At 47.5% G+C, this 56564-nt stretch carries 59 protein-coding genes and 1 tRNA gene (2 of these 60 running past the window's edge); 23 read left to right on the plus strand and 37 right to left on the minus strand.

Annotated features, from left to right (window positions below):
- The 3 genes in view from TRQ7_RS04090 to TRQ7_RS04100 are tightly spaced (each overlapping or abutting the next) and all read right to left on the minus strand, a layout consistent with a single transcriptional unit that may run on beyond the window.
- Window positions 1–1224, minus strand: partial view of a hypothetical protein gene (locus TRQ7_RS04090; protein WP_015919020.1) — the 5' portion only. The gene continues 1080 nt to the left of window position 1, outside the view; only the first 1224 of its 2304 coding nucleotides appear in the window; the start codon lies at window positions 1222–1224; its stop codon lies beyond the left edge, outside the window.
- A complete protein-coding gene (locus tag TRQ7_RS04095; RefSeq protein ID WP_015919021.1) occupies window positions 1221–2039 on the minus strand; it encodes a polyprenyl synthetase family protein in 819 nt (272 codons plus the stop codon). Before TRQ7_RS04095 ends, TRQ7_RS04090 begins: the two co-directional genes overlap by 4 nt.
- Window positions 2020–2565, minus strand: coding sequence for a bifunctional nuclease family protein (locus TRQ7_RS04100; RefSeq protein ID WP_038066870.1), 546 nt, complete (start codon window positions 2563–2565; stop codon window positions 2020–2022). The genes TRQ7_RS04095 and TRQ7_RS04100 overlap by 20 nt, the downstream gene beginning before the upstream one ends.
- Before the next feature lie 116 nt (window positions 2566–2681).
- On the opposite strand from TRQ7_RS04100, the gene rdgB reads away from it, so the two are divergent.
- Window positions 2682–3275: an RdgB/HAM1 family non-canonical purine NTP pyrophosphatase gene (gene rdgB / locus TRQ7_RS04105; protein ID WP_038066873.1), complete on the plus strand. Its 594-nt coding sequence runs from the start codon at window positions 2682–2684 to the stop codon at window positions 3273–3275.
- Here the strand turns inward: rdgB and lgt are convergent.
- Window positions 3223–4092 (minus strand): prolipoprotein diacylglyceryl transferase, encoded by an 870-nt coding sequence (lgt, locus tag TRQ7_RS04110; protein ID WP_038066731.1) that lies wholly within the window; start codon window positions 4090–4092, stop codon window positions 3223–3225. The two genes, rdgB and lgt, sit on opposite strands and share 53 nt — an antisense overlap.
- Window positions 4089–4334: a DUF370 domain-containing protein gene (locus TRQ7_RS04115; protein WP_038066734.1), complete on the minus strand. Its 246-nt coding sequence runs from the start codon at window positions 4332–4334 to the stop codon at window positions 4089–4091. The genes lgt and TRQ7_RS04115 overlap by 4 nt, the downstream gene beginning before the upstream one ends.
- Before the next feature lie 50 nt (window positions 4335–4384).
- On the opposite strand from TRQ7_RS04115, the gene TRQ7_RS04120 reads away from it, so the two are divergent.
- Together TRQ7_RS04120 and TRQ7_RS04125 are read left to right on the plus strand one after the other, a co-directional pair.
- On the plus strand, window positions 4385–4834 hold the full coding sequence (locus TRQ7_RS04120) for a flavin reductase family protein (protein ID WP_015919025.1): 450 nt from the start codon (window positions 4385–4387) through the stop codon (window positions 4832–4834).
- A 94-nt stretch (window positions 4835–4928) separates the two neighbouring features.
- Entirely contained in the window at window positions 4929–6230 is a 1302-nt protein-coding gene (locus tag TRQ7_RS04125; protein ID WP_038066740.1) for an alkaline phosphatase, read from the plus strand.
- Between the two features lie 20 nt (window positions 6231–6250).
- Here the strand turns inward: TRQ7_RS04125 and pheA are convergent, their stop codons facing one another.
- Window positions 6251–7909, minus strand: a complete 1659-nt coding sequence (gene pheA, locus TRQ7_RS04130) for a prephenate dehydratase (RefSeq protein WP_041844076.1) — start codon at window positions 7907–7909, stop codon at window positions 6251–6253.
- Between the two features lie 179 nt (window positions 7910–8088).
- Between pheA and TRQ7_RS04135 the strand changes: the two genes are divergently transcribed.
- A complete protein-coding gene (locus TRQ7_RS04135; RefSeq protein ID WP_038066746.1) occupies window positions 8089–9960 on the plus strand; it encodes a DUF4914 family protein in 1872 nt (623 codons plus the stop codon).
- 22 nt (window positions 9961–9982) lie between these two features.
- On the opposite strand, the gene TRQ7_RS04140 is transcribed toward TRQ7_RS04135, so the two are convergent.
- Window positions 9983–10630: a lactate utilization protein gene (locus TRQ7_RS04140; protein ID WP_015919030.1), complete on the minus strand. Its 648-nt coding sequence runs from the start codon at window positions 10628–10630 to the stop codon at window positions 9983–9985.
- A 545-nt stretch (window positions 10631–11175) separates the two neighbouring features.
- Between TRQ7_RS04140 and TRQ7_RS04145 the strand changes: the two genes are divergently transcribed.
- The 7 genes from TRQ7_RS04145 to tsaD are packed head-to-tail and all read left to right on the plus strand — an operon-like array spanning window position 11176 to window position 17260.
- The gene (locus tag TRQ7_RS04145) at window positions 11176–11724 is read left to right on the plus strand and encodes a YceD family protein (RefSeq protein ID WP_038066750.1); all 549 of its coding nucleotides are present in this window, start codon (window positions 11176–11178) and stop codon (window positions 11722–11724) included.
- Between the two features lie 4 nt (window positions 11725–11728).
- Window positions 11729–11911 carry a 50S ribosomal protein L32 gene (gene rpmF / locus TRQ7_RS04150; protein WP_038066753.1) on the plus strand — a complete coding sequence of 61 codons (183 nt, stop codon included), beginning with the start codon at window positions 11729–11731 and terminating at the stop codon, window positions 11909–11911.
- Between the two features lie 4 nt (window positions 11912–11915).
- Window positions 11916–12899, plus strand: coding sequence for a phosphate acyltransferase PlsX (gene plsX / locus TRQ7_RS04155; RefSeq protein WP_015919034.1), 984 nt, complete (start codon window positions 11916–11918; stop codon window positions 12897–12899).
- A complete protein-coding gene (gene glmS / locus TRQ7_RS04160; protein WP_041437512.1) occupies window positions 12871–14694 on the plus strand; it encodes a glutamine--fructose-6-phosphate transaminase (isomerizing) in 1824 nt (607 codons plus the stop codon). Before plsX ends, glmS begins: the two co-directional genes overlap by 29 nt.
- A gap of 19 nt (window positions 14695–14713) precedes the next feature.
- Window positions 14714–15046: a ribosome silencing factor gene (gene rsfS / locus TRQ7_RS04165; protein ID WP_015919036.1), complete on the plus strand. Its 333-nt coding sequence runs from the start codon at window positions 14714–14716 to the stop codon at window positions 15044–15046.
- 13 nt (window positions 15047–15059) lie between these two features.
- Window positions 15060–16280 carry an ATP-dependent Clp protease ATP-binding subunit ClpX gene (gene clpX, locus TRQ7_RS04170; RefSeq protein ID WP_015919037.1) on the plus strand — a complete coding sequence of 407 codons (1221 nt, stop codon included), beginning with the start codon at window positions 15060–15062 and terminating at the stop codon, window positions 16278–16280.
- Window positions 16277–17260 carry a tRNA (adenosine(37)-N6)-threonylcarbamoyltransferase complex transferase subunit TsaD gene (gene tsaD / locus TRQ7_RS04175; RefSeq protein ID WP_041844077.1) on the plus strand — a complete coding sequence of 328 codons (984 nt, stop codon included), beginning with the start codon at window positions 16277–16279 and terminating at the stop codon, window positions 17258–17260. Before clpX ends, tsaD begins: the two co-directional genes overlap by 4 nt.
- Here the strand turns inward: tsaD and TRQ7_RS04180 are convergent.
- The 3 genes from TRQ7_RS04180 to TRQ7_RS04190 form a co-directional block, all read right to left on the minus strand.
- Entirely contained in the window at window positions 17257–17481 is a 225-nt protein-coding gene (locus TRQ7_RS04180; protein WP_038066756.1) for an FmdB family zinc ribbon protein, read from the minus strand. The two genes, tsaD and TRQ7_RS04180, sit on opposite strands and share 4 nt — an antisense overlap.
- Before the next feature lie 40 nt (window positions 17482–17521).
- Window positions 17522–17598: transfer RNA gene (locus TRQ7_RS04185), tRNA-Pro, on the minus strand.
- Between the two features lie 35 nt (window positions 17599–17633).
- On the minus strand, window positions 17634–17963 hold the full coding sequence (locus TRQ7_RS04190) for an SPW repeat protein (RefSeq protein ID WP_038066760.1): 330 nt from the start codon (window positions 17961–17963) through the stop codon (window positions 17634–17636).
- A 139-nt stretch (window positions 17964–18102) separates the two neighbouring features.
- On the opposite strand from TRQ7_RS04190, the gene TRQ7_RS04195 reads away from it, so the two are divergent.
- From TRQ7_RS04195 to trpA, 7 genes are read left to right on the plus strand one after another with little or no spacing between them, the layout of a single operon-like run.
- Complete coding sequence (locus TRQ7_RS04195) at window positions 18103–19458, plus strand: diguanylate cyclase (RefSeq protein WP_041844078.1); 1356 nt, start codon at window positions 18103–18105, stop codon at window positions 19456–19458.
- A gap of 28 nt (window positions 19459–19486) precedes the next feature.
- Entirely contained in the window at window positions 19487–20860 is a 1374-nt protein-coding gene (locus TRQ7_RS04200; RefSeq protein ID WP_041844079.1) for an anthranilate synthase component I family protein, read from the plus strand.
- Window positions 20861–20865: 5 nt separating this feature from the next.
- A complete protein-coding gene (locus TRQ7_RS04205; protein WP_236681755.1) occupies window positions 20866–22491 on the plus strand; it encodes a bifunctional anthranilate synthase component II/anthranilate phosphoribosyltransferase in 1626 nt (541 codons plus the stop codon).
- On the plus strand, window positions 22466–23224 hold the full coding sequence (locus tag TRQ7_RS04210) for an indole-3-glycerol-phosphate synthase (protein ID WP_041844080.1): 759 nt from the start codon (window positions 22466–22468) through the stop codon (window positions 23222–23224). The genes TRQ7_RS04205 and TRQ7_RS04210 overlap by 26 nt, the downstream gene beginning before the upstream one ends.
- The gene (locus TRQ7_RS04215) at window positions 23212–23829 is read left to right on the plus strand and encodes a phosphoribosylanthranilate isomerase (protein WP_015919045.1); all 618 of its coding nucleotides are present in this window, start codon (window positions 23212–23214) and stop codon (window positions 23827–23829) included. Before TRQ7_RS04210 ends, TRQ7_RS04215 begins: the two co-directional genes overlap by 13 nt.
- 3 nt (window positions 23830–23832) lie before the next feature.
- Window positions 23833–25002, plus strand: coding sequence for a tryptophan synthase subunit beta (gene trpB, locus TRQ7_RS04220; RefSeq protein WP_015919046.1), 1170 nt, complete (start codon window positions 23833–23835; stop codon window positions 25000–25002).
- On the plus strand, window positions 24999–25721 hold the full coding sequence (trpA, locus tag TRQ7_RS04225; RefSeq protein WP_015919048.1) for a tryptophan synthase subunit alpha: 723 nt from the start codon (window positions 24999–25001) through the stop codon (window positions 25719–25721). Before trpB ends, trpA begins: the two co-directional genes overlap by 4 nt.
- A 20-nt stretch (window positions 25722–25741) precedes the next feature.
- On the opposite strand, the gene TRQ7_RS04230 is transcribed toward trpA, so the two are convergent.
- From TRQ7_RS04230 to TRQ7_RS04255, 6 genes are read right to left on the minus strand one after another with little or no spacing between them, the layout of a single operon-like run.
- The gene (locus TRQ7_RS04230) at window positions 25742–26677 is read right to left on the minus strand and encodes a radical SAM protein (protein ID WP_041844081.1); all 936 of its coding nucleotides are present in this window, start codon (window positions 26675–26677) and stop codon (window positions 25742–25744) included.
- Complete coding sequence (locus TRQ7_RS04235; RefSeq protein WP_041844082.1) at window positions 26674–27255, minus strand: MBL fold metallo-hydrolase; 582 nt, start codon at window positions 27253–27255, stop codon at window positions 26674–26676. Before TRQ7_RS04235 ends, TRQ7_RS04230 begins: the two co-directional genes overlap by 4 nt.
- Window positions 27252–28046, minus strand: coding sequence for an NAD(P)/FAD-dependent oxidoreductase (locus tag TRQ7_RS04240; protein WP_041844083.1), 795 nt, complete (start codon window positions 28044–28046; stop codon window positions 27252–27254). Before TRQ7_RS04240 ends, TRQ7_RS04235 begins: the two co-directional genes overlap by 4 nt.
- Window positions 28007–28591, minus strand: coding sequence for an isochorismatase family protein (locus tag TRQ7_RS04245; protein WP_041844551.1), 585 nt, complete (start codon window positions 28589–28591; stop codon window positions 28007–28009). The genes TRQ7_RS04240 and TRQ7_RS04245 overlap by 40 nt, the downstream gene beginning before the upstream one ends.
- A gap of 2 nt (window positions 28592–28593) precedes the next feature.
- Window positions 28594–29352 (minus strand): flagellin, encoded by a 759-nt coding sequence (locus TRQ7_RS04250; RefSeq protein WP_041437519.1) that lies wholly within the window; start codon window positions 29350–29352, stop codon window positions 28594–28596.
- 48 nt (window positions 29353–29400) lie between these two features.
- Complete coding sequence (locus tag TRQ7_RS04255; protein WP_015919054.1) at window positions 29401–30555, minus strand: MFS transporter; 1155 nt, start codon at window positions 30553–30555, stop codon at window positions 29401–29403.
- Between the two features lie 57 nt (window positions 30556–30612).
- Between TRQ7_RS04255 and TRQ7_RS04260 the strand changes: the two genes are divergently transcribed.
- Together TRQ7_RS04260 and TRQ7_RS04265 are read left to right on the plus strand one after the other, a co-directional pair.
- Complete coding sequence (locus tag TRQ7_RS04260) at window positions 30613–31674, plus strand: M20 family metallopeptidase (RefSeq protein ID WP_015919055.1); 1062 nt, start codon at window positions 30613–30615, stop codon at window positions 31672–31674.
- 5 nt (window positions 31675–31679) lie between these two features.
- Entirely contained in the window at window positions 31680–33068 is a 1389-nt protein-coding gene (locus TRQ7_RS04265; RefSeq protein ID WP_041844084.1) for a pyruvate carboxylase subunit B, read from the plus strand.
- On the opposite strand, the gene TRQ7_RS04270 is transcribed toward TRQ7_RS04265, so the two are convergent.
- The 6 genes from TRQ7_RS04270 to TRQ7_RS04295 are packed head-to-tail and all read right to left on the minus strand — an operon-like array spanning window position 33014 to window position 37205.
- Window positions 33014–33871 carry a HAMP domain-containing sensor histidine kinase gene (locus TRQ7_RS04270; protein WP_015919057.1) on the minus strand — a complete coding sequence of 286 codons (858 nt, stop codon included), beginning with the start codon at window positions 33869–33871 and terminating at the stop codon, window positions 33014–33016. The genes TRQ7_RS04265 and TRQ7_RS04270 overlap by 55 nt on opposite strands.
- Window positions 33868–34527: a response regulator transcription factor gene (locus TRQ7_RS04275; protein WP_231555986.1), complete on the minus strand. Its 660-nt coding sequence runs from the start codon at window positions 34525–34527 to the stop codon at window positions 33868–33870. The genes TRQ7_RS04270 and TRQ7_RS04275 overlap by 4 nt, the downstream gene beginning before the upstream one ends.
- Entirely contained in the window at window positions 34527–35324 is a 798-nt protein-coding gene (locus tag TRQ7_RS04280) for a metal ABC transporter permease (RefSeq protein ID WP_041844085.1), read from the minus strand. The genes TRQ7_RS04275 and TRQ7_RS04280 overlap by 1 nt, the downstream gene beginning before the upstream one ends.
- Window positions 35321–36043 carry a metal ABC transporter ATP-binding protein gene (locus TRQ7_RS04285; protein ID WP_015919060.1) on the minus strand — a complete coding sequence of 241 codons (723 nt, stop codon included), beginning with the start codon at window positions 36041–36043 and terminating at the stop codon, window positions 35321–35323. The genes TRQ7_RS04280 and TRQ7_RS04285 overlap by 4 nt, the downstream gene beginning before the upstream one ends.
- Complete coding sequence (locus tag TRQ7_RS04290; protein ID WP_041844086.1) at window positions 36040–36843, minus strand: metal ABC transporter substrate-binding protein; 804 nt, start codon at window positions 36841–36843, stop codon at window positions 36040–36042. The genes TRQ7_RS04285 and TRQ7_RS04290 overlap by 4 nt, the downstream gene beginning before the upstream one ends.
- Before the next feature lie 5 nt (window positions 36844–36848).
- A complete protein-coding gene (locus TRQ7_RS04295) occupies window positions 36849–37205 on the minus strand; it encodes a Fur family transcriptional regulator (protein ID WP_015919062.1) in 357 nt (118 codons plus the stop codon).
- Between the two features lie 265 nt (window positions 37206–37470).
- Between TRQ7_RS04295 and TRQ7_RS04300 the strand changes: the two genes are divergently transcribed.
- Window positions 37471–38568 carry a KamA family radical SAM protein gene (locus TRQ7_RS04300; RefSeq protein ID WP_041844087.1) on the plus strand — a complete coding sequence of 366 codons (1098 nt, stop codon included), beginning with the start codon at window positions 37471–37473 and terminating at the stop codon, window positions 38566–38568.
- A gap of 27 nt (window positions 38569–38595) precedes the next feature.
- Here the strand turns inward: TRQ7_RS04300 and TRQ7_RS04305 are convergent, their stop codons facing one another.
- Genes TRQ7_RS04305 through TRQ7_RS04315 form a run of 3 tightly spaced genes read right to left on the minus strand, consistent with a single transcriptional unit; the run spans window position 38596 to window position 42506 of the window.
- Window positions 38596–39150, minus strand: coding sequence for a nitroreductase family protein (locus TRQ7_RS04305; protein WP_041844088.1), 555 nt, complete (start codon window positions 39148–39150; stop codon window positions 38596–38598).
- A gap of 2 nt (window positions 39151–39152) precedes the next feature.
- Entirely contained in the window at window positions 39153–40010 is an 858-nt protein-coding gene (locus tag TRQ7_RS04310) for an acetamidase/formamidase family protein (RefSeq protein ID WP_015919065.1), read from the minus strand.
- A 12-nt stretch (window positions 40011–40022) separates the two neighbouring features.
- Entirely contained in the window at window positions 40023–42506 is a 2484-nt protein-coding gene (locus TRQ7_RS04315) for an adenosylcobalamin-dependent ribonucleoside-diphosphate reductase (protein ID WP_038066787.1), read from the minus strand.
- A gap of 170 nt (window positions 42507–42676) precedes the next feature.
- On the opposite strand from TRQ7_RS04315, the gene TRQ7_RS04320 reads away from it, so the two are divergent.
- Complete coding sequence (locus TRQ7_RS04320) at window positions 42677–43402, plus strand: radical SAM protein (RefSeq protein WP_236681756.1); 726 nt, start codon at window positions 42677–42679, stop codon at window positions 43400–43402.
- A gap of 18 nt (window positions 43403–43420) precedes the next feature.
- On the opposite strand, the gene xylB is transcribed toward TRQ7_RS04320, so the two are convergent.
- From xylB to TRQ7_RS04370, 10 genes are all read right to left on the minus strand, one after another.
- Complete coding sequence (gene xylB, locus TRQ7_RS04325) at window positions 43421–44899, minus strand: xylulokinase (RefSeq protein WP_041844090.1); 1479 nt, start codon at window positions 44897–44899, stop codon at window positions 43421–43423.
- Window positions 44899–46428: a sugar ABC transporter ATP-binding protein gene (locus TRQ7_RS04330; RefSeq protein WP_015919070.1), complete on the minus strand. Its 1530-nt coding sequence runs from the start codon at window positions 46426–46428 to the stop codon at window positions 44899–44901. The genes xylB and TRQ7_RS04330 overlap by 1 nt, the downstream gene beginning before the upstream one ends.
- A gap of 48 nt (window positions 46429–46476) precedes the next feature.
- On the minus strand, window positions 46477–47448 hold the full coding sequence (locus tag TRQ7_RS04335) for a sugar-binding protein (RefSeq protein WP_015919071.1): 972 nt from the start codon (window positions 47446–47448) through the stop codon (window positions 46477–46479).
- Window positions 47449–47473: 25 nt separating this feature from the next.
- Window positions 47474–48118 (minus strand): polysaccharide deacetylase family protein, encoded by a 645-nt coding sequence (locus TRQ7_RS04340; RefSeq protein ID WP_049750507.1) that lies wholly within the window; start codon window positions 48116–48118, stop codon window positions 47474–47476.
- A 44-nt stretch (window positions 48119–48162) separates the two neighbouring features.
- The gene (locus tag TRQ7_RS04345; RefSeq protein WP_015919074.1) at window positions 48163–49116 is read right to left on the minus strand and encodes an ABC transporter permease; all 954 of its coding nucleotides are present in this window, start codon (window positions 49114–49116) and stop codon (window positions 48163–48165) included.
- Between the two features lie 12 nt (window positions 49117–49128).
- Window positions 49129–50292, minus strand: a complete 1164-nt coding sequence (locus tag TRQ7_RS04350; RefSeq protein WP_041844091.1) for an iron-containing alcohol dehydrogenase — start codon at window positions 50290–50292, stop codon at window positions 49129–49131.
- Between the two features lie 13 nt (window positions 50293–50305).
- Entirely contained in the window at window positions 50306–51442 is a 1137-nt protein-coding gene (locus TRQ7_RS04355) for an ROK family transcriptional regulator (protein ID WP_041844092.1), read from the minus strand.
- A 110-nt stretch (window positions 51443–51552) separates the two neighbouring features.
- On the minus strand, window positions 51553–52515 hold the full coding sequence (locus TRQ7_RS04360; protein WP_038066799.1) for a radical SAM protein: 963 nt from the start codon (window positions 52513–52515) through the stop codon (window positions 51553–51555).
- Window positions 52478–53761 carry a UDP-N-acetylglucosamine 1-carboxyvinyltransferase gene (murA, locus tag TRQ7_RS04365; RefSeq protein WP_041844093.1) on the minus strand — a complete coding sequence of 428 codons (1284 nt, stop codon included), beginning with the start codon at window positions 53759–53761 and terminating at the stop codon, window positions 52478–52480. Before murA ends, TRQ7_RS04360 begins: the two co-directional genes overlap by 38 nt.
- Window positions 53762–54331, minus strand: a complete 570-nt coding sequence (locus TRQ7_RS04370; protein ID WP_038066804.1) for a diguanylate cyclase — start codon at window positions 54329–54331, stop codon at window positions 53762–53764. It lies immediately after the preceding gene.
- Window positions 54332–54426: 95 nt separating this feature from the next.
- On the opposite strand from TRQ7_RS04370, the gene TRQ7_RS04375 reads away from it, so the two are divergent.
- Complete coding sequence (locus TRQ7_RS04375; protein WP_041844094.1) at window positions 54427–55608, plus strand: TM0106 family RecB-like putative nuclease; 1182 nt, start codon at window positions 54427–54429, stop codon at window positions 55606–55608.
- Here the strand turns inward: TRQ7_RS04375 and TRQ7_RS04380 are convergent.
- Together TRQ7_RS04380 and TRQ7_RS04385 are read right to left on the minus strand one after the other, a co-directional pair.
- Complete coding sequence (locus TRQ7_RS04380) at window positions 55590–56549, minus strand: ABC transporter permease (RefSeq protein WP_015919081.1); 960 nt, start codon at window positions 56547–56549, stop codon at window positions 55590–55592. The genes TRQ7_RS04375 and TRQ7_RS04380 overlap by 19 nt on opposite strands.
- Window positions 56546–56564 carry the 3' portion of an ABC transporter permease gene (locus TRQ7_RS04385; protein WP_015919082.1) on the minus strand. Its footprint extends 1016 nt past the window's final position, so 19 of the gene's 1035 nt are visible here — the last part of the coding sequence; its start codon lies beyond the right edge, outside the window; the stop codon is at window positions 56546–56548. Before TRQ7_RS04385 ends, TRQ7_RS04380 begins: the two co-directional genes overlap by 4 nt.

Consider the following 56564-nt stretch of genomic DNA (forward strand, 5'->3'; position numbering starts at 1 on the left):
CTCCGGATAGAACTTCTCCAGTTCGGTTCCCGAAACATCGACACCGTAGGGGGGAGTGTCTCCACAGATGGAAAATATTTCCACATCTTTCCCGTTGAAATTTTCCAGTTGTCTTATCAACGAAGAATCAGGCAGGATTTCCAGTGCCACCTCTCCCAGAGTATCTATGAGGTTTCTGATGTGAAGTGTCATCATCTTCAACTTCGTCCACTCCACTCCAAAGATTCCACTGAGCACCTCTGGATCTTTTTCGAAAAACATCGAGGAAAAATACAGTGGGTTGACCACGTTGGTTCCACGCACTGGAGTGGAAAAAAGAACGACCCTTCTGACGTTCCCCACCTCAGGATGGCGCTGAAGCATCCTCAAAACAATCAAACCACCCGTTCCATGGGCAAGGATGTCGAAATCGTACCTCGAGAGTTCAAGCAGTTCTTTCGAGAGAAAGTCCGCCTCAAAGTCGATGAAACTTCTTCGTCCTTCCTTCCTCACAAATTCCCTGTACGCTTCACTGTAGGAAAGAGATCTCGAATCGTAAAGAGCGTACTCATAGATCATCAGCGTTCGATCGGGAAACACGGCCTCCCATATGTTACCATCACCGACAGAACCTTTGAAGGTGGGATCTTCCCCCGGCACTATCAGGACAGCCGGAGCAGGACTGGTTACCATCTCTCTCAGAAGAGTCACGCCATGCTTCTGAAAACCAGCGGTTTTCATCACCAGACCAAAAACAGAAAGATGATAGGTGAAGGCCTCAACAAAGTATCCCCTTTCGTCTTTTCCTATCATTGAACCAGGGATAACCCGGTATCCTCCATCATCCGTTGCGTAAGCGAGGGCAAGGTTGTTGTAGTTCTCACCCCTGAAGTATTGGGAATCGAAATAATATTTGAGGTGAATGGGCTTTAAAGCGAACTCGTTCACTCCGTCAGCGAATTCCACTCTGTAAAGATCCCCTATGAACGCGTCGGAATACTTTCTTCTCTCGTCACCTGATATTCTGGTTATCTTCAGAACTTTTTGCTTTCCAAAGGCCCCGCTCGGTACCTCCACCTTGAGATTGATGAAACCCGATTCCGCTCCCTCTTTCCCAACCCTGAGGGAAGCCTCTTTCTGAAAAAGAAAGAACAGTATCAAAACTGCTCCCAGAACGACAAGGAACGATATGAGAACGATTTTCCTTCTCAGAAGAATCTCCAGGATCTTTTTCAGCAGGCTCATCTTTCCTCCACCATTTTTTTCAAATTCCTCAAGAAATCGAAGGTTCTGTGAAGTCCCTCTGATTCCAGAGCCTCCAGTACCTCCTCGTAGTATTTATCGGCAAGCTGCTTTGCCTTCTGAACCCCCATCTTTTTGACCAGCGTGACCTTTTTAACATCCTTTCCCACATCTTTTCCTAACTTCTCGAGTGAGCCAAGGACATCCTTTAAATCGTCGTATATCTGAAAAGCAACTCCAAACTTCTCCCCCAGTTTCTTCACGAAGGTATGGTCGAGGCCTTTCAGGAGAAAAGGAGCGGAAAAGCAAAAGGCAAACAGTGCGCCCGTTTTGAAAGAGTACATCTTCTCTACCATTTCTACTGAGATCTCTTTCTCTTGCCTTTCGAATTCAACGTCCATTGCCTCACCCAGAAGAAGTTTGTACGCGGTTTCTGAGAATTCTTCAAAGAGTTTCGGTTCTCTGACTTTTGCTATCTGTGAAAAAGCCAGAAAGAACAGGCCATCGCCCGCAAGGAGTGCAATTCCCTCACCATAGGCCCTGTGGCAGGAGGGCTTCCCTCGACGAAAATCCGCGTTGTCTATAGGGGGCAAATCGTCGTGAACGAGAGAAGCCGTATGGAATAGCTCCACAGCAACTGCGACATCGACGAGACGCTCCTCTTCCACCCCAATATCCTCACCCACGGTGAGCACAAGGAGAGGCCGAATCCTCTTACCCCCAGCCGTGACCGAGTACTGCATCGCGCTTTCGGTGAGAAGGTTGAAGTGCGGCTTCACCAGTTCTTCTATTCTTCTCTCAATCGTTTCCTTCTTCATCTTCTTCCCTCTTCTTCTCTATCATCTGCTTGAACACATCTATGTTGAGATTTTCGATGAACTTTTTGAATTCCTCCTCTTCGTTTCTGTCTTCTCCTATCTCCAGCTCGATAGCGTGCTTTTCCACGAGGTTTTCGGACACAAAAATGGTTGCACCGGTTTTGACGGCCAGTATTATCGCGTCGGATGGTCTGGAGTCGATCTCTATGAGGGCAGCCTCCTCGTCCTCTTCGTCGGTGTAGGTGAGATCACGCAGTATCAGAGAGGCGTAAAACGTGTTGTCCTTCAAAGAGTGTATTACGACTTTCTCCACCCGGGCCTCAAGTGATTCGAGAACACTCAGGAGCAGATCGTGCGTCAGAGGACGGGGAAAGTCCACCTTCTCCAGGGCCAGTGCAAGGGCATGACCTTCGCACGCTCCTATCCAGATGGGAAGTACCTTGCTGGTACCCTCTATGCCCAGTATTACAACGGGTGTGTTGCTCACCCTGTCCAGAACAAGAGCTTTCACCCAGGCCTTCTTCAACACATTTCCCTCCCTCCAGATTTTTCCGCTCCAGAGATATTCTACAACCAAATTTCAGATGGTGGCAAAATTTTTGAATTAGAATGGAGTTGATCAAACTGAAAAAGGGAGGAGTTATGGTGGGTACATTCAGAATCTACGTTGCCACTACGAACCCACATAAAGTCGAAGAGATCAAAGAAATCGCTCCAGAGTGGGCAGAGATTTTACCTTCGCCGGAGAAAATCGAAGTGATCGAAGATGGAGAGACCTTTCTGGAAAACTCCGTGAAAAAGGCGATCGTTTATGGGAAAAAACTCAAATCTCCTGTGATAGCCGATGATTCTGGGCTTGTTATCTACTCTTTGGGAGGGTTTCCGGGAGTTATGTCCGCTCGATTCATGGAAGAATACACCTACGAGGAGAAAATGAAAACAATTTTGAAGATGCTGGAAGGCAAAGACAGAAAAGCCGCTTTTGTTTGCAGTGCCACGTTCTTCGATTTTCAAAGAAATCTCCTCGTTTCCGTAGAGGACAGAGTAGAGGGTTATATAGCTGAAGAAATAAGGGGAACGGGTGGGTTTGGCTACGATCCCTTCTTCGTACCAGAAGGGTACGACAGGACCTTCGGTGAAATGCCTGAACTCAAGAAAAAACTCAGCCACAGGTCCAGGGCTTTCAGAAAACTGTTTTCGATACTCTCGAAGATCTCAGAATCAGAAAGCCTGTGAAACCCAGAAGAATCAAAACAGCGCTCAAAAGTTGAGCAGCCCTTATGTTGCCCATCATCAGACTGTCGACCCTGAGTCTTTCTATCATGATCCTTCCAAGGGAGTATAAAAGAAAATAAAGGCAGGTTATCTCCCCCGGTCTCTTGCGGTATTTTCTGTAATACACGCTCAACATAAAAAACACCAGAAGGTCCCAGACAGATTCGTACAGAAAGGTTGGATGGAAAAAGGAGTAATCCCTGTACAGAACGGGCCTGTAAGGTTCAGGAACGAACATCTTCCAGGGAAGATTCGTTGGCACTCCAAAGGCCTCGTAGTTGAAAAAGTTGCCCCATCTGCCTATCGCCTGTCCCAGTGGAAGAACGGAGGTGAAAAGATCCGTTGCCTGCAAAAATGAAAAGGAAGGCCTCTTAAAAACGATGTAGAGAAAACCCGTTATCAGAGCACCGATTATGGCTCCGTGTATGGCAAGACCACCCTCCCAGATCTTCAAAACGTCCCAGAAACTCCTGTAGTATCTCAGGTTGAAGAGAACGTAATAGAGCCGGGCTCCCACGATGCCAAAAATTGCTCCATAGAAGACCAGTTCGTCGAACTCTTCCACATTGATTCCTTCTTTCTTTGCCCTTTTTCTGGCCAGGAAATAGCTGAGGAGAAATCCTGTCAGGATGAGGGTTGAATACCATCGAAGTTCAAAACCGCCGATTCTGAAGATGTATCTTCTCACAAGAATCTCGCCACTGAACACCTTCACAAGGAAGATCGAAAGAAGAAGAACCCCAAGAACGACCAGTAACGCTGTCAGGGTCCTCTTCATCTTCTCCTCCTTCCCCATATGACACGAACCGCTATCCTGTACCTTGTGGGAATGAGAACCACGTGACCGCTGTCCATGATGACCGCCGTTTTCGCCTGCTTGCCGAAAGTGGCGTTTATTATTTTGTTTGCGTAGAAGTCTATATTTTTCAACTTCTTTTCCATGGCAGTGCTGACGGGCATCACCGCAACGATTCGTTCTCGAGGAAGGAAGACCTTCCTTCCAAAGGAAACAAAGCTCACACTTTCACCTCCATCATGGTGTATGATACCATTTTCTGGGGGGTGAGAATATGGACGCACTGGGAAAACTCTACACTTCCACCGCTATAGTTACGGTGAACGTCGATGGTAAAATGAACGGTATCACCGTGGCGTGGGTGACGAGGGTGTCCTGGCAACCTCCCATGGTGGCGGTTTCCATAGGAAAGACGAGGTACACGAGGGAACTCCTCGACAAGTCGGACTCTTTCGCCGTCTGTATATTGGGAAAGGACGCAAAAGAAATCGCGGAGTACTTCGGAACTGTTTCCGGAAGAACAACCGACAAATTCAAAAAATACTCCTACACAATGAGTGAAGGAAACCTTCCGATTCCAGAGGGAACGATCGCATATCTTGAGTGCGAAAAAGCGGGCAGGTTCGAAGCGGGAGATCACATCGTCTACGTTGGAACGGTGAGAAGGCAAAAGCTGCTGAAAGACGAACAACCACTTCTGTTTGGAGAACACAGGCTGATATAGAAGGCAGGGAACTCCCTGCCTTCATTTTTTTTCAACAGTTTTGAAAACATCCTGAACAGAACGCATATACGATAGAGATCGGGAGGTGATTCAGGTGAGAAGACTCATCGTGCTGGTTCTGGCTCTTTTGCTGGTTGCTTTTTCATTTTCACAGGTGAAGAACATCATCTACTTCATCGGAGACGGAATGGGACTTTCACAGGCGTATCTCACGAGTCTGATCGAGGGAAGACCGCTCTCGTTCATGAAAACCCCTTACACAGGTCTTGTGAAGACCCACTCTGTGGACAGCTGGGTGACGGATTCTGCCGCCGCGGGAACTGCTCTGGCAAGCGGTTTTAAGACGAAAAACGGTATGATCAACGTTCTTCCCGACGGCACAAGGGTTCCCACCATCTTTGAGATAGCAAAAGCATATGGAGCCAAAACGGGCATCGTTGTCACCTGCAGAGTGACACATGCGACACCGGCAGCCTTCTATGCGCATGTCAAAAGCAGAAGCGAAGAAAACGAGATAGCAAGGCAACTCGTGGAAAGTGAAACAGTGGATCTGGTCATGGGAGGAGGATGGGCAAACTTTCTTCCTGAAAGCCTTGGTGGTAAAAGATCGGACGGTCTCAATCTCATCGAAATGGCGAAGAAAAAGGGCTACGTCTATGTGACAAAAAAGGAAGATCTGATGAAACTTCCAGAGAACACCGAAAAGGTCCTGGCGCTTTTTGCGCCGAGCCATCTTGACCCAGCAAGCAGTAGAGAGGAACAGCCCATGCTCTACGAAATGGTGAAGAAGGCCCTGGAAATACTCTCAAATGATGAAGAGCCCTTCTTCCTCATGGTGGAAGGTTCTCAGATCGATTGGGAAGCACACGACAACGATATCTACGGTGTTTGGAAAGAAGTCGTGGAGTTCGACAGAGCGGTTCAGGTGGCTCTCGACTTTGCCCTCAAAAGAGGAGATACCCTCGTGATCGTGACAGCAGACCATGAAACAGGAGGTCTTGCACTCTCTTCGGGTGACTACAGGGTTGATGTGGACAGAATCAGAAAGTTCTCAAAGACCACCGACTGGATCTTGGCGAATTACTCTTTGAAAGATCGCGAAAGTTTCAAAAAGGCCATCGAAAAATACTTCGGTCTGACTCTGTCCGACTCGGATCTCGACAGAATCACCTCTTCAAACAATTCCAAAGTAGAACTCGGAAGGGTGTTGAGCGAAAAGGTGAACGTTGGCTGGACCACCACATCACACTCCGGTGTTCCGGTCCCCATCTATGCATTCGGTCCCGGTGCGGAGAACTTCACAGGATTTCTGGACAACACCGATATCCCGAGGATCATGATGAAACTCGCTGGATACTCCCTTCAGTATCCACTCGTGAAAGAACCTGTGAAATGAAATGAGGGGCTCTGTGCCCCTCATTCAAACACGTCCAGTTCTTCGATCTCATCGAACACCCCGATTATCTTGTAGAACGCTGTTACCTTTTCGAGATCTTTCAGGTCTTCCTTGCCAAGAGGTGCCTCCACTTCCACGAAGAACACGTAATCTCCAAGAAACGTTCTGGCTGGTCTTGATTCCAGTTTTCTCAGATTCATTCCCTTGTTTGCAAAGACATCCAAAACCGCTTTCAAAGCCCCGGGTTTGTCCTGAACACCGAAGAACAACGATGTGTACTTTCCCTCCATCTTACCCGTCTTTCGCCTTATGATGTAAAATCTTGTGATGTTCTTTTCTTTTAAATCCTGGATACTCTTTCTCAGAATGAACAGACCGTACATCCTGGCTGCATTTTCTGACATGATGGCAGCAGATTCATCGTCGAGTAGATTCACCGCGTCGCTCGTTGAGGTGGTGTAACGGATCTCCGCGTGGGGCAGATAAGCGTTGATAAAACCAAGGGATTGTGAGATCGCCTGAGGATGAGAGTAAATCCTCTTGATCTCTTTCAGATCGAGCCTTCTTTTTGCAACAAGGCAGTGATGAACCTCCAGTTTTGCCTCACCGAATACTTCCACTTCGTGGTTCAGCAGGGCATCCAGCACAGGAATCACCGTTCCGTGGGTGGAGTTCTCTATTGGAACGATTCCATAATCTGCTTCTCCTTTCTCCACCATCCTTATGATCTCGTCCGTTGAGGCACAGTACTTTATCGGTATCCTCGAGCCGATCAGTTTCAAAGCCATCTCATCACTGAAGCTCCCCATAGGACCGAGGACTGCCACCGTCTTTGAAATACCAAGTAGTCTGTATTCTTCCTCTTTCGCAAGTTTCATGATCTCCTCAAATACACGTCTCACACGCACAGGGTTCAAGCTGGTCCTGTCCAGAATCTCTTTCACTTTCTGCTCTTCAACCTCTCTGAGGTCCACGGGAGAATCTGTCTTTTTCTTCTCCTCTGCGATTCTTTTTGCGACTTTCATTCTTTCATCGATCAAACCTAATGTTACAAAATCTATAAGCCTGATCTTGTGCCTCATCTCGTTCAAACTGACAGGAGGTCTGAAGAGTTTTGAAAACTCACCTATCAACTCGCTGTGTTCGACGGGAAAGTCGTTGTCTTTCAATCGAGGGATGACCTTTTCTGCCAGAGCCAGAAAGTTACCAGTTTCCTCCCTCCAGTTCAGAAGGTGAGAAGCATACCCCATAAGAAAAGAATCTTTCAGTGCGCGAGCAAGGAAAAGAAAAACAGAATACTTCTCCAGAATCTCTTTGTACTCTCCCCAGGAAACGTCCTTCAGGATAATTCCAAGATTCTTCAAAAAGTCCAGAAACGTGGTGATACGTTCATCCTCGCTCTTTTCGAGGACGTAAAACTCTGAGAATGCGAACTCCTTGTAAAAAACGGGAAAGATGCTGACAAAGGGAACAGACCTTTCTCTATAGAACGCTACAGACTTATCTTTGAATGGATAAAGATCCACAACGGCTTTTCCGGAAAGGTCCACATCCAAAAGATCCTCAGATACCACAAGTTCGGCCTGAAGGATCGAATCTGTGAGTTCCCAGACAGTACCTATTAACTCTTTCTTCAGGGATTCTGTCAGGGGACCTTTTCCGCGTATGTGCACTTTCAATCCTCTCAACCTCCACTGAAAATTCTGTTTTTTGGAATCTTTAAGCATTACTTTACTCTAATACATCTTCGTTATATATATTAATCCTCACGAGAACAATCATTAACACACCGCATAAAGTTGCAAAGAGGAGCATGGTATAATTTGGCTTGAAAACTATTCTACAGAGGGGTGATAAAGTGAAAACAGCCGTTCTGAACAGATTCGTGTTTTCCGACGAAGTTAAGGATATCATAGAGAGCGCTTCAGAAATAATAATACCAGAAAGCAGAAAAGAAATTCTTGAACTTGCAACAGGCAATAAAGACGTTTTTGAAGTGGGATACGACGTTCCAGGAAAAGGCTTCGTAGTGGAAGCAACCGTTACACGTTGCAGAAATGGCCTGGTGGTGAATTATCCTGAACCATACATGAGAAGAAGAGATCCAGATGCCCTTGTGGTTGGAGACAATAAGGAAACAGACAAGCCAAGGTTCAAGGACCGATTCGGAAAAGACTTCGAACCTATTCGGCAGGAAACCTTCGACTGGTTGAAAAAACAGGAGTTGATCCTTTTACCCTTCATGGCAGGAGGATACGATTATGGCTATCCGGCCGTTCTGATAGCCCCGAAGAACGCCGGCTTTTTTGTGGGAGGACTGGCAGATCTTCAGTTCTTCGTTCCGGCAAGCAAAATCCCGGAGAATTTCAAGCCGAGGTTGTACATGTTCCTGGCACCCCCCTTCAGACACACCCATTTCAACGGAAAACAGGTGGTGGTCCATTACAGGCACAATTCCCATTACGAGATATTCTCTTACAATCTCTATCCAGGACCAAGTGCGAAGAAAGGAGTCTATGGATTTTTACTCTACATAGGTGAAAAAGAAAAATGGGTCACCGCACACGCTTCTGCGGTGAAGGTGATCACCCCGTACGAAAATGAACTCGTTATCATGCACGAGGGAGCAAGCGGTGGTGGAAAGAGTGAGATACTCGAAGAGATCCACAGAGAACCTGACGGCAGGATAAAACTCGCGGAAAATCTGATAACGGGAGAAAAGTTCTACATAGAACTCAAAGAAACCTGTGCGCTCCAGCCGGTGGCCGACGACATGTTCATGTGCCACCCGAAACTCCAAACGGGGAAAAAACTCGTAGCGAAGGATGCGGAAGCTGGATGGTTTATAAGAGTGGACCACATAACGGAGTACGGAAGTGCTCCAGACTTGGAAAGGCTGACGATACATCCACCTGAACCTTTAATTTTTCTCAACATTCATGCCGTTCCAGATTCAACAGCCCTGATCTGGGAACACATCGAAGATGAACCGGGGAAACCCTGTCCGAACCCGCGTGTCATCATCCCAAAGAGATTCATGAAAAACGCCATCTCCGATCCCGTAGAAGTGGATGTGAGAAGTTTCGGTGTGAGAACACCTCCGTGTACAAAAGAGAAGCCAACGTACGGGATCATCGGCCTTATGCAGGTACTACCCCCCGCAATAGCGTGGCTCTGGAGGCTGGTGGCACCAAGAGGATTCGCCAACCCGAGTATAGTCGGTACGAAGGGAATGACGAGCGAAGGTGTGGGATCTTTCTGGCCGTTCTCTTCCGGAAAGATGGTGAGGCTCGCCAACATTCTTCTTGAGCAGATCATAGACACACCCGGAACCAGGTACATCCTCGTTCCAAACCAACACATAGGAGTCTACAAGGTCGGATTCATGCCGGAGTGGATCGCAAGGGAGTACCTCTCAAGAAGAGGAGGAGTGAAATTCAAACCGAACCAGCTCGTGCCGTCAAAATGTGCTCTGCTTGGATTTTCACTCAAGGAAATGAAGATCGAAGGAATAACGATCCCCAAGGAACTTCTGCAACCACATCTGCAACCGGAATTGGGAGAGGAAGCCTACGAAAAAGGAGCACAGCAACTCAGAGACTTCTTCAAGAGAGAACTCAAAAAATTCCTCACAGAGGATCTGAACCCGGTTGGAAGAGAGATCATCCAGTGCTGCCTCGACGATGGGTCCCTTGAGGATTATCTGAAGATCATTCCCATGAACTTTTAAAGCGGGGGACAACCCCGCTTTTTCAAAGTCCAAGGTCTTCAAGTGTCAAGATCACCTTGAACCTTCCAGGCTGCCTCACACCGGATTCCACTACCAAGAAATAATCGCATATTCTCTGGGGAGAAGAACAGTCAGCGCAGAATCCCGTCTTCGTACATGGGGTTTCCAGATTCAATCGCTTTGAATTCATCGGAGAAATGTACCTCAACCTCTCTCTTGCTTCTTCGACATCTTTTACCACTTTGTTCACGCTTGCGATCACGATCACATTCCTGGGACCGTAGACAACCGCTGCCACCCTGTTCCCGTTTCCATCGAGAAAGACCAGTTTTCCATCCTCCGTTATAGCATTTGCACTGGTGAAGTAGTAATCAGCCCAGAAACTCTTTCTGTATATCTCCTCCACTTCCTCTCTGGTTTTGGCGGAATACCTGTCAAGGAAGTTGTATTTTCCACTGCGCAGAAGATCGAGAACACCAGTATCAGCCAGTGTGAGAGAACCACCAACCGCCACGGTTGCGCCTTCTGGAACGATCTCTTTTACTTTCTCAACGACTTCTCTCCTGTCTTTCACCACCCAGACCTCATGTTTCTTTTTTCTTAAACTGTTAGCCAAATGCTCAGCGATCTTCTCTTTCTTCCACAGCCACAAATCTTCTCTCAGACTCACAGAAAAACACCTCCTTGGATTATGAATTTTGAGACTTAAACACTAAAATATCTTACCTACAACTAAAATGGTAGGTTTAGTGGTAGGTTTCTGAACACTACTTATGGTATCTATTGGTAGAAAACACACAACATGAAGTAGAAAAAGTGATGAAGAATCATTCTTTGCTTCTTTTTTCACAAATAACCTACCACTTCTCTCTGAAATCAGCTTCCAAAGCCGATTTGAAGGTGGTAGGTTTCTGTATGATTCACCAAAAGAGCACTTTAGTTCTCACAAACAATTTTACCGTAAAATCTTCGTTCTTTGAAATCCTCTTCTGAAGAGAGTTTCAGAAAACCTACCACCTGAAATCCTCTTCAAAAGCGACTTATAGAATAACTTACCACTAACCTACCACTAACCTACCACCTGGGTGGTAAGTTGCAGACATGATTCTTTCTTGCATCAGAAAACGGATAGAAATTTTCAACTTGAGAAACCTACCACTTTGCGGTCTGTTTTATTACTACTACTAAGAGTATAATAGTCATGAGGTGAGAAGAATGGACTGGAAAGTTGAACTTGCAGAAATTGAAAAGAAAAAACGATTTTTTCTGGAAGGTGAGTACAAAAGTGAAGGAATAGAACTGGATGTGGGTTTTTGTAAGTTCCTGGAGCCGGTTCGGGTGAAGATGGTTGTTGCAAAGACCAAAGATGGATTCACCATCGGTGGGTACGTTCACACAGCGATAGAGCACCCGTGTGCCAGATGTCTGGAACCAACGCGTGTGGAGATAAAAGGTGTGATAGAGGCACTTTATCTTCCAGAGAGCATGCGAAAAAATGTAAAAGAAGAGAAACTTGAATCTTTGAAGAATATCATATACTATCATGAAACGGAATTCGATCTTTCAGAGAGAATCGTTGAAGCGATAGTGGTGAGTGTACCCGAAAAGGTTCTGTGTAAACCGGATTGTAAAGGACTGTGCCCGCACTGCGGAACCAATTTGAACGAAGAACCCGATCACAGGTGTGATAAAATTCCTGTGGTCGACAGTCGATTCGAGATCCTTGCTAAACTGAAGGATAACCTTGAGAACAGGGAGGTATAAAGGTATGGCAGTTCCGAAGCAAAAAAGATCCCGATCGAGAACACATCACAAAAGAGCAAAGATCTACAGGGCGATCAGTGTTCCTCTGGAAAAGTGTCCGAACTGCGGAGAGTACAAAATGCCACACAGAGTCTGCCTGCACTGTGGTTACTACAAAGGAAAACAGGTTCTCGAGATAGCGGAGTGATGCGGTGAAGATAGCAGTCGATGTGATGGGTGGTGACAGAGCGCCCGATGAAATTTTGAAGGGCGCTCTTTTGGCTTCAAAGGAATTGGAGAGTGAGATCGTCCTCGTAGGACCCAGAGAGATCGTTGAAAATGCGGGTCTTTCGTTTGTTGAGACAACAGAAGTTGTGAACATGGATGATCCACCACTCGAGGTTTTGAGAAAAAAGGACTCATCCATGCACGTCGGTTTGAAACTGGTTGCCGAAGGCAAAGTGGACGCATTTGTGAGTGCCGGAGCAACCGGACCCCTTTTTCTCGGTGCCACTTCCATCGTGGGGAAGATAAAAGGAGTGGAAAGACCAGCCCTTGGCGTGGCGGTTCCTTCTCTCAAAGGCTTCACAGTTTTGATCGATGCAGGAGCGAACGCGAAGGTCAGACCAGAACACCTTCTGGACTTCTCGCTCATGGGAATTGCCTACGCAAGAGTGCTGGGTGTGGAGTCACCAAGAGTGGGGCTTTTGAATATCGGCTCGGAAGAAAACAAAGGTCACGAAGATCTGAGAAAGGCCTTTTCCCTTCTGAAAGAACATCTTGGAGATAACTTTTACGGGAACGTGGAAGGACACGACATAAACCTTGGAACGGTTCATGTGGTAGTGACGGATGGGTTCTCAGGGAACGTTGCTTTGAAGACCATGGAGGGAACGGCAAAGTTGATCACATCTGTGATGAAAGAGTCTATAAAAGAAGGCGGACTTTTTTCTTTGATCGGAGCATTTCTCATGAAAAAGAGCTTTGATCGAATGAGAGAGAGACTCGATCCAAGGACTTACGGAGGAACTTTCATACTCGGTATAAGAGGAATCGTTGTGAAGGCTCACGGTTCCTCGGATGCGAAGGCTATAAGACATGCCATCAGAGTGGCTGAAAGAGGAATCAGGATGAACCTCGTTCGTGAAATTGAGAGGGGGATACCACATGTGCGGAATAGTGGGGATGGTCGGTGAGAACCTGAAACTTGAAGATCTTGTCTCCTCCCTTCAGAAGCTCGAATACAGAGGTTATGATTCGGCAGGGATTGCTTACCTGCAGAAAGATCATTTCGATGTATACAAAAGAAGGGGAAAAATAGACGTTCTGAGAAACGGTCTGAAACAGAAACTGAAAGATAGTTTTCTTGTTGGGATTGCTCACACCAGGTGGGCAACGCACGGAGAGCCCAACGATGTGAATGCCCATCCTCACATGGACTGTAGAAAAGAAATCGCCGTTGTTCACAACGGAATAATAGAGAACTACAGAGAGTTGAAAGAATTTCTGGAACAGAAAGGTCACACCTTCTCTTCCGAGACTGATACGGAAGTGATCGCTCATCTCATAGAAGAAGAGTTCGAAGGGGATCTACTGGATGCCGTTTTGAAAGCGGTCAGAAAGTTGAAAGGAGCCTACGCCATAGCGGTCGTTCACAGGAGTATTCCGGATACGATCGTTGCTGCACGAAAGGGCAGTCCTCTTGTTGTTGGAACTGGCAAAGGAGTTGGTATCCTCGCCTCGGATGTGACACCTCTTTTGAGGTTCACAAAGGATGTGGTCTTTCTGGAAGATGGTGACGTTATGGTCCTGAGAAAAGATAGGTTTGAGATCTACAACGTGGACGGGGTGAAACAGAGCAGACGAGTCTACCATGTTGATTGGGATGAAAAATCCGCAGAAAAAGGCGGCTACAAACACTTTATGTACAAAGAGATCATGGAAGATCCACAGGCTCTTGTGAACGCCCTTGTTGGCAGGATAAAGAACGATCGACCGTTCTTTGAGGAACTCGAGCACTACGAGGAATTTTTCAAAAACATAGACAGAATTCGCGTTGTATCGTGTGGGACCAGCTATTACGCAGGACTTGTTTTCAAGTACTTCGTGGAAAACAACACAGATATAGACGTCGATGTGGAGGTTTCGTCCGAGTTTAGATACAAAAGACCTCACGTGAAAGAAGGAGACGTTTTACTGGCGATTTCCCAGTCTGGTGAGACGGCGGATACCCTTGAATCTGTTCGACTCGCAAAAAAGCACGGTGCAAGGATAGTCTCCATAGTGAACGTGGTGGGATCCACACTCGACAGAGAATCCGATGTGACACTCTTCATGAACGCGGGACCGGAGATAGGAGTTGCCGCCACGAAAACCTACGTGGCCGAGCTTGCGGTGCTGTACCTTCTCGGTTTGAAAATAATGGAGATAAACGGATACTGGAATAAAGAAGCGGATGAGATTCTGGACAGGCTCGTTCGAATGCCAGAACTTCTCGAGAATGTTCTCAGGAAAGATCCACAGATAAGGGAACTTTCTGAAAAGTACAAGGATTTCAAACATTTCATGTACATTGGAAGGGGATACGGCTATCCAACGGCGCTCGAGGGAGCTTTGAAACTCAAAGAGATCACGTACATTCACGCCACTGCATACCAGGCTGGCGAGTTAAAACACGGTCCCATAGCGCTCCTTGATCCAGAGTTTCCTGTTTTTGCTGTGATGCCGGATGACTCATTGTTCTTCAAAACCAAAAGTAATGTTATAGAGTCAAAATCCAGGAATGCAAGGGTGATAGTTCTGGGAACAGAGGGGAACAGAAGCCTCGAAGAGATCACGAGTGATATCATACACGTTCCTCCAACGCACGAAAGTCTCTACCCGTTGATGATGGCACCTGTGATTCAACTGTTTGCTTATCACATAGCCGATATGAAAGGACTCGATCCTGACAAGCCAAGGAACCTGGCGAAGAGTGTGACCGTTGAGTGATTTCTGGAGGTGAAAATCGGTGGTCGAGATTCTGAGAAGGCTCATCGAAAAGATTTCTGAAAAGGGCGGAGAAAATCCTGTGGTTCTCGACATGAGAAAAACACCCGTTCCAACAGAATATTTCGTGATAGTCACTGCAAACTCTTACACCCATATGAAGGCCCTGAGAGATGAGTTGGTCGACCTGATAAAGGAGATGTCACTTCCTTTGATTTATTACGACAGGGGTGAACAATACGAGTGGTTGATCATAGACGCTGGAAGCGTGGTTATACACATATTCACCGAAAAGGGAAGGGATTTCTACGATCTGGAAGGTCTGTGGATAGACGCGGACAGAATAGAGATCTGAGGAGGATGAGAGGATGCAGGGTAAGTTCTGCAGTTTCTGTGGGCGAGATATGAGTCAGGTGGAAAGACTGATTGCTGGTCCGAACAACGTTTACATCTGTAACGAATGTGTCGACCTGTTTCATGATCTTCTGAAAAGTGACAGGAAGGTGAGGATAAAGGACGAGATAAAAGAAATACCAACTCCGGCCGAAATAAAGGCAGAACTCGATAAATACATCATAGGTCAGGAGAGAGCAAAAAGGATCCTTTCTGTTGCAGTTTACAACCATTACAAGCGTGTTTTTTCCAATCTCAGTTCAAACGATGTAGAAATAGAAAAATCCAACGTTCTGCTCATAGGTCCAACCGGTACGGGAAAGACTTATCTTGCAAGAATACTTGCAAAGATACTGAACGTTCCTTTTGCCATAGCCGATGCCACACCGCTGACGGAAGCGGGCTACGTGGGTGAGGACGTGGAGAACGTCGTTCTCAGACTCCTGGAGGCAGCAAACTTCGATTTGGAAAGAGCCCAGTATGGAATCATCTACATAGACGAGATCGACAAGATAGCCAAAAAATCACCCAATCCTTCTATAACGAGGGACGTCTCCGGTGAGGGGGTTCAGCAAGCCCTCCTTAAGATACTCGAGGGAACGATTGCCAACGTTCCTCCACAGGGTGGCAGAAAACACCCGTATCAGGAGTTCATAAAGGTGGATACGAGAAACATCCTCTTCATCGTTGGTGGAGCTTTCGATGGACTCGAGGAGATCATAAAAAGACGCCTTCAGAGTACAACGATGGGGTTCGGAGCAGAGATAAAGAGCAAGAAGGAAATGAGAATAGGAGAGATATTGAGACACGTGACGCCAGACGATCTGGTCCAGTACGGTCTCATCCCTGAGTTCGTTGGAAGGTTACCTGTGATCGCCACTCTCGATGATTTGACGGAAGAGGATCTCATCAGGATATTGAAAGAACCAAAGAACGCCATTGTGAAACAGTATCAGAAACTGTTCGAGATAGACGGGGTGAAACTGGAAGTGACCGATGAAGCACTGAGAATCATTGCAAGAGAGGCTCTGAAGAGAGGAACCGGAGCACGAGCTTTGAGAAATGTTTTTGAAGAGCTCATGATAGACATGATGTTTGAACTGCCGAGTTTGAAGAACGTGGAAAAAGTTGTTGTCACCGAAGAGGTTGCTCTTGGCAAAGAAAAACCCATCGTCGTTATGAGGGAGTCTGCATGAGAGTTCTCGGCATAGAAACCTCCTGTGATGAAACGGCGGTGGCCGTTCTCGACGACGGAAAGGATGTGATCGTGAACTTCACCGTCTCGCAGGTGGAGGTTCATCGGAAGTTCGGCGGGGTGGTGCCTGAGGTGGCCGCCAGGCACCACCTCAAAAATTTACCATTTCTTCTGAAAGAAACGTTCAAAAAGGTTGATCCACAAACTGTAGACGTTGTGGCGGCTACTTACGGTCCTGGACTTGTGGGAGCTCTTCTTGTGGGACTTTCTGCGGCAAAGGGACTTTCCATTTCTCTGAAGAGGCCCTTCGTTGGAGTAAACCATATCGAGGCACACGTTCACGCTGTGTTTCTGGCAAACCCAACCCTGACTCCTCCCTTCGTGGTTCTCATGGTTTCCGGTGGACATACCCAGCTCATGAAGGTGAACGAGGACTACAGTATGGAGATACTCGGAAGAACTCTGGACGACTCGGCTGGAGAGGCCTTCGACAAGGTGGCCAGGCTTCTTGGTTTGGGCTATCCCGGTGGACCCATCATCGATGAAGTGGCGAAGAAGGGTGATCCGAAGAAGTACAGCTTTCCACGTCCCATGATGGATGAACCGAATTACAATTTCAGTTTTGCAGGGTTGAAGACGGCCGTTCTCTATTTTCTGAAGAAAGAAAAAGATTACAGGGTGGAGGATGTAGCCGCGTCTTTTCAGGAGGCGGTCGTTGATATCCTGGTTGAGAAAACGTTCAGACTCGCAAGAAACCTTGGAATAAGAAAGATCGCCTTCGTTGGAGGAGTGGCCGCAAATTCCAGATTGAGGGAGAAGGTGAACGATCGGGCGAAAAGGTGGGGGTACGAGGTCTTCTTTCCTCCTCTTTCTCTCTGCACGGACAACGCCCTGATGGTTGCCAGGGCAGGCTACGAAAAAGCGAAAAGGGGGATCTTTTCCCCCCTGTATTTGAACGCAGATCCAAATTTGAGTGTTTAATCCTTCTTTTCGGAAGAGGTCGCTGTTTCTTTTTTCCTTTCACTTTTCCTCGAGTCTGTGATGTAAAAACCACTTCCCTTGAATATGATGCCCACTCTTCCTATCGTTCTTTTCATCCTGGCACCGCACTCTTCACAGGTAACTTCTGGTGACTCGTTTATTCCGTGCATGACCGTTGTTTCGTACCCACATTCTTCACACACGTATCTGTACATTGGCATGTCTTTCACCTCCTCCGATTGCTTTTGTTCGATAAAAAAATGGTCGGGGCGACTGGACTTGAACCAGCGACCTCCTGCTCCCAAGGCAGGCGCGCTAGCCACCTGCGCTACGCCCCGAACCAATTAAATGATACCATCTAGTTCGCTTCAGTTCAACTGGTTTGCTCCTTTTTCTTCTTGAGATAGAACGAAAGAATCAGATCCAGAACACCGAAGATGATACCGTTTGCGATGGCAGCTCCTCTAGATCCGGTTATACCGGGTATGAAAGCGGAGATAATGAGCCAGATTCCTGTTAACAAAACGATCCACGCCGGTACTCTGGAGTCTTTCAGGCTTGTCAGCCCTGTGATCAGAAAGATGATTCCCACTACGAGAAAGTTCGCCAGGTTCGCTCCTTTGGATCCCGAAATTCCAGGTATCAGAACTGAGACGATCAACCAGATAGCGAAGATGAGGGTGATCCATCCCTTCACGGTCATGGATGATCACCTCCCAGTTTGATATTTTAACACCGTCGATTCGTTTTACAGATTAAAGTTTTGTGAAAAATCAGAAAAATCCCACTGCAAAAAGCGATGTTGTATCATATGTATTAAGAGTGTCCGATGGGGGGATTTGATGAAAACGGTTCTCATAGTCGATGACAGTAAATTCTGGAGACTTGTGGTGTCTGACATTGTAAAAAAGATCGAAAAGGATGCAGAGGTTGTGCTGGCGGAGAACGGAACGGAAGGGCTTCAGAAAGCATTGAGAAACAGACCAGATTATTTCATTATCGACTACAACATGCCTGACTTTTCTGGGATCTATCTTTCCGTTGTTCTGAGAGAATTCGAAATGTTCAAGAATTCCGGAATAGCAATTCTTACGGGTTCTTCCGATACGGTGAACCAGTTCTGGGCCGAAAGAAGTGGTGCTAACGTCTTCATCAACAAGGGAAAAAAGGAGGAGATAGAAGATAATTTGAGGGCTTTCCTGGAGAAACCCTTCAGATCGAACAAAAGCTGTGAGCTGGAAGAGGTTGGAAACGTTTTTCAGATAGTTGAGAACAGGTTGAAGAGAGAAATGCTGGAAAAAGAGATTTTATCGTATCTGAGATTCACCAGAGACGAAAGGTACGTTGTCTCTTTACTGGGAATTCTATTCAGATACTTTTCTGGATTCGGTGCGTTCAGAGTTCTTCTTCTTTCAACGAGTGAGGGAAGGGTTTATTCTCTTGGAAAGCCTGTGAAAAAGGAACTTTTGAGGGATTATCTCCTTTCCAGAATGGAAAGACCTACTTCCCCTTCCTTCTGGTCGTTTCATGGGGTGTTCAGTGAGGAAGGAAAACCCTCCGAGAACAACCTCCATTTTGTTGTGAAGGATGAAAATGAAGAACTTGGCGTTCTTCTCTTTGAGGATGTGGAAAATCGGTATCTTTTGAACATCGCTCTGAGAAATTCGGTTTCCAGCCTGAGCGTTTTGTTCAGGAATCTGAACGACTTCAGAGATTACATGGTCGCTTCGGAGACCGATTCCCTCACCCAGTTGCTGAACAAAAGAGCTATTATGAAGTTTCTCGAGGAAGCACTCAGAAAAAGAGAAGGTGTAGCTGTCGCCATGTTGGACATCGATGATTTCAAAAAAATAAACGACACCTTCGGACATCCCATCGGCGATGAGGTATTGAAGGTCGTTGGTGAAACACTGAAGAGGACTGTTTCAAACGGCAAGGCTGGAAGGTACGGTGGGGAGGAGTTCATGATCGTGTTTGAAACCGGAGATCGCAATCTGGTTGAAAGCACCATGAACGGTATCATGGAAAAAATTCGAAACTTCAACTGGAAGAGTATATTCAAGGTGGAGAGGAAAGTCACACTGAGTGGTGGGGTGGCCTTTTCTGATGAAAACTCCTCTCCCGCCGGACTGGTAGAAGAGGCCGACAAGAAACTCTACGAAGCCAAACGCTCTGGAAAGAACCGTTTCGTGATATAATAACTGAAAAACACAGAGGGTGAGCAGCATGCACGTGCTCAAACTTGTGTCGGATCTTGAAACACCCGTTTCGACTTTCATGAAGGTATCTGCAAACGAGGATTTTGCCTTTCTTCTGGAAAGTGCGGAACTCGGCTCTGCCTTCGGCAGGCACTCCTTCATAGGCATTGGAAGAAGAGATGAACTTGTGTTCGAAAAGGGAGTTTTGAGATCTTCAAGCCAGCGATTTGAATACGCTTCCTCTCCCCTGAAATCGATCAAAGACTGGCTTGAAGTATACAGATACGAGATCAAACACGACGAACTTCCTTCTTTCAGAGGAGGAGCAGTTGGTTTCGTCAGCTACGATTACATCTCTCACATAGAGAAAGTTAAAGTCAAGGAGTCGATCTTTCCCACTTTCTACTTTGTAATACCTGAACATCTCATAATCTTCGACCATCTGAAAAACAACGTCTTCATAATCAGTGAAAACCCAGAAGATCTTGCATCCAAGATTTTGAAACCCCTTGAAAGCCGTCCGGAAAGGAACATCTTTGTGACGGAGCCAGAGTCGAATTTCGAGCGAGAACAGTTCTACAGAGCTGTTGAGAAGGCCAAAAGGTATATTGTAGAGGGTGATATATTCCAGGTGGTACTTTCCCAGTGTTTTACCTTCAAGACGACTCTGGATCCCTTCTACATATACAGAGCCCTGAGAATGATAAATCCTTCTCCTTACATGTTTTACCTGAAGTTTGGTGACATCATCGTTCTTGGGTCATCCCCAGAGACCATGGCGAAGGTGGAAGGAAATAAAGCTACGGTGAAGCCAATAGCAGGAACCAGGCCGCGCGGAAGAACCGTCGAAGAAGACATGAGGCTGGAAGAAGAACTTCTCAGCGACGAGAAGGAAATAGCAGAGCACGTGATGCTTGTCGATCTTGGAAGGAACGACCTCGGCAGGGTTTGCAAGGAAGGAACGGTTCGTGTTGAGAAGAAGATGGTCATAGAAAGGTACTCTCACGTTATGCACATAGTTTCACAGGTGAGTGGAGAGGTGAAAGAGGACAAAGACGCTGTCGATGTTTTCGAAGCCACCTTTCCTGCTGGTACCGTTTCCGGTGCCCCAAAGGTAAGAGCCATGGAGATCATAGAGGAACTGGAACCAACTCCAAGGGGGCCGTACGCGGGCGCAGTCGGGTACTTTTCCTTCCCAGACGAGAACGGAAAAATGAACATGGATTCTGCGATCACCATTCGATCCTTTTTCTTCAAAGGGAAACAGGGATGGCTTCAGGCGGGAGCGGGGATCGTGTACGATTCCATCCCGGAGCGTGAGTACCAGGAAACTCTGAACAAACTGAGGGCACTTTTCAGGAGTCTGGAGATCGCCCAGAGGATCCAGGGGGGATTGCCTTGAAAAGGGTGATAGTCATCGATAATTACGACTCTTTCGTCTACAACATCGTGCAGTACATTGGAGAAGTGGAGCCCGAATGCAGGATAGAGATCTTCAGAAACGATGAGATAACGATCGATGAGATAGAGAAAAAGAACCCAAGTCATATCGTCATCTCTCCCGGTCCCGGAAGACCGGAGGATGCGGGTATCTCCGTTGAGGTCGTGAAGCACTTCAGCGGGAAAGTTCCCATACTCGGTGTGTGCCTCGGGCATCAGGTGATAGGATACGCTTTCGGTGGAAAGATCATCCATGCCAGAAGAATTCTTCATGGAAAGACATCCAGGATTCTGCACAACGGCAAAGATATATTCCAGGGTCTTAAAAATCCCATAGTTGCCACGCGGTATCATTCACTCGTTGTGGAGGAGAGATCTCTTCCTGAAGATCTTGAGGTTACGGCCAGGAGTGACGACGGAGAAATCATGGCTTTGAGGCACAGAGAGCATCCAACGTTTGGAGTACAGTTTCACCCGGAGTCCGTCCTGACGGAGGAAGGGAAGAGGATCATAAAGAACTTTCTGAACCTGGGTGAGAAAAAGGAGCAGGTGGAAACGAGTGCTCTGGATATCGTCTCGGCCATCAGGAAACTTGTGGAGTTTCAGGATCTTTCTTTTGAAGAGAGTCGCCTCGTGATGGAGCACATCATGTCGGGAAAGGCAACGGACGCACAGATAGCGGGGTTCCTCGTGGCCTTGAGGATGAAAGGAGAAACCGGAGATGAACTCGGTGGCATGGCAGTGGTCATGCAAGAGAAGGCAGTTCATGTTAAAGCGCCTTCTCCCCTCACCGTCGATACCTGTGGAACCGGTGGGGATGGATTTGGGACCTTCAACATATCGACTGCAACAGCGTTCGTGGTGGCTTCTGCCGGAATACCCGTTGCAAAGCACGGTAACAGATCGGTTTCCAGCAAGGTGGGAAGTGCCGACGTTCTGGAAGCGGGAGGATACAGACTCGAAAAGACACCAGATGAGATAGAAAAAGAACTCAGGGAGACAGGTTTTTCTTTCCTCTTTGCTCCTCTTCTTCATCCAGCCATGAAGCACGTGATGCCGGCAAGAAGACAGCTCAAAATCAGAACGGCTTTCAATCTCCTTGGCCCCATCACGAATCCCGCTCGCGTGAAACATCAGATCGTTGGTGTTTTTGATTTTTCCTTCGCACACAAGCTGGCACAGGCCCTGCAAAGACTTGGTACAGAGCGTTCTGCGGTCGTCTCTGGAGGCTTCACCGACGAACTCACCACGTGCGGTGAAAACGAGGCTCTTTTGGTCACTCAGGAGGAAATCACACCCTTGATCGTAGATCCAGAGGAACTTGGTTTGAAAAAAGGAGATTCAGAAGAGCTGAAAGGTCCCTCCGACCCCAAGGAAGCCTATCGCTTGATGGAGAGTGTTCTGAAGGGAGAGGCCAGCAGAACGCAGGTGGAAACCGTTGCACTGAACGCGGGTGTGCTGTTCTGGCTGGTTGGGGAGAGCGATACGATCAGAGACGGTGTGGAAAAAGCCCTTGATCTGATCACCTCAGGACAGGCTTACAGAAAGTTGAAGGAGGTAATGGACTATCAGAAAACTCTGGGAAATAGTTGAAAGAAAGAAAGAGGATATTTTGAATTTAGAAGGAGAGAAAATCTTTCCGCAAAAGAGAAATCATAACTTTGCAAAGGCCCTTTCTGGAAGAGAAAGGGTGAAGATCATAGCAGAGTTCAAGAAGGCATCCCCCTCTGCGGGAGATATAAATGCTGATGCTTCTCTGGAAGAGTACATAGAGATATACGACGAACTGGCCGACGCGATCAGCATACTCACGGAGAAACACTTCTTCAAAGGAGACATCGAGTTTGTGAGAGTTGCCAGGAAACTTTCAAAAAGGCCAATACTGGCAAAGGATTTTTACCTTGATCCTGTACAGGTGAGACTGGCTTCCAGTGCCGGGGCAGATGCTGTTCTCATCATCGCTCGCATACTGACAGAGGAACAGATAAAGAACATCTATGAGACGGCAGAGGAGCTGGGAATGGACAGTCTTGTGGAAGTCCATTCCAAGGAAGATCTTGAGAAGGTCTTCTCTGTGATCAGGCCAAAGATCGTGGGAATCAACACGAGGGATCTGGATACTTTCGAGATAAAGAAGAACGTACTCTGGGATCTTTTGCCGCTCATACCGGATGACGTGGTGGTGGTTGCAGAAAGTGGCATAAAAGATCCTGTGGAGTTGAGAGACTTGAAAGGTAAGGTGAACGCTGTTCTCGTCGGCACTTCCATCATGAAGGCGAAGAATCCAAGAAGATTCCTCGAAGAGATGAGAGCATGGTCAGAGTGAAGATCTGTGGGATCACGAATCTGGAGGATGCCTTGTTTTCTGTGGAAAGCGGTGCCGATGCAGTAGGATTCGTGTTCTATTCAAAGAGCAAGCGTTATGTTTCTCCCGAAAAGGCTCGTGAAATTTCTCTCAATCTACCTCCCTTCGTGTTCCGGGTGGGGGTCTTTGTGAACGAATCCCTTGAAAGTGTTCTGGACATTGCTTTTCATGCAGGGTTGAACGCTGTCCAGCTCCACGGTGATGAAAGCGTTGAGTTCTGTGAAAGACTCAACGAAAAGATCATGGTGATAAAGGCCGTGGGAATCTCGGAAGAGCAGGATGTCAGGCGAGCACTTGAGTACAGGAAATTTCCCGTTCTTCTTGACACCAAAGTTTCAGGCTACGGGGGTAGCGGGAAGGTTTTCAACTGGTCAGTTGTTTTGCCTTACAGAGACCAGTTTCGCTATCTCATACTTTCCGGAGGATTGAACCCCAGGAACGTGGAGAGGGCAATCGAGATGGTGAGACCGTTCGCTGTCGATGTATCTTCCGGCGTGGAAATTTCCCCGGGGAAGAAGGATCACAATCTGGTCAGAGAATTCATAAAAAAAGCAAAGGGGCTGTGAGAGATGAAAGGTTACTTCGGTCCTTACGGTGGTCAGTACGTTCCGGAGATACTCATGCCAGCTCTTGAGGAACTCGAGGAAGCGTATGAAAGCATCACAAAGGATGAGTCTTTCTGGGAGGAGTTCAATCGACTTTTGATGGACTACGCGGGCCGTCCCACCCCACTTTACTTTGCAGAGAGGTTGAGCAAGAAATACGGTGCGAAGATCTACCTGAAACGGGAGGATCTTCTCCACACCGGTGCCCACAAGATAAACAACGCACTCGGTCAGGTACTTCTTGCAAAAAGGATGGGGAAAACAAGGATAATAGCGGAAACCGGTGCGGGCCAGCACGGAGTGGCAACGGCCACCGCTGCTGCGCTCTTTGGCATGGAGTGTGTCATATACATGGGAGAGGAAGACACGATCAGACAAAAACCTAACGTTGAGAGAATGAAACTCCTCGGTGCGAAGGTGGTTCCCGTAAAAAGTGGCAGCAGGACTCTGAAAGATGCCATAAACGAAGCCCTCAGAGACTGGATAACGAACCTTCAGACCACGTACTACGTCATCGGATCCGTGGTGGGGCCACATCCCTACCCGATCATAGTGAGAAATTTTCAAAAGGTGATAGGTGAAGAGACAAAAAGGCAGATCCTTGAAAAAGAGGGGAAACTTCCGGATTACATTCTGGCCTGTGTCGGAGGAGGAAGCAACGCTGCCGGGATATTCTATCCCTTCATAGACAGTGGAGTGAAACTGATAGGGATAGAGGCAGGTGGTGAAGGTCTCAACACGGGAAAACACGCCGCTTCCCTTCTGAAAGGAAAGGTGGGGTACCTTCACGGAAGCAAGACCCTCGTTCTTCAGGATGAATGGGGTCAGGTTCAGATAACACACTCCGTATCGGCTGGTCTGGATTATTCCGGGGTCGGTCCCGAACATGCCTACTGGAAAGAGACCGGAAAAGTCTTCTACGACGCTGTGACCGACGAAGAAGCACTGGACGCCTTCCTTGAACTTTCCAGGCTCGAGGGGATCATTCCCGCTCTCGAGAGTTCCCATGCCCTGGCCTATCTGAGAAAGATAGACATCAGGGGCAAAACCGTCATCGTGAATCTTTCCGGGCGCGGTGATAAGGATCTTGAGTCTGTTCTCAACCATCCGTACATCAGGGAGAGGATAGGATGAAGGGATTCATCGCATACATTCCAGCAGGATTTCCCGATCTTGAAACCACCAGAAAAGTCCTGCTCGCTCTCAACGATCTCAGAATAACCGGGGTGGAAGTGGGTGTTCCCTTCTCCGATCCGGTTGCCGATGGGCCGGTCATTCAACTGGCCCACAGTGTAGCCCTCAGGAACGGTGTTACCATGAAGAAGATCCTGGAAATGCTCCGGGAGATCTCCGTTGATTACGAACTCTATCTGATGAGTTACCTCAACCCGATAGTGAACTATCCTGAAGGAAAAGATAGGCTCCTTGACGAGTTGAGAAGGCTCGGTGTGAAGGGACTTATCATTCCTGATCTTCCCTTAAGAGAAGTGAAAAACATCGAGATATCTTTTCCCATCGTTCCTTTTGTGGCACCGAACACCAGAGATGAAGACCTCGAAGCGATAAACACGATTCGCGCACCCTTCGTTTACTACATCTCCAGATACGGTGTCACAGGAGAAAGGGAAGACCTTCCCTTTGCGGAACACATAAAGAAGGTGAAGAAGAAAATAGCACTTCCGCTTTTTGTAGGATTTGGAATATCAAGACACGAGCAGGTGAGAAAGGTGTGGGAGATAGCCGACGGAGTGATCGTCGGAAGCGCCCTTGTGAGGATCATGGAAGAAAGCAAAAGGCAAGAGATACCACAAAAAGTAGTTGCCAGAGTGAAAGAGCTCATTGGAGAAAAATGACCCCGCGGCCGCGGGGTTTTTTAAACGTACTGATATCCTTCTTCTAACTTCTTCTGGCTCATCAAATGTCTTTGAACGTACTGACCGCAGTTGCTACCTATTTTGTTTTCTTCCAGTTCACCGATGCTCAATATCACTTCAAATCCTGCTTCTCTAAGTTTGCTCACAAACTTTTGGTGCTTTATGAGGACGCCCTTTTCAACGTCGACGTCAGACTTGAGGTCGTTTTCTCTTGAACGGTAGGTGGGGTTCACCGGGGTGATCTTCACGAGGAACTTTTTAGGATCGAAAAGGTCGACGATAACATCGGGATCCAGTGAATAGTTTTGGGCTGCGGCAAAGTTCAGTGTGATCTTTCTGTCTCCCTGCTTCACAAACGTTTTGCCGTATTCTGATATTTCTCTGAGAGACCATTTCTTCACAGGCATGATACGGTCTCTTTCTCTTTCGTTCGTCGAGTGAATGGAGAACTGAAGCTGAAACCTTCCTCTGTAGTGTTTCTCTTTTATCTTCAAAAGTTCTTCGAAGAAACTGTCCGTTCCGTGGGGTGCTACTGTAGAGATCGACGGCAGAAGACCGAAGGCGTTGTATCTTTTTGGAAGATCTTCCAGTACATCGAGTACGGCATTGTTCAGAGCGGGTTCTCCCATTCTGGCAAACTGTATCTTGAACTTCTCCACCGGGACTTTTCTGTCCGGATATCTGCTCTCCACAAGAAAGTCTATCTGTTCGAGGATCTCCTCTGAGGAGAGTTTTCCTCTGTAGAATCCACCTGCATCGCACATGAAACATCCAACGGGACATCCGACCAGAGTGGAGACGATGAGTACCCACTTTTTCTCGCGCGGAACAGGAGGCTGGATGGATTCCACAAATTCCACTAGGTTTCCCTTTGAAGTCTCTCCAAGATAGACGTAGGCAACTTCTTCCTTTCCTATCCTTCTGATGATTCTCACGTTACGTTCCTCCTTAAAAATGGATTTCTTCTCAGAAGATCCTTCACGGTGGTCGTCTCACCGTGACCCGGGCACACGATCCACTCCTGTGGAAGGTTCCTGAAGAACTCTTCTATCCGGCACAGGGTGACCTTCATGTCCTCTTCGGACCCACCGAGGTCTATCCGTCCTATCGTATCCGAGAAGACGGTGTCACCTGTGAACACCACACCATCGAATATGATGAAGCGAGATCCCTTCGTGTGTCCCGGTACTTTTAAAGTCTTGAAACCAGAATCTATGTCTTTCCACTCGAGTTCCACTACCACGGGATGATCCATGAAACTCAGAGAAAGGTTCGCCGCAGGATCCGTCAACATGTGGGCATCCTCCGGTGAGATGAAGAGTTCTTTCACCTGAAGTTCCGGTATTCCCGATATGTGATCACAGTGGCCGTGGGTGATGAGAACAACGACGGGGTCTTTCACAAACTGTGAAATACCCTCTCCCGGATCCACTACGTAGAGTGTTCCGTTCATCTCGAAAACGTAGGTGTTTACATCGAAAGGAGATGACGTGATGTACCTTTTGAAGTTCATATTCTTCCCTCTCTTTTCAGGATTTCCATCGCCGTTTCTACGGCGTTTCCCATGGCAATTGACGCCTGTCTGAAACTTCCCTTTGCGTCTCCAATGATGAAGGTTCTATCATCCTTTTCGACAAAGGAGACGTTTGGAACACGCCCTATGCAGATGAGAAGGGCATCGAATATAAATTCCCCTTTCTCTGTGATCAATTTTAATCGATCTCCTTCAGCCTTCACTCCAAAAACAGGGCAATTCTCATGATATGAAAATCTTCTGAAATTCCTTGCCCTTTTTACCAGAAGAGGAAGTGCCCTGATTCTGGACCCCCGGTTGAACAGATGAACCTCCTTTCCTCCTTCCAGAGCCTTCAGTGCACCATCGAAGGCAGCGTCTCCTGCACCGTATATGGCGAGTTTTTCGAATTCAGGAAGTTCCGAGAACTCGTATACCACCTTATCGGACACTTCAAAGTCCGGGATCCTTTTTGGAACGGTCCCACTTGCCACAACAACGTAATCGAACAGAAAAGAGCCCTTTTTCGTGATGACCCTTCGATTCGAGACCTTTATCACTTCCTCTTTCAGAAAAATTGCTCCGGACTCCATCAGTCTGCTCTCTAAGGTTTCGCAGACCTTTTCCCCCGGGGCCGGGGGAAATATCGGGAAGTTCTCGATGAGGTAAGCGTTTCTCAGCAGTCCTCCCACTCTGTTCTTTTCAAAGACGACGACCTCAACGTTGTATCTCCTCAGAAAGACGGCAGCGGCTACTCCGGCCGGTCCTGCTCCAACGATTCCAACGCGCACAGTATCTCCTCCGTTTTTGCGATGTACGCCACACCGTGGGCGAGGTTTTTGAGTGAAGAGAAGTGATACCACTCGTTCTTGTCCCAGAGGGCGTCTTCCACCATTATCACTTCGAAACCCCTCACGAAGGCGCTCCGGGCCGTTGTTTCACAACAAAGGTGCGTCATCACTCCTGTTATAACAACTTGCTGAACATCGAGTGATCTGAGTTCCTTTTCGAGATTCGTGGAGTAGAACGCATCGTAGGTGTTCTTTTCGAAAGTCGTCACATCCGAGAAGACGGGCACGGCCCACTTTCGTTCCACCTCGTTTCCCCACCATCTTTTCATCATGGGAGAGGCCCCCACGTGTACGGTTGCAAAGATGGGGTGGTTGCTTTTTTCGAAGCCTTCCTTCAACCTCCTGATGTTTTCGACCACAAACTCCACTCCCCAGAGGTACGCTGGGGAGTCAGGGGAGGTGAAATAATTCTGAAGGTCTATTATGAGAAGAGCGGGACGGTTCAGGTAAAATCTTTTTCTCTCACGCTCAGGGAAATAGAACATACTCACATCAGAAGGTTCAGTACGTTTCTGCTGTTTTCCATCCTGTAGAGAAGACCCGTTATCGTCACCTGTCTCAACAGTTCGTTTCTGATTTGTTCCATCATGGCTTTTTCAGCTGCTGGTTCGAATACGCTCTCCGATCTGAACAGTTCCGAGTATGCATTCAGCACGTTTCTGGCGGAAGCTTCCAGTCTGTTCATCCAGGCACCGATGTTTCCTCTTGTCTGAGAAACCTCTTCCAGAACCTGATCGATGGTTCTCAGAGCCTGCTGAGAGTCCCTTGAGATGTCCGTTTCGAAAAGTTTCGACAGCGTTTCTCTGAGATCTGGTATGTTCAACGTGATGTTCTGTCCCTCGTTTGGCCCCGTCTGTACCACAAGGTTTTCTCCTTCAAGGATCCTTCTGTTGTTGTACGTGGTCTGCTGGATCGTTCTTCTTATACCCTGAAGTATCCTGCTGTATTCCTCCTGAAGGAGAGATCTCTCGTTCTCTGTGAGGGTTGAACTGGATGCCTGAACGGCGAGTTCCCTGGCTCTTTGAATGGCTGCTGTGATGCTTTCAAGTCCGGCGTCTGCTGTGTTAAGAAGCCCTATACCACTGTAGATCTGCGAAAGGGTCGATCTGTATCCCTCAATCTGACTTCTCAGCCTTTGCTGGATAGAAAGTTCCGAGACAGAGTTGAATCGGTAAACGGTTCTGTTCGTCCTTTCAGGGTACAACTGTTCTATGTATCTCACCAAACTGACGTTGTCGATCCTCATGGAGATCCCCCCTTTCCCTTCTAATTTTTGCACGATCGTAACTCTTTTTCAACCTGCTGTTCTTTTGAACCTGAAAAGAAGAGCGAAGGCTATCAATTGAGAGAAGAGAGAAACAAGAATCAGATAAAGTCGATTGGTATCGTAAAGGATTCCCAGAATCCACGATCCCAGAAACCAGAACACTCCGTACACCGTAAAGAACATTCCGTAAGCAAAGCCACGCTTTTCCTGTGAAACTATCTTCGCAACGGCTGCCCTCATGATCGACTCCTGAGCACCCATGCCTATACCCCACAGAACTGTTCCTGCGAAGATGAGAGGGAAGTATCCGGAAAACGAAAATATCGGAAAGAAGGCAGAAAGAAGAACAGGATAAAGAAGCGCTGGAAAGCCTTTTCTGTCGAAGAGATATCCGAAAACGAGGGCACTCACGGCATCAACTGCCATCGCAAGGGAATACACGGCAGGAACGAGAAAATCTTTTGTGGTTTCAAAGTTCTTCATGTGGTACGCGATCAGAGGAAAATCAGCAAATCCAAACGCTATCATCGAAACAACGAGCAGGTAGAACCAGTATGTACGTCCTAGATTTCGATCGGCGGACCTGACTTTCTTCACCTTTTCGATCCGGGTAGAAGGGAACACAATGCGTGCTGTGAGAAGAAGAGCGAGCGCGACAAGGGCGGGTATGAAGAGTACGAAAAAGCAAAACCTGTAACTTTTTCCAAAGGCAAGAGCAAAGGTGACCGAAAGTGGACCCAGGATGGCTCCCACCTGATCCAGTGCTTCGTGAATTCCAAAACTCTTGCCTGTTCCAATTTCTTCTGCTGCAAAGGAAAGGAGCGTGTCTCTTGCGGGTGTTCTCAATGCCTTTCCAAATCTTTCCATTAGGATCAAAGCGAGTGCCACCTGCCAGTTTCCTGCAAAGGCAAGCATGGGAACGGCCAGAAGGTTCACAGTGTAGCCGAGGATGGTGAAGAGCCAATACTTTTTGGTAACGTCGCTCAAAACACCAGATACAAGCCGAAAGGCGTATCCTATCAGCTCTCCCAATCCTACGGCGAAACCCAGTGTTGCGGCACTCGCTCCGAGAGTTTTCATGAATGGTCCCACGATGCTTCTTGCTCCTTCGTACGTTATGTCCGCAAAGAGACTGACCAGTCCAAGGAGTATGATGAACAGAAAAGCCTGTTTTTTCGACATACAGATCCCTCCATGTAGCAGCGTTCGGTTATAGTATAATGGAGTGGAGGGGAAAAGATGAAATGGATGGAAATCTACGAAAAACTCGTTAACACGGATACTGGTCCCGATCTTTCCATGGAAGAAAAACTGAACAGAACATCGTTTCTGGCGGAGATTCTGGAGAAACTCGGATTCAGGGTAGAGAGAAGAAAAGCCGCTCATGTTGCCTTCCTTGGAGAGCCTCCTTACGTAACCCTAATAGGTCACCTCGATACGGTGTTTCCCGAGGGAGAATCGAGGAAAAGACCTTTCAGTGTGGATGGAAGCATCGCAAGAGGTCCCGGCGTCTGTGATATGAAGGGAGGAGTGGTGATTCTCCTTGAAGCCCTCGAGAGGTTCCTGAAGGAAGACGAAGCGAATCTCTGTGTTGTGTTGAACGTGGACGAGGAACTTGGATCTCCTGTAAGCAGGGACACTTTTGAGGAAATCGCTGCGATGAGTTCTCATTGCCTTTCCTTTGAACCGGGAAGAGAAAACGGAGAACTCATCTCTTCCAGAAAAGGAATCATCTCTCTCTGGTTGTTTGCACACGGAAAGAAGGGACACGCCTCAAGACCAGACGAGGGTGTGAACGCCATAACGGAGATCTCTTTCAAGGTGCTTGAACTTTCTTCTTTGAACGGGAAGTTTCCCAATTTGACGATAAATCCCACCGTTGTTAGAGGAGGCGCCGAAAGCAACGTTACACCAGATAAGGCGGAAGTTTACTTTGACATCAGGTATTACGAGGACAAGGAATTCGAGTTTTTGAAGAAAACTCTGGAGAAGATCTCCACCGTGCACCCTGAGGCAACGGTCTCCTACAGGATGAAGATCAGAAGGTCTCCCATGAAGGAAGATCCGGCCTTTATCAGTACGGTGAAAGAAGCGGCCGAAGAGATCGGGATGAAGCCCGTTTTTGTGAGGGCGACGGGTGGGGGAGATGTGGCGTTTTTCTCGCAGAGGGGAATTCCTTCTGTGGACGGACTCGGAATACCGGGAGGAAGAATGCACTCTGAGGAGGAATACGCAAGAATCAACCTTTTTGAAGAAAGGGTGAACCTTGTCGTTCACCTTCTGAAAAAGATCCGGAGGTGAAAAGAATGTTTGTAGATACAACTCTTCGGGATGGCCATCAATCACTCATTGCTACGAGAATGAAAACAGAAGATATGTTGCCTGCCCTTGAGGCTTTCGACAGGATGAACTTTCACTCCATGGAAGTCTGGGGCGGTGCGACCTTCGACGTTGCGGTCAGGTTTTTGAACGAAGATCCCTGGGAGAGATTGAAGAAGATAAGAAAAGGATTGAAGAACACCAGAATTCAGATGCTTCTGAGGGGGCAGAACCTTGTTGGCTACAGACACTACGCGGACGATGTGGTGGAACTCTTCATAAAGAAGGTGGCCGAGTATGGACTCGATATCATCAGAATCTTCGATGCTCTGAACGACGAAAGAAACCTTCAAAAAGCGATAGAAGAGTCGAAAAAACACGGTCTTCATGTTCAGGGAGCGATCAGTTACACTGTGAGTCCTGTTCACACCCTCGAGTACTACCTTGACTTTGCAAGAAAGCTTGTGGACATGGGTGTGGATTCCATCTGCATAAAGGACATGGCAGGCCTTCTTACACCGAAGAGGGCTTACGAGCTTGTGAAGGCGTTGAAGGAGAAGTTCTCCGTTCCTGTGGAGGTTCACTCTCACTGTACAACCGGCTTTGCACCTCTTGCATACCAGGCGGCCTTTGAGGCAGGTGCAGATTTCTTCGACACGGCCATCTCTCCCTTCTCGATGGGAACGTCTCAACCTGCCTTTGAATCCATGTACTACGCCTTCAAAGGAAACGGAAAAGAGGATTTCGACAGAGAGGCTTTGAAATTCCTGGTGGAACACTTCACCAAAGTGAGGGCCAGGTATGTTGAATACGACGTGGGAATGAAGTATCCTGACTCCAGGATCATATTCTCCCAGATCCCAGGAGGGATGTACTCCAATCTCCTGAAGCAGTTGAAAGAACAGAGAATGGAGCATCTTCTGGACAAGGTGCTGGAGGAGGTTCCCCGGGTTCAGAAGGACCTGGGATATCCCCCACTTGTCACACCGACGAGTCAAATCGTTGGTGTTCAGGCCTTTTTGAACGTCGTCTACGGAAGATACGAGAGGATAACCAACGAGACGAAAAATTATGTGAAAGGGCTCTACGGAAGACCCCCTGCACCGATAGACCCGGAACTGGTGAAAAAGATTCTTGGTGACGAAAAACCCATAGACTGCAGGCCTGCTGACCTACTGGAACCCGAACTGGAAAAGGCAAGAGAAGAACTTGGTGTTCTTGTAGAAACGGATGAAGATCTTCTCATAGCCGTCATTCTTGGAGAAGTTGGAAAGAAATTTCTGAGGAAAAGATACGAGGAAAAGATAGGTGTGGATTTCAACTATCTGGAGTCTCTCTCTGATTTCACCGACGACATGCCCGTGTACCCTATTTGAACTTCGAAGACGTTGCTTTCTCCTTCTCTTCTGTAGGCAATCTTGAAGCCGTGCATTTCGAAGAACTGTCTTGAGAGGTATAGGCCCATGCCTGTGCCTCTGCTTTTTTTCTTCTTTTCGAACAGATTCGCACGGACCTCATAGGGTATCTCTGGTCCGGGGCTTTTTATAACCACCCTGTCCTTTCTCACGTGGACACGGACCGGTCCTGTGGAATATTTCACGGCGTTCTCTATCACGTTGTAGAAGGCTCTGAAGAGCTTTGTGGGATCTGCCTGGATCGTTATTTCTTCTTCGTAATCGAGAAAGACCCTTTCTGGAAATCTTTCCGCAACGTCGTTTACAAGTTCCACCAGGTTCACCGGTTCTTTTCTCAGTCTTTCGATACCGGCCTCGATTTTTGCGAACTCGTAGAATTCCTCCACGATCCTTTGAAGACTCTCGTCTTTGACTTCGTTCCACAGTAGCGATTTCACATCGTGAACAAAGCCGGTTACAACATCTTTCAACCTTTCGGTTTCTTTTTCCTGGATGACAGTGTTCTGAACGAGTGTGTTGATTTCCTCTGAGAGTTTTGTGATCTCGTCGTTCAGGAAGTCGTCGAACGTTTGCTTTCTGGAAATGGATTCTCTGAGTTTCAGGAGGCGTTTGCTCACAAGAACTTGCGTGGCAACACTCACCAGAAGTGCAGAGAAAAAAGAAAAGATTGCAACATCTATGAAGTTCACCTTGGAACCCCAGAAGATGCTGAGAAGAGTGGTGTTCACAAGAAACGTGATGAGAAACGTGCGCAGAGCGATCATCTTTCTCCCCCCACAAAGGTGTATCCTATCCCCCAGACCGTTTTTATGTACCTGGGCCTGTTCGGGTCGTCTTCTATGGCTTTTCTGATCCTTTTTATCACTGTGTCGACGGCCCTCGGTGAAACAGGCTCTTCCCAGAACGTCTCCAGGAGTTTTTCTCTCGTCACGACCTTTCCTGCGTTTTCCACAAGAAAAAGAAGAATCTCGAATTCTCTCCTGGGAAGATGTATCCTCTTCCCTTTCAGATAAACGGTTGCCCCGGTTGCATCCACTTTCAATTCACCGAAATCGTAGAGATTCTTCTTTTGCCTCTCCAGGAATCTTTTCACCCTCGCAAGGAGGATATCCGGGTTGAAGGGCTTTGTTACGTAGTCGTCTGCCCCTGCTTCGAAACCCTTCAGAACGCTCTCGTCGTCCGAAAGCAGTGTGAGGAGTATCACCCAGGTTTCAGGGTGTTCCTCTTTTATCATCCGGCAGAGTTCGTATCCACTGTAATCTGGCAGTTTCACATCGAGGACCACAACGTGGAAAATTTCCTCACTGTTGAGGAAGTCCTCTCCGGTGAGAAAGGTTTCCACGTGTCCCAGTTTTGAAAGTTTTACACTGAGGATCTCCAGAATTTTTCCATCATCATCGACAACGGCAATTTTCCACATCAAGAAAATTTTAACATTGGAATGAAGGAAACGAAAGCAACTATCACGATGACGGGACCGGGTGGCAGGTTGAGGATGTAGGCAACAAGAAACCCAGAGAAGAAGGTGAGTACGTTGAACACAGTAGATATCAAAATCAGCGATTTGAAAGATTTTCCAAATGTTCTGGCAACCAGGCCGGGAAGTATCAAAAGGGCCCCCGTGAGAATGACACCCACCACTTTGACAGTTGCAACCACGGTGATCGCTATGAAAGAGGTGATCAGAAGACGCACAAGGCCTGTCTTTATACCGTAGAACCGGGCCATTTTCTCGTCCACGATGAAATACTTGATTTCCCATCTAAACAGCGATATCAAAACCGTGTTTATCACCAGAATGAGAGATGTCAACATCACATCTGAACGGTTCACAAGCAGAACATCTCCGAACAAAAATCCCATCACATCCGTTTGGTATCTTCCCGAGACGGAAAACAACACAACACCGATGGCCATGAAGAGCGGAAGAAGGATACCTATGGCACTGCTTTCGTGGAGCTTTGAGCGGGAAAAAAGAGTCACGGCGAGGGCAAAAACCAGCGCTGTGGCAAAAGAGATCAGTCTGGGATCACCACCAAGGAGAGCAGATAGCGCAAGACCGGCAAAGACCGCGTGTGCCGTCCCATCCCCTATGAACTCCATTCTCTTGAACACCACAAAGGGGGAGACAATTCCTGCCAGGATGGCAGTGAGCACACCACCGCTGAAAGCTGTTCTCAAAAATTCGTACTGGACGAGATCATGGAAGAAGTTCAATTTTTTCCCTCCCTGTGAAATATCTCGTAGTGTCTCGGTCCTCTGATCCAGATGTCGAAATCTGTGAAGATCTTCTTCAAATCATCCGGGCTGATGGTTTCCGTTGGGCCGTGGCAGTGAAGGGTCCTGTTGAGACACATGACCGTGGTACATTCTCTGAAGACCATGCCGATGTCATGGCTGACCATCACAACCGTGATGTTCCTTTCTTTCCTCAATCTGTTCAAGAGTTCGTAGAACGCAGCTTTCCCCATTTCGTCCACACCGGCCTCTGGTTCGTCGAGCACGAGGATGTCCGGTTCAGAGAGCAATGCCCTTGCAAGGGACAATCTCTGGAATTCCCCCCCAGAGAGGTTTCTTATGAGATCGTTTTCTTTGTGGGAGATCCCAACGCCGATCAGAGTGGATCTCACCTTTTCCCAGTCGATTCTTTTTGACCTTCCGTACATTCCCATAGCGGCAAACTCTCTCACAGTCATGGGAAACTCCCTCTGAACCTCTTGAGTCTGTGGAAGGTATCCTATCCTTCCTCTTATCACAACCTTTCCTTCATAGTCTTTTATTTCCCCCACCAGGATTTTCACCAGGGTGGTCTTTCCTGCACCGTTTGGGCCGATTATTCCAACGAATTCTCCTTTTTCGACGGAAAATGTTATGTTCTTCAGTATCTCAAAATTCCTGACTCTGTAGGTGAGGCCTTTCACTTCTATGATCTTCATCTCAGTGCCTCCTCGATCGTTTTCAGGTTCTTCTTCAAAAGTTCCGAGATGGTCCTCTCTCCACCTGTTCCGAGTGGGTCCAGTACGAAACTATTCATCTTCAGTTCCTTTTCGAGGGATGACAACATCTCACCCGGTTGCTGGGGTTCTCTGAACAGTGCCACTATTTGATTTTTCTTTTCGAGGATCTCTCTGATCGTGGAGAAACTCGCTGCGTGTTCGTGCCCGCTGGAAAGAGAAAGAAGTTTCAGTCCGAACTCCTCGAACAGATACAGAAAACTTGGGTGTGACATGACCACGATTTTTCCTCTGTGCGGGGAGAAAATTCTGAAAGACTCCATGATCACCTCGTTCAACTCTTCAATGAGGTTCTTTGTGTTTTGTTCTATTTCTTGACGTTTTTCCGGGAACCTCTCAGAAAGTACTCTGTACAGCCCTGGAACGATGTGGTACTTGAGGAAGAAAGGATCGAGCCATACATGAGGGTTCTCACCTTCCAGGAGTATCTCAGGGATGAAGTCTGAAACATACACGGTCTTTTCACTGTATCTTTTCAGATAAGGTTCAAGGCCCATTCCGTTCGCCACTATCAGATCTGCCTCTTCCAGCGTTCTGGCGTCGGTTGGTTTCAGTGAGAAAAGATGTGGATTCGCACTCGGTGGAACAAGAAGAACCACATTGGAATCGTCTCCCAGAATCTGAGAGACAAGCAAATAGTACGGATTTATCGTGACCACAACCTTTTCAGAAAAAGCGAGCAAACCGAGCGTGAGTATCAGAACGAAGAACAATCTTTTCATGAGGATCACCTCCTGCAGCTTTCACAGATACCGTATATCAAGAACAGGTGACTTTCCTCTGAAAAACGGTACTTTTTCTGGAGCGCATCGATGAGTTCTCTGGCACACTCTTCGAACGGAAAGAGCTTTCCACATCTTTCACATACCATGAAGTGGTAGTGGTTGTCTCTTCTGAAAAAGTACCTCACTCCTCTGTTCACACTGAAAGAGCCGACGAGCTTTCTTTCCTCCAGGAATTTCAACGCCCTGTAGACTGTGGAAAGATTCACCCCAGTCTTCTTGTAGATCTCTTCCGCTGTGAGGGGAATTTTCGACTCTTCGATGATCTTCAGTATTTTCTTTCTGTTCTCTGTCATTCTCATGCTCTCACCTGCAAATGCAAAGCATTTGCAAGTATATTATACCACTGAGATCTTCTCTTTTGTCTGTAAAAACAATATTTCTAAAAAGTCAGAACTGATGTTTCAAAATATGCGATCAATCGGTTTTGAACGCTATGCCGAATTATGGTATAATGAACACGAAAAACAACATACCCTCATTCTCCTCGAAGAATTCTTCGATTTTTTAAGTGCACGAATTTTTAATATCTAACTTTGTTAAAACAAATGTGGGAGGTGATCCTGTTTGAAGGTCAGATACTATACGAGTGTGACACAGGTAGAACAGCTGAGTCCTGAAGAGAAAGAGAAACTGAAGAGAGTGGAAGAGAGATTCAGATTCAGGGCGAATTCCTACTATCTTGGCCTCATCAACTGGTCGGATCCGGATGATCCGATCAGAAAGATCATCATACCTGAAGAGGATGAACTCGAAGAATGGGGATCACTGGACGCATCCAGTGAAAGGTCTTACACGGTTGCCAAGGGGCTTCAGCACAAGTATCCCGACACAGCTCTTTTTCTCGTAAACGATGTGTGTGGAGGATTTTGTAGATTCTGTTTCAGAAAAAGGCTTTTCATAAACGTTGGAGCCGAGGTGATACGGGACATCACGCCCCAGCTCGATTACATCCGCTCACATAAAGAGATAACGAACGTTTTGCTCACGGGTGGTGATCCTCTGCTTCTGTCCACGGAGAAACTGGAGAAGATCATTGGCTCCCTGAGAGAAATTGATCATGTTCATATAATAAGAATTGGAAGCAAGATCCCGGCGTTCAATCCCTACAGGATAATCGATGATCCCGAACTTTTGAGAATGATCAGAAAGTACAGCACGAAGGAGAAGAAAATATATGTGATGACGCAGTTCAACCATTCAAAGGAGTTGACAGAAGAGGCAATAGAAGCGGTGAATCTTTTGAAGGATGCGGGAGCAGTTCTCTGCAATCAGACACCTCTTCTGAGAGGGATAAACGACTCACCGGAAACCCTGGGAGAGCTTCTTGACAGGTTATCCTTTGTTGGAGTGACACCTTACTACGTGTTTCAAAACAGGCCGGTCTCTGGAAACAGAAAGTTTGCTGTGCCAATCGAGAAAGGGTACGAGATCTTCACAAAAGCTATTTCGAACCTCTCCGGTGTTGCCAAGAGGGTAAGGTACGTGATGTCTCACAGAACGGGCAAAATAGAGATAGCGGCTCTGACAAAGAATTTCATCGTTTTCAAGTATCATAGAGCACACGACGAAGAAAACAGAAGAAAGGTGATGGTCTACAGGAGAAACCCGAACGCCCTCTGGTTCGACGATTACACAGAATTGATAGAAGAGTGCACAGTTTGAAAGAGCACCCCTTGTGGGGTGTTTCTCTTAGAACGTGTTGTATCTCACGATCACTTCGTTTCTTGGATACTTTGGTTTCGGATCGTCCGGATACCCGACGGGAAGGATCACTTCAAGTCTCAACTCAGAGGGAGTGTTCACGAGTTTTTCCACTTCTCTGAAGTCTGGAGGAGTGTAGGGAACACTCCCCAGTCCTTTTTCTTCCAAGGCAAGAAGAAGGTATCCAACGGCAAGCCAGACTGACTCTCTCGAGTATGGTGCGCTCTTTTCCGAAAAGACAAGCAAAAGGTAAGGTGCTTCTTCCAGAAAAGGTTTTCTCCATGTAAATCTTTTTTCATCGAGCCACTCTTTCAATCTTCCCCTCACATTTTCGTAGAAAGCCTTTTCAGATCTTTCACAGACTCTTCTGATCTGTCCTTTCAGTTTTTCATCTTCCACGATGAGGAATCTCCAGGGCTGGGCGTTCATGCCAGAAGGGGCTTCGTTTGCCACTTTTAGCGAGTAAATCAGGTCTTCAAGAGGTGGCTTTTCTTTTTTGAACCTTCGAACGGTCTTTCTCCTCTTTGCAAGATCGTACAGCATTTTCAAACCTCCGAGAAGATGTATTTCGGGATACGTGCCTTCACAGTTTTGCTGGGATTCACCAGCTGGGAAATCCCGATGTCCACACAGAGGCTTGCGATCATGTAGGCGTCCTTGAACGGTATGGTCTTTCTTCTTTGAATGAACCATACTGCTTCTCCTGTTACTTCTTTCAGGGCTTCCTCGATATCTGGTAGTGAAACAACAATGTAATAGGAATCTTTTGTTTCCACCATGGGCCATTTGATTTCTTCTCTGGTGATATCTACCTCCACGACCACTTTTGCAGAGACTTCACACGCAGAAACACAGACTTCACCATCTGCCATCGCTGCGTGAACATCTCCGAGGGCAAGCAGTGCACCCTCGTGGAAAACGGGAAGATAGACTGCGGATCCTTCTGTGATCTCTCTTGTGTCCATGTTTCCTCCATGTCTGTGGGCGGTCCCTGTGGGGTATTCTCCCTCGGCTGGAGCGACACCGATCACTCCGATCATTGGATGAATGGGTATTCTTATGTGATCGAAGAGGACTGCCCACCTTTCTATCTCCAGTTCTTTCGTGTGAAATCCTTCTATCTCATCCCCAAGAACACCGAACCCTTTCCCGGTTACGATCACACCCTTCTTTGGAAGCTCGATCCTCTTGATCCGAACGACCAGTGTGTCACCGGGTTTTGCTCCGTTGACGTAGACAGGTCCAGTGGCGGGATTCACCTTTGAAAAATCGATCTTTTCGTAGTTTCCTCCAAGGGCATCGATCGTTTCGAAAACCACCTGTTCACCTGGCTGCACCTCTTCTGCCGGTGTCATGTGTTCTGAAAAAGAATACACGTGTTTCTGAGATGAAACGATCTTCACGCTTTCATCCCCTCACTCACACTTCGACCATCCACAGTTTTTACAACTCACACAGCCTTCCTGCTTTATCAGAGAATTCTTCGAAAGACACACGGGACAGTAAACGTTTCCCTCGTCGTCAACGTAGTATCCGTTTTGCCATCTCAAGTTGTTTGCCACGATGAACTTTTCTCTTTCTACCGGTTCTTCTTCAGTTTCTGACTCCTCTTTACCCGTTCTGAGCCAGAGCTTTGCGAAGTCATCGAGAGCCTTCTTTATCTCTTCGGCAAGTCCCCGGCAGTATTCTCCCTTCACCTTCGAGAGCTGTTCTATGATTTCGTCCATGGAAACACCCGCTCTGAGGGCTATGGAGGAGAGTCTTCCAATCGCTTCGGCCATTTCGGTGCCATTTGAGATGAATATCTCCACGGCTTCACCAGTGTCGTCGAAGGATATCGTTATGTAAGTGGTCCCGTCCGGTCTTTTGTACTTTCTCGTGACGCTTCTGAGAGTGTCTTTTCTTGGTCTTGGATGGAGTTTCATCTTCTCGTCAACGACGAAGAACTGTACCTTCGGTGCCTCAGGTGTTTTAAGGGCCTTCGTGAGTACCTGTGTTTGTAAGGATCCATCTCTGTAGATGGTGATGCCCCTGACGTTCGTTCTGAGTGCTTCGAGATACACGTTGAGAACGTCGTCCACCGTTGCGCTCTGTGGCATGTTGATCGTTTTGGAGATGTTGTTGTCTACGTATCTCTGGAACGCATCCTGCATGAGAAGGTGATCGATGGGATCTATGTCGAGTGCAACAACAAAGACTCTTTTTATCTTCTCTGGAACGTCGGGAATGTCCTTCAAACTTCCCTTCTCTATGAGATCTTTCTCGATTCTCCTGAGGATCTCCGGATCCAGTTTTTCCCTGAGCACCTGATTCACGTAGAGAAGGGGTTCTTTTGTTCCATCTTCCTTCGTCATGTATCTGGTGTAGGCAAGAAGGAAGTTCGGTTCAAGTCCAGAGGAGGTGTCGGCTATGTTCGAAATCGATCCAGTCGGAGCGATGGTCAAGAGTGCCACGTTTCTTCTGTACTCTCTGGTCATCTTCATGACCTCTCTTATCTCATCGTCGTAGTTACTGGTTCCCATGGCGAAGGGCACGAACCCTTCCTCTGTTCTGTATCTGGAGATTTCAAGCAGCGGGAAATTCCCTTTCTCTTTCCCGAGTTCATAAGAGGCCCTGTGGGCGTGAAGTGCTATGAAGGCCATGAGATTGGAAGCAAAGTCACGTGCTTCCTGTGAATCATATGGGAGTTCCAGTTTGTAGAGAAGATCCGCAAACCCCATTATTCCAAGACCGAGCCTTCTGCTTTCCTTGACTGCCTTTGTGATCTTGTCTATCGGGAATACGTTCACGTCGATGACGTCATCGAGAAAACGAACAGCTATCTGAACGAGTTCCTGAAGGGCTTCAAGATCGACAAAACCGTTGTTGTAGAATTTTGCAACGTCGATCGAACCCAGGTTGCACGCTTCATAATCGGAGAGTCCAATCTCTCCACAGGGGTTGGTGGAGTTGATCTTCCGGTGTGGGTAGAGGGGATAGTACCTGTTCATCTCGCCGAGGAAGGCAAGTCCGGGATCACCACTCTTCCAGGCGTTGCTGGCGATCTTTCTGAAAAGTTCTCTTATCTTCACTCTCTTTCTGATGGTGCTTCTTGGATGGGAGAGTTCCAGTTCACCATCTTCTTCGTAAAGTTTAAGTATTTCCTTTTTGTCCATCGGGATACCAACAGAGAGGTTGAAGAAGTTCAGTACCGCCTCGCCCGTGTTCTCTCTCTTTGCGTCTATGAATTCTTCTATATCAGGGTGGTCTATGTTCAGAATACCCATCAGAGCCCCACGTCTTCTGTATCCCTGTTTCACTACGGAGATGGCAGAGTTGAAAACGTGCATGAACGAGACAGGACCCGATGCCTTTCCGTGTGTGCCCGCAACGAAGCTTCCTTTTGGTCTCAGTTCGGAGAAATTACTTCCCACACCGCCTCCCACTTTTGTAATGAGTGCGTACTCTTTCACCGCTTCGAAAATTTCTTCTATGCTGTCACCCACGGGTACAACAAAACAGGCAGAGAGCATGTGAAGATGATTTCGAGTTCTGTAAATCTCCTCGTAATCTTCCAGGGTCATCTGGTCGATGGGTTTCCAAAGAAGTTCATACCTTACACCCAGTCCTGCGTTGAAGAGTGTGGGACTGTTGGGAAGGAACAGCCTTGCCTTCAGAATTTTGAAGAAGGTATCCTCCCATTCCTTTATTCTGTCGAGTTTTTCACCTTTTTTGTAAGACGGATTCAAAAGTTCGGCGGTTGCCACCACCCTTGCCACTCTTCTTGCCACGTCTTCCCACCTGGTTTCCAGGTATTTTCCATCCAGATCTCTCATGAAGTATCGATCTTTGAGAATCGTCTGCGCATTCCTGGAAGGTTCAACATCGATCCACTTTTCGATCAGAGTGGACAGTTTCATGATACCCCTCCTAGTTTTTAACAACATATTGTGTGTTCTTTCACAGAAATTCAACATGTGGTGGGATTTCCCGAGAAATTATACTCCATTCTTCTGTGAAAACACTGAAACAATCCTGGGAAATTTCTAAAGATTTTCCGTGGTATCCTTGAGAGGGTGAGAAGTTGAGAGTGAGAGAAATACAGGTAAAAAGCGCTTTGACTTTTTCTGAGGTCAAAAAACGGTACACTCTCAGCCCCTACGTGGGCTGTACCAACTCTTGCGTGTACTGCTACGCCAGAGACTACGCACGACGCTACAAAGAGATGAAGTGGGAATCGGAGATCATCGTGAAGAAGAACATAGACGAGGCCCTGAGAGGTGATATCATCAGAAAGAAACCAGTATACGTCTTCATGAGCACCATGTGTGATCCCTATCAGCCCATCGAGGAAAAGTACAGGCTCACCCGGAAGTGTCTTGAAGTTTTTCTGGAGTTTCCGCTTCTGGAGATCGAGCTGATGGTTCTCACAAAATCCACCCTCGTTCTGAGGGATTTGGATCTGTTCAAAGGGATGAAAAAGATCACCGTTGGACTCACCGTCACAACCGATGACGATGAAATTCGCAGGGTCTTTGAACCCAACGCGGCTTCCATAGAAGAGAGGATCGAAGTTTTGAAAACCCTGAAGGAAAACGGCGTGCGAACCTGTGCTTTCATCAGTCCCATGCTTCCAATGGATCCGGAGAGACTGTCAAAGATGTTGAAACCACACGTGGACTGTGTGTTCATCGATGATATGCACTACAGGTGGCGTGTGAAGGAGTTCTACAAAAAACTGGGCCTCTCCTGGGCCCTTGAGGATGAGTATTTCGAGAAAACCAGAAAGAGATTGCTCGAACTTTTTCAAAAATGAAAGAGGCGAACTGCCCCCTTAAGTTCTGAACATCTCTTTGAGTGAGGTGTAGAGTTTTTTGAACTTCTCGTGCAGTTTTTCATAAACTTCTGTGTTCTCGAAGACAGGGTCCGTGTAACTCTTCACACCGAACCACTCTTTTGAGATCTTCGCAGGATCTTCTCCCACCGCGCCGGAAACGGCCAGAATGGCAGCACCGTAGGAGGCACCTTCATCCACGACGGGCTTTTGTATTCTAAGCCCGGTCATGTCTGCTAGCATTCTGTTCCACACCTTGCTCTTCGATCCGCCACCGGTGATCCTCACGTTGTTGAGTTCCACTCCGAGTTCTTTCAGTATATCGAAAGAATCCTTGATACCGAAGGCAACCCCCTCGAAAATCGCCCTCACCATGTCCCATTTGGTGTTGTAGGAGGAGATCCCGAAGAAGACTCCCCTAGCGAAAGGATCGCGGTGTGGTGTTCTTTCACCGTTCAGATAAGGAAGGAAGACGATTCCGTTTGAACCGATCGGTACTTTTTCCACCTCATCGTTGATCCTATCGTAGTCTTCGCTCAAGAACTTCTCTTTGAACCACTCCAGCGAATACGTGGCAGAGAGCATCACACCCATGTGGTACCTCGTATTTGGAACAGTGTGGGCAAAGAAATGAACCCTGCCTTTTGGATCTGGTTCTTTTCCTTTCGTGGGAGCCAGAACGGTACCGGAGGTACCCAAACTCACCATAACGTCTCCAGGTTCCACAACGGCTATTCCAAGGGCGGCACAGGCGTTGTCTGCTCCTCCTCCTATCACGAGGGTGTCTTCGGAAAGACCAAGAAACTTTGCCACATCAGGTTTTACTCTTCCAACTACACCGTTCGATGGAATTATCTCCGGGAGTATGTGTTCTGGTATTTTGAGTTCTTTCAGAACGTCTTCGTTCCATTCCATCTTGGAGACACTGTACATCACCGTTCCAGAAGCATCGGAGTGTTCTGTTTTCACAGCACCCGTGAGCATGTAATTTATGAAGTCTTTGGGAAGCATGATCTTTGCGATCTTTTCGTAGATCTCTGGTTCGTGTTTTCGAATCCACAGTATCTTGGGAAGTGTGAAACCTGGAAGGATGGGATTTCCGACCAGCTTGAGGACGTTCTCTTCTCCCCCAAGGATCTGTGTGGCCTCTTCACATTCTTCGTATGTTCTCTGATCGCACCAGAGAATGGCGTTTCTCAGGACCTTCCCTGTGTTGTCTATTGCCACAAGGCTGTGCATCTGTCCACTGGTGGAGATCGCTCTTATTTTCCCTCCGATTTCCTCTGATCTTCCGGAAAGTTCCTTCAGTATCTTCCTGACGGCCTCCCACCAGGAGAGAGGGTCCTGCTCAGCCCAGGCAGGCTGAGGAGTGATCATTGAGAGTCTTTCGCTCGACGCAAACAATATCTCCCCCTTTTCGTTCACGAGGATTCCCTTCACACCGGTCGTTCCCACATCGAGTCCCACGTACAGATCCATCACGCAACCCTCCCGTTCTGTCTTCTCTGACCGGATGCATAGTACATGATTTCTTCCTGTGTGACTTTTTTCTCTCTGTTGTCCAGAACGGCCGTGATTTCACCCTCCCACATGACAACTATTCTGTCGCTGAGATTCAATATCTCCGGAAGCTCTGAGGAGATCATGATCACGGCCTTTCCCTGTGCGGCCAGTTCTCTGATCATCCTGTGTATCTCCGCCTTCGCACCGACGTCTATACCACGGGTGGGTTCATCGAAAATCAAAATGTCGGCGTTCGTTGCAAGCCATTTTGCCAGAACCACCTTCTGTTGGTTCCCGCCAGAGAGATTTTCGGTGATCTGGTATATGGATGGTGTTTTTATGGAAAGCCTCTCCACGTACTCTTCGGCCACTTTATCTTCTCTCTTTTCATCGAGCACAAGACCCCATTTGCTGATGTCCTTCAGCGATGGAAGAACGATGTTGTCCTTAACCGTCATTCTCAGAACGAGTCCCTGGAGTTTTCTATCCTCCGGTATGAGTCCTATCCCCAGTTTTATGGCATCCTCTGGATTTTCTATCTCAACCTCTTTTCCGTTCACGTATATCTTTCCGGATTCTTTCCTGTTCACACCGAATATCAGAAGCATCGTTTCTGTTCGTCCGGCTCCTACAAGACCCGCAAATCCTAGAACTTCACCTTTTCTCACTTCGAAGGAGACGTTTTTTACCTTATCTTTCCATTTCAGGTTTTCGACCTTGAGGGCAACTTCCCCGGGTTCTGTTTCTATTCCATGAGGAAAGAACTCCACTTCCCTTCCCACCATGAGTTTTATAATCGTGTCCACATCGAATTCGCCTCTTTTCAACTCACCCACTCTCTTTCCATCTCTCATCACAACGATCCTGTCGCTGATTCTTATGACCTCGTCTAATCTGTGTGAGACGAAGACCACAGAGATACCCCTTTTCTTCAGCATCTCTATGATCTCGAAGAGTCTTTCGGCTTCCTCCACAGTGAGAGATGAGGTGGGCTCGTCCATGAAGATGATCCGGGGTTCCTTCACCAGTGCCTTACATATCTCCACCATCTGCCTCTGTGCGGTGGTCAGTTCTTTTACCAGGACATCTGGAGGAAACTTCGCACCTATGAGATCGAGCAGTTCTTTTGACTTCTCGTACATGAAATCCTCATCCACCCTGCTTGAAAGGTTTCTTTTTCGACCTCTCACCGCCTCGTAGGCGAGAAATATGTTCTCGGCAACCGTCATGTTGTCACACAGGTTCAATTCCTGGTGGATGACGCTGATTCCTTTTCTGAACGCATCAACTGGAGAGTGAAATTCCACCCTTTCACCGTTGATCAGTATCTCACCGGAATCGGGTTTCAGGACACCTGTGAGGATCTTTATCAAAGTTGATTTCCCTGCACCGTTTTCACCGATGAGGGAAACGATCTCGTTTTCATGAACTTCGAAATCGACGTTGTCGACCGCCAAAACTCCCGGAAATCTCTTCACCACACCCTTTGCTTTCAGGATCTCCAATTTTCATCACCTCATAAAAGGGAGGGGGAGAACTCCCCTCCCGTGTCCTCAGAATTTTATCGGGATTCCGAGTTCCTCCATCTTTTTCAGGTATTCATCGAGGTTCTCCGGCGTGACTACATCAACACCCGTGTCGATGACATAGTCCACTTTTCCATCAACAGTGACCTTGGGAAGCATCATAAGGGTGTTCTGGACACCTATCTTGTTCATCAGATAGAGCACCGTGACGGAGAGGTAACCCATCATGTACGGCCTCTGTCCCATCGTTGCCTGGATAACACCTTCCTTCACGTACTGAAGAATGTCCGGGGTTGTGTCGAAACACACTATCTTTACTTTTCCAACCTTTCCAGCGTTCTTCACCACGAGTGCCTGACTGGGTCCGTTGTAGGCGTAAACACCGAAGAAGGCATCAAGATCCGGGTGAGCGTTCAGGGCTGCCTCTGCGAGCGACACGGCCCTTGCCCCATCTTCTTCATCGTTGAGTATGTCGACTATCTCTATCTCCGAATCTGCAATGGCATCTTTGAATCCCTGGATCCTCTGGAGTGAGTTCATCGCCGTGAGAGAACCCGTTCCGATGACGACCTTTCCCTTTCCACCGAGGAGTTCTTTCATGATGAGTCCAGCGGTGTATCCTGCCTGGTAGTTATCCGTTCCAATGTAAACGTACCTTCCACTGTCCGGAGAATCCGTGTCCAGTGTTATCACCGGTATACCCATCTCGAGAGCCTTTTTGATCGTGGGAATGACTGCCGTTGGGTCGGACGGTGCGATAGCGATTCCATCAACTCCTTCGGCTATGAACGACTCGAGCATCTGAAGCTGGGCGTTGATATCTTCCTTTTGTGGGACAAAGAACTTCGTGTCCACTCCGAGAGCCTTTCCAGCAGCCTTGACCCCCTGTTCAACCTGAGACCAGTAAGGATGGACGGATTTTCCGATGACACCGATGGTGAGAGCAAGGGATAAACCTGTGATCAGCACAACCGAAAGAAACACCAGAAGCTTCCTCATAAGAACACCCCCTCTTCAGAGTGATTCACTCCACGTACACCCACATTTTCCCCCTGTACTCTGGATTTTTTGGGTTCACTCCTTTTCGTTTGAAGAGTTCTTCCAGTGTGACGAACCTGTAACCTCGTTCTTTGAGCTCTGGAATGAGTATTCTGAGAACCTCAACGATGGGATGTGGCTCTGGCTGTACGTCGTGAAGGAGGATTATTGCACCATCTTTCACACCATCTAGCACATTTTGCACGATCTTTTCTGGATTCCTATCGCAACCCACCCAGTCATAGCCGAGAACACCACTGATGAAGGGCATGTCTATCACTTCGAACATGACATCACTCACGGCCAGATTTGGCGGCCTGAAAAACCGAGGTTTTTTTCCTGTGTATTTTAGAATCAACTCGTTTGTGCGCTCGATGTACTCTCTAATCGTCTCTGGATCCTTTCTGTCCAGAGGTTCGTAGTTCCACGAGTGATTCTCCACTTCACATCCCATCGATACCATTCTCTCAAGAATTGCTTTTGTGCTTTCATTCAACCTCTGCCCCACGACAAAGAAGGTGGCCACAACATCGTATTCTTCCAGAACGTCAAGAACCTTTGTTGTGAGTATCGTATCCGGACCATCATCGAAGGTCAGGGCCACCAGTTTTTCATCTCCATCCGCGAACATCAACCCTGAGGTGATTAGAAGAAAGACGAAAAGTGCACGAACGCTCACTTACTTGCAAGCCTCCTTCTGAGGATGTCGAGTGTCACCGCCACAACGATGACGATTCCAATGACCACGTTGTGCCAGTATGTCGAAACGTTGAGAAGAACGAGAGCATTCCACAGAAGACTGATGATACTGGCACCTATTATGGCTCCAAGGACGCTTCCTTCTCCTCCTGTAAGACTCGTTCCCCCGATCACGGTGGAGGCTATGGCGTAGAGTTCGTACATGTTTCCAACACCCGGTTGTCCCTGCGAGAGACGGGCCGCCACGATGATTCCCACAAGACCAGCAAGGAAACCAGAAACCATGAAAGCGATCATTCTCACCCTGTCCACGTTGACACCAGAAAATCGCGCCGCGATTTCGTTGCCCCCTGAAGCCCTCAGATGTTTTCCATAGACCGTTTTCCTGAGGAAGAAATCTGCAACGAAAGCCACCACAAGAAGAATCCACACCGGAATTGGTATCTTCAGAACTTCACCCTGTCCGATCTTCAAAAAAGATGAGGGAAGGCCTATGATCGGCCATCCCCTCGTGATCACGGCAGCCATACCGCGAGCGATCGTCAGAGTACCGAGTGTGATGATGAAGGCAGGAACCTTGAGTTTCGTCACGAACAGACCGTGCCATGCACCAACTCCTATAGAAAAGAACAGAATGAGAATCAGAGATAGCCACACAGGAACTCCATGTGTCATGAGCCATGCGACCATGACTCCCGTGAGTGCCACCATGGAGCCGGGGGACAGATCGATGGCCCCTCCACCAGAAATGATCACAAAGGTCTCACCGATTGCCAGAAGGCCGAATATGGCTATCTGCCTTCCAAGGGCCTGAAGGTTGAACGTTGTTAAAAAGCGAGGATTCAAAACAGCAGTGAAGACAGCAAGACTGATGAGGGCAACAAGAGGTCCAAGTTCCCTGAAGGCCTTTTGTCTGAACTTCGACGCCAAGTTATTCCCTCCTCAGTAACACCTTCTGAATATCTCCTCCATGTCCTTTGCCGTCAGGTTCCCGGGTGTTACAACGACAACCCCATTCAATATCCTGTAGCCGGTTTCTGCCATCTTTGGTATGTCCTCTTCTTTCACTCCAAGTTCACTCAGTCTCTTGTTCAACCCGAACATCTCCTGGAAGTCTCTGAGTTTTTTGATGGCGAGTTTTCCGGCTTTTCTGTCGTCTGTTTCGTACACCCCGAACACTTCTCTTCCAACGATGGCGAGTCTTTCATAGGCGTGGTCGAATATGTACTCGAACAGATAAGGTCCCGTGATGCACAGTCCAAGACCGTGCGTGATCTCCGGGTAAAATCCACTGAGACCGTGTTCAAGCGCGTGGTTTGCGATGACACCGGTCAGTGTTTCTGTGATACCTGCTTCGGTGCTTGCCCAGGCAAGGTTCGTTCTGGCTTCCATGTCCTCTCCGTTTTCGTAAGCGACAGGAAGATACGTCACGATCCTCTTCATGGCATCCAGAGCGAGAACGTCCGAGTAAGGATTTGCGTTCACGTTCAAGAAGGCCTCTATGGCGTGGTAGAACGCATCCATAGAAGTGTAAGTGGTCTGATCTTTGGGAAGGGTCTTCATCACCTCAGGATCCACCAGGGAAAGAACGGGGAAGGTGTTTCTGTAGCCGATACCCACCTTTTCTTTCGTTTCGGGGTTTGTGATCACGGCGAATGGGTCGGCTTCCGTTCCCGTTCCATGGGTGGTCGGAATGGCAACAACGGGGATGGACTTTTCAGGGATCTTTCCCCCTCCCACGGGAACGTAGTCCCAGAATTTTCCTTCGTTTGGAGCGGTGATGGAGATCGCCTTTGCACTGTCTATGGGGCTTCCACCACCAAGTCCCACGATGAAATCTATCTTTTCTTTTCTCACGATCTCTGCGGCTTCATCCACATGATCCGATATCGGGTTGGGAACGATCTTGTCGAAAACGATGCTTTCAACGCCTGCTTTTTTGAGAAGATCCTGTACTCTCTGGAGAAGACCCGTTTTTTTCGTGCTGGACCTTCCAGTGACGATCAACGCTTTCTTTCCCAGTTTCTTCGCCCTCTCTTCCAGTTCATCTACTGCACCCACTCTGAAGATTATTTCTGTTGGAAGATAACATGATATTTTGAACATACGTTCACCTCCTTCATCTCACTTTTTCTATGATGTCTTCCACGGCCAGCACAGCCGCACCAACGAGGTTTGAACTGATGTTCCTGAAAGCGGTGGGTCTTATTTTCAAACTCCTCACCGCCGCTTTCAGGGCTCTCTGGCGGACAAAATCCTCTATGATACTGAAGAAACTGTCTCCAAGATCCACAACTTCTCCTCCCAGGATCACCAGTTCCGGGTTCAGGATGTTCACCAGGTTTACGATGCCGACCGCTATGTTCTCGGCGAATCTCATCAAAACTCTCTTTGCGTCGTTCTTTTGCTTGAGTGCCTGAAATTTCTCTATCGAGTTCCTTCCTTCGAGTTCTTTTCCGTACTGTTCAATTGCCCAGTTTATGGAAGAGACCAGTTCCCAGCATCCCCAGTTTGAGCAGTGACACTGTCTATCGGAGTACATGTTTACGGTCATGTGTCCCGCTTCTCCCGCCGTGAAGGAAGGACCCCTGAAGATCTTTCCATCGACCATCAAACCCGTTCCGACACCTTCTCTGATGATTATGAACACGGCTTCTTCGACGTTTCTCAGATCCTCGGAGTGGTACTTCTCGGCGAGCATGGAAAGGTTCGCTTCGTTGTCTGCAAGAACGGGAACATCAACTTCCAGAAGATCCTCTATATTCACGTTCTCCCAACCGAGATTTGGAGCAAGAAGGATCTTTTTCTCTTCCAGATCCACCATCCCAGGAACGGAGAAAGAAATCCTTGTGATACTGTGTTCGCGTGAGATACGCTCGTATATTTCTCTTGCCGTTTTGAAGAACTCTTCCGGATTCTTCGGAGTGTTGAACGTACCACGCAGTTCCACTTCTCCATCGAAAAATCCAATGCCGTAGGTGGTGATGTTCACACCTATATCGAAGACAAGGCTCAAAAAAGCCTCCTTCTTCAAATCAAGAAGCACCCTTCTTCTTCCAGGGGAATTTTTTCCCATGGTTCCAATCTCTCTTATGTAGCCTTCGTCTATGAGTTCTTTGGTCAGTCTTGTTACGCTGCTTGGGGTGAGTCCCGTGATCTCTGAGATGTCGGATCTGGAGAGGGGATGATTTTCATGTATCACCTTTAGGATCGTTTTTTTGTTGAGAATCTTTATTCTTGGGGAGTTGTATTTCAAGTTCGATACCTCCCTGCACGAAGATTTCAAATTATATTCACATTAATTATATGCAGGAATTAATTTAAAATCAAGGTCGAATATCTGTGATAGCAAACCTTTATAGCCGTTTACCGGCGATTATCAGAATTTAGCCGCAAAAATCTCAATTTTTCTGTGATTTCCTTGATACCCCTGGCGGTGACTCTCTCTTTTTCTTCGGACTGGTACCATCCTTCGGTGAATCCAAAACTTTCTGCGAGTTCCAGAATTTTTTCATACTCTTCATGATGAACCCTTCTGTTTATCTCGGGAAATTTTCTGGCATCGAAGTGAGGAAGGTACTGACTCATGATAGAGACGGGAATGCGCGTGGAAAGAGAAGAAAGGAAAGAAAAGATTTCCGAGTAATTCACAACGTTTCCGGGAAGGACGAGAATCCTGACGATGAGGCCCTTCATCTTCTCTTCGTTAAAGGGTCCTACCTGCCTGAACATTTCAATCGTTGCTTTTTGGACCACTGACCAGTAATCCGGTGTTTTTGAATACCTCAGGGATGCTTCGTCGCTTGAATACCTTATATCGGAAAGATAGATGTCCACGATGCCCTCCAGAAGTTTGAGTATCTCTGGATCTTCGTATCCGCTGGTGTTGTAGACCACGGGAAGTTCCAGTCCTCTTTCGATGGCAATCTTCAAGGCCGATACTATGAACGGCAGGTGTGGTGTGGGAGTGACAAGGTTCAACGTTTTTGCACCGTGCCTCTGAAGGACAAGAAAGATCTCCGCGAGGTCTTCCACTTCGATCTCTGTTCCGATGCCGTTCTGACTGAATCCCATGTTCTGGCAGTACACACACTTCATGTTGCACCCGCTGAAGAACACCGTACCAGCACCCGTCTTTCCAGAGATGGGAGGCTCTTCCCCAAAGTGAAGGACAGCGTTCGAGAGTTTTGGGAAAGCGTTGAGCCTGCAAAAGCCGACTTCCCTGTATCTGTTGACTCTGCATTTTCTGGGACAGAGCTGGCATTCTTTCAGGTTTTCCCAGAGGATGTTTTCAATCTTCTCGATCCTTTTCAACTTCTCCCGGAACATATTCGATCTTTGCTCCCAATTTTTTGAATTTCTCCACAACGTTTTCGTAACCCCTGAATATGTGTTCAACGTTGTTTATCTCCGTGGAACCTTCCGCGATGATACCTGCTATGAGAAGGGCGGCTGTTGCCCTCAGATCTGTTCCCTCAACAGGAGCTCCACTGAGTTTTTCCACACCTCTCACTATGGCGACGTTTCCGGATACCTCTATGTCCGCTCCCATTCTTTTCAGTTCATCAACGTGCAGAAATCTTGTTTTGAACACGTTCTCGGTGATGACTGAAACTCCCTTCGCCACAGAAAGGTACACCATCATCTGGGGCTGAAGATCGGTGGGAAAGCCCGGGTAGGGATTCGTTGTGATGTCCGCCGGGTCTGGCCTTTCTTTCATCTTTATCTCTATTGAATCCTGGAAGATCTTCAAGGTAGCACCCGTTTGTTCGAGTTTTTCAAGAAAGTTCGTGAGATGCTCGGGTTTCAGGTTTTTTACCAGTCCTTCTCCTTTGCTTGCTGCGATGGCGATCAGGTATGTTCCCGCTTCTATTCTATCCGGGATGATTCTGTATCGTGTTCCTCTCATCTTCCTGACGCCGAATATTTCTACACGACTGGTACCGGCTCCCTTCACGTTTCCTCCCATCGCGTTGAGAAAATTCTGAAGATCGACGATCTCTGGTTCCATGGCGGCGTTCTCGATGACAACGTGCGATCCATTCAGAAGGGATGCGGTTGTCATGAGGTGTTCCGTTGCTCCAACGCTTGGAAACGGAAGTGTGATCGTAACGTCCTTTACCTTTTTCTCGAGAACGGCTTCGACAAAACCGTGCTCCACTTTTATGGAAAAACCAAGTTTTCTAAGACCTTCCAGATGAAAGTCAACGGGCCTCACACCGATGGAACATCCTCCGGGCAAAGCAACCCTTGCTCCTCCTGTTCTCGCGGCTATCGGTCCGAGTACGTTGAAAGACGCTCGCATCTTTCTGACCAGTTCATATGGTACCTCCTGAGATATATCTTTAACCCTTTTTATGATGAGATTGTTGCCATTGAACATGACTTCGAAACCTATTGAGGTCAGAATGTCCTTCATGACAAAAACGTCCTGGAGTTTTGGAACGTTTTCAAGAACAATTTCTTCATCGCACAGAATGGATGCCGCCATTATGGGCAAAGCGGCATTCTTGGATCCAGATATCTCCACTTCACCTCTGAGAACAGTTTCTCCCCAAACCAGAAATTTTCCCAATTACGACACCGCCTTCTCAAGTTCAGAAAGTACTTTTTCCAGATCCATGAAGTCTTCTGGATAACTCTTAAAAGCGATCTTGTGTTCTGCCGGTATACCTTTGATGGAGTTTTCGATTCTTTCTGCTATCTTCGGTGCCACACTCTTTGACACATCGACAACGAAGAGTGCGAAGATATCCTCCGAGTACCTTCCAACGCTGTCGAGCGGCACTCTCACACATTCTTTCAGGACTTTCCCCACTTTCATGAGAGTACTTTCCTTATCTGTGTCAGAAGGTTGCACTTTCACGAAGAAGATCGTGTACGGTGTGTTCTCTTCGAATGATCTCTGGTGCTGGTAGGAAAGGAGTCTCAGGAAGTGATCTTTTGAATAGACCCTTGTCAGAGGATCGATCATCTTCTTGGTTCCAAGTTTCTCGAAGAAGTCATCGAAAACCTGAAACTGTTTCTTCAACACCTCGTTGTACTCCTCGATGAGCGATTCCAGTTCTTTTTCTCTCTCCTGACATTGCCTGAGTTTTTTTTCGAGTTCTTCGATCTTCTTCAAAAGTTCTGCAGTATCACTCACGCTGAACACCCCCAACTAGCTTCTTCAGAGATATTATATACTGTAGATGTTCTTAGCGATATTCTACCATGGAGAGCCGACAAAGAGGTGGGACGATGGTTGTCGATTACAAAGACCTGGAAAACTTTACAACGTGCCCCAGGAAGTTCTATCTGAGCAGAGGGCAAGAACCTTTTTACTCTAGCACGTTTGAGGACCTTCTGTTCGTGGGATTTTCTCTGGAAAATCCTGTGGTTGAAGCTGAGGTTGAAGGCATGAAACTGATCGCAAGGCCTGATCTGGTTGTGAAGGAGCAGGGTGGATGGAAGATCGTGCTGAAGAAACGAGCAAAAAAGTTCAAGGAAAAATATGCTCTGGAAGCCGCTTATCATGCTTTCGTGTTCACAAGAGCCGGTCTTGCTGTCAGCGGGGTTGAGATTCTATCGGATAGTTTCTCACGGAGGATGGAAAACTGGAGAAACCTGGTGCCCGTCGTTGAAAATATCTTACTGGAGATGAGGGAAATTTCGGAAGATCCCGACCCAAAGGTTGGAAGGCACTGCAGGTACTGTGATTTTCTGGAAGATTGTGAGAAAAAGTTGCTCGAAAGAAAAAGCCTGTTGCTCGTGAACGGTATAGGTGAGGAGACAAGAAGGATTCTTTATGAGATGGGAATAGAGACCATTGAAGATCTTTCAAACGCCGATCAGAGGGCTATGGAGAAGATCTTTGGAAAAGAGAAGGGAAGAAGGTTCATACTGGCAGCACGTGCCTTCCTTGAAGATCGGGTCATAGTGATAGAGCCGCCTGAAAGACTTCTGGAGGGAATAGTGGTGGATATAGAGTACTATCCAGCTGAGGAAAGGGATTTTCTGTATGGGTTTTTGATAGATGATGAATACAGGTACTTTCTGTTCGATGAGGAGAGGGACAAACTGGTTGAGTTTTTGAACTCTCTGGACAGCAGTTCAAGATTCTACCACTACCATGGTCCAGAGAAACGGAAAATCCTGAAAATGGTTGAAAACAGGAGATTCACCTTTCTCGATGTCTTCTCCATTTTGAAGCGCCACTTTGTCTTCCCCGTTATGTCTTACTCTCTCAAGAGAATAGCCAGATATCTCGGCTATGAGTGGAGAGTCCCTCTGAACGGTTATGAAATAATCTCTCTCTACGAAACCTGGCGGAAGACAAGGGATGCGGAAATACTCAAGCAAATGATTCTCTACAACGAGGACGATGTGAGAGCAACGAAAAGAGTTCTGGACTTCATGAGATCTCACTCCTCTTTTTCATAAGGAACACCATCGGCGGCAGGTGGTCTTGTCCTTCCGATCAGTCCCGCCACAACCACGAGGGTGACAACGAATGGAAAGAGGTTGAAGAGGGGTTTTACAGTTGCCGGCACGTTGAGCAAAGGACTGCTTTGAAGCTGATTGGCAAGAGCCTCGGACATACCGAAGAGAAGACATGCCCACATGGCACCGACGGGATTCCAGTTACCGAGTATCATGGCGGCCAGGGCGATGAACCCTCTTCCCCCCGTCATGAGTTCTCTGAAGTTTCCCACTTCGCCTATGGAGAGGAAAGCACCGCCCATGGAGGCCAGGGCACCACTCATGAGTACACCGAAGTACCTGATCTTGAAGACGTCAACACCGAGTGTGTCCGCTGCTTCCGGGTTTTCTCCAACTGCCCTCATTCTCAAGCCAAGGGGTGTCTTGTATATCAGAAACCATGCGAAGGCAACCAGAGCGAAGGCAAGAAGGACAATGGGACTGATCGTGCCGATTGCTTCTCCGAGAAACGGAACGCTCGAAACCCCAGGTATGCTTATTTCGTTGATCCTGCCAACGTAGGGTGTTTGCCCGGGCTGGCCAAAGATCGGCTCCATGAGGAAACCCGTCAATCCCTGTGCCACGAGGATGAGTGCCGTTGCACTCACTATTTGATTCCCTCTCCACTTAATACTGGCCCAGGCATGGAACCAGGAAAAACCAACACCGATTGGAATGGATAGCAAAAAACCCAGCCAGACGTTTCCAGTGTAGTAAGTGATGACCACGGAAGAGAAAGCTCCCAGCAGCATGATACCTTCCAGGGCGATGTTCACAACTCCGGTGATTTCACTGAACACTCCTCCAAGTGAAGCAAAGAGGAGGGGGGTTGATGCGGTGAGTGTGAGTTTGTAGAAGAGAGGGTTTGTGAATATATTCCAGAGAACTTCCAGAATTTTCATCTTCTCACCTTCCTG

Source organism: Thermotoga sp. RQ7 (assembly GCF_000832145.1).
GTDB classification, from domain to species: Bacteria; Thermotogota; Thermotogae; order Thermotogales; family Thermotogaceae; genus Thermotoga; species Thermotoga neapolitana.

Excerpts from the sequence above, each read along its gene's own strand:
- TRQ7_RS04095 (WP_015919021.1), bottom strand. The coding sequence starts at position 2,039 with ATGAAGAAGGAAACGATTGAGAGAAGAATAGAAGAACTGGTGAAGCCG.
- rdgB (WP_038066873.1), top strand. The coding sequence starts at position 2,682 with ATGGTGGGTACATTCAGAATCTACGTTGCCACTACGAACCCACATAAA.
- lgt (WP_038066731.1), bottom strand. The coding sequence starts at position 4,092 with ATGAAGAGGACCCTGACAGCGTTACTGGTCGTTCTTGGGGTTCTTCTT.
- TRQ7_RS04120 (WP_015919025.1), top strand. The coding sequence starts at position 4,385 with ATGGACGCACTGGGAAAACTCTACACTTCCACCGCTATAGTTACGGTG.
- TRQ7_RS04145 (WP_038066750.1), top strand. The coding sequence starts at position 11,176 with ATGGACTGGAAAGTTGAACTTGCAGAAATTGAAAAGAAAAAACGATTT.
- rpmF (WP_038066753.1), top strand. The coding sequence starts at position 11,729 with ATGGCAGTTCCGAAGCAAAAAAGATCCCGATCGAGAACACATCACAAA.
- glmS (WP_041437512.1), top strand. The coding sequence starts at position 12,871 with ATGTGCGGAATAGTGGGGATGGTCGGTGAGAACCTGAAACTTGAAGAT.
- clpX (WP_015919037.1), top strand. The coding sequence starts at position 15,060 with ATGCAGGGTAAGTTCTGCAGTTTCTGTGGGCGAGATATGAGTCAGGTG.
- tsaD (WP_041844077.1), top strand. The coding sequence starts at position 16,277 with ATGAGAGTTCTCGGCATAGAAACCTCCTGTGATGAAACGGCGGTGGCC.
- TRQ7_RS04180 (WP_038066756.1), bottom strand. The coding sequence starts at position 17,481 with ATGCCAATGTACAGATACGTGTGTGAAGAATGTGGGTACGAAACAACG.
- TRQ7_RS04190 (WP_038066760.1), bottom strand. The coding sequence starts at position 17,963 with ATGACCGTGAAGGGATGGATCACCCTCATCTTCGCTATCTGGTTGATC.
- TRQ7_RS04195 (WP_041844078.1), top strand. The coding sequence starts at position 18,103 with ATGAAAACGGTTCTCATAGTCGATGACAGTAAATTCTGGAGACTTGTG.
- TRQ7_RS04200 (WP_041844079.1), top strand. The coding sequence starts at position 19,487 with ATGCACGTGCTCAAACTTGTGTCGGATCTTGAAACACCCGTTTCGACT.
- TRQ7_RS04215 (WP_015919045.1), top strand. The coding sequence starts at position 23,212 with ATGGTCAGAGTGAAGATCTGTGGGATCACGAATCTGGAGGATGCCTTG.
- trpB (WP_015919046.1), top strand. The coding sequence starts at position 23,833 with ATGAAAGGTTACTTCGGTCCTTACGGTGGTCAGTACGTTCCGGAGATA.
- trpA (WP_015919048.1), top strand. The coding sequence starts at position 24,999 with ATGAAGGGATTCATCGCATACATTCCAGCAGGATTTCCCGATCTTGAA.
- TRQ7_RS04235 (WP_041844082.1), bottom strand. The coding sequence starts at position 27,255 with ATGAACTTCAAAAGGTACATCACGTCATCTCCTTTCGATGTAAACACC.
- TRQ7_RS04245 (WP_041844551.1), bottom strand. The coding sequence starts at position 28,591 with ATGTTCTATTTCCCTGAGCGTGAGAGAAAAAGATTTTACCTGAACCGT.
- TRQ7_RS04250 (WP_041437519.1), bottom strand. The coding sequence starts at position 29,352 with ATGAGGATCGACAACGTCAGTTTGGTGAGATACATAGAACAGTTGTAC.
- TRQ7_RS04255 (WP_015919054.1), bottom strand. The coding sequence starts at position 30,555 with ATGTCGAAAAAACAGGCTTTTCTGTTCATCATACTCCTTGGACTGGTC.
- TRQ7_RS04260 (WP_015919055.1), top strand. The coding sequence starts at position 30,613 with ATGAAATGGATGGAAATCTACGAAAAACTCGTTAACACGGATACTGGT.
- TRQ7_RS04265 (WP_041844084.1), top strand. The coding sequence starts at position 31,680 with ATGTTTGTAGATACAACTCTTCGGGATGGCCATCAATCACTCATTGCT.
- TRQ7_RS04270 (WP_015919057.1), bottom strand. The coding sequence starts at position 33,871 with ATGATCGCTCTGCGCACGTTTCTCATCACGTTTCTTGTGAACACCACT.
- TRQ7_RS04275 (WP_231555986.1), bottom strand. The coding sequence starts at position 34,527 with ATGTGGAAAATTGCCGTTGTCGATGATGATGGAAAAATTCTGGAGATC.
- TRQ7_RS04285 (WP_015919060.1), bottom strand. The coding sequence starts at position 36,043 with ATGAAGATCATAGAAGTGAAAGGCCTCACCTACAGAGTCAGGAATTTT.
- TRQ7_RS04290 (WP_041844086.1), bottom strand. The coding sequence starts at position 36,843 with ATGAAAAGATTGTTCTTCGTTCTGATACTCACGCTCGGTTTGCTCGCT.
- TRQ7_RS04295 (WP_015919062.1), bottom strand. The coding sequence starts at position 37,205 with ATGAGAATGACAGAGAACAGAAAGAAAATACTGAAGATCATCGAAGAG.
- TRQ7_RS04305 (WP_041844088.1), bottom strand. The coding sequence starts at position 39,150 with ATGCTGTACGATCTTGCAAAGAGGAGAAAGACCGTTCGAAGGTTCAAA.
- TRQ7_RS04315 (WP_038066787.1), bottom strand. The coding sequence starts at position 42,506 with ATGAAACTGTCCACTCTGATCGAAAAGTGGATCGATGTTGAACCTTCC.
- xylB (WP_041844090.1), bottom strand. The coding sequence starts at position 44,899 with ATGGATCTGTACGTGGGACTCGATGTGGGAACGACCGGTGTGAAGGGA.
- TRQ7_RS04335 (WP_015919071.1), bottom strand. The coding sequence starts at position 47,448 with ATGAGGAAGCTTCTGGTGTTTCTTTCGGTTGTGCTGATCACAGGTTTA.
- TRQ7_RS04340 (WP_049750507.1), bottom strand. The coding sequence starts at position 48,118 with ATGTTCGCGGATGGAGATGAAAAACTGGTGGCCCTGACCTTCGATGAT.
- TRQ7_RS04350 (WP_041844091.1), bottom strand. The coding sequence starts at position 50,292 with ATGTTCAAAATATCATGTTATCTTCCAACAGAAATAATCTTCAGAGTG.
- TRQ7_RS04360 (WP_038066799.1), bottom strand. The coding sequence starts at position 52,515 with ATGTTCCGGGAGAAGTTGAAAAGGATCGAGAAGATTGAAAACATCCTC.
- TRQ7_RS04375 (WP_041844094.1), top strand. The coding sequence starts at position 54,427 with ATGGTTGTCGATTACAAAGACCTGGAAAACTTTACAACGTGCCCCAGG.
- TRQ7_RS04380 (WP_015919081.1), bottom strand. The coding sequence starts at position 56,549 with ATGAAAATTCTGGAAGTTCTCTGGAATATATTCACAAACCCTCTCTTC.